The sequence below is a fragment of the Streptomyces sp. TSRI0107 genome (assembly GCF_001905845.1).
GTDB lineage: Bacteria > Actinomycetota > Actinomycetes > Streptomycetales > Streptomycetaceae > Streptomyces.
Map to the genome: position 1 here is coordinate 794026 of NZ_LIVZ01000001.1, position 55749 is coordinate 849774.

Consider the following 55749-nt stretch of genomic DNA (forward strand, 5'->3'; position numbering starts at 1 on the left):
CCGCCGCATCACATACGTGGCCGCCGCCCCCGCCGCGAACAGCGCGAGCACGGACACGCCGGTCGCCAGCCAGGCGGTGCCCAGCCAGTGGGCGCCGAAGTAGCCGAGGGCGACGCTGTAGGTGGCCCACGACAGGCCCGCCAGGGCGGACCAGGGGAGGAAGTCGCGGGCGCGGCGGCGGGCGGCGCCGGCGCCGAGGGAGACCACGGAGCGGCCGGCGGGTGCGAAACGGGCGAGGACGACGAGGGCGCCGCCGCCTCGGGCCAGTGCGGTGCCGAGACGTTCCTGCGCGAGGCGGAGGCGGGGCGAGCGGGCGATGGCGCGGTCCAGCCGCGCGCCGCCGCGCCAGGCGAGGCGGTAGGCGGCGAGGTCGCCGAGCACGGACGCGGTGGTGGCGCAGAGGGTGAGGGCGAGGATGTCGGGCACGTCGGGCGGGGCCTCGCCGGTCGCCGCGCCGGTGCCCGCGGCGGCGGTCGCCGCCATGATGACCAGCACTCCGCTGGGCAGTACCGGTACGAAGACGTCGAAGAGGATCGACACGGCGACCACCGCGTAGATCCATGGACTGCCGGTCAGCGACCCCACACTCTCCAGCACCGTTACTCCCCGTTGTCCCCCGTAAGCTCCACGAGCCTACGCCTGGGGTGTGACAAGGGGTTCACGGGGGGCTCGTGCGTTCGGCACGGAGCGTTCACAAGGGCGGGGGCGCGGTGCGGCCCGGGTGTCGCCCCGGGCCGCACCGCGGCCGCTCACGGTCAGGCGGCCACCGGCGTCTTCCGCGCGGCCGGCTCCGCCGTCCCGGACCGCCTGGCGAACAGCCGGTCCAGGCCGAAGGCGCCGGAGCCGGTGAAGACCAGCAGGAGGAAGGCCCAGCAGAACATCGCGGAGGCCTCGCCGCCGTTCTCCAGCGGCCACAGGGCCATGGACTGGTGGACGTCGAAGTACGCGTAGGCCATCGAGCCGGAGGCGATGAACGCCGCGGCGCGGGTGCCGAGGCCCAGCATCACCAGGCCGCCGCCGACGAGCTGGATGACGGCCGCGTACCAGCCGGGCCAGGTGCCGGCGCCGATGGTGCCGCCGTCGCCGCCGGAGGCGCCGCCGAGGACGCCGAACAGGGAGGCGGCGCCGTGGCAGGCGAAGAGGAGGCCGACGACGATGCGGAACAGGCCGATCGCGTACGGCTGTGCGCTGTCGAGACGTGCGGACATGTGGGGGGCTCCTTCGGTCGGCTGGGCCGGGTGGACCCGTGGGGGACAGAACCGAGTGGAGCTCCCACGTTAGGTGTGCCTAATCGGTGCTTGCAAGTTCAACATTTAGCCAGAGCTTAGATCGTCACGGGCCGGTCAGCACCGACTCCTCCACCGTCGTCAGCCGCGTCCGGCCGCGCCCGTCCGTCCGCGCGTGCTCCAGCCGCAGCGTCGCCGAACGCCCGTGCAGCGTCAGCGTCATGAGCTGGTTGCCGAACCACGGACCGCCCGTGCGGCGCCAGTCGACCGGCGGGAGGGGGATCCGCCCGTGCCCGGCGAGCCGGCGCCCCAGGAACCGCGCCGGACCGCTCCAGGCGATCTTGAAGGCGAGGTGCAGCGGCCGCGGGATGGAGTTGTGGACGGGGGAGCAGGTCAGCTGCAGCACCCGGGCGTCGGGCCCGCGCCCGGCCGGCCAGGTGGGCTCGGCAAGGTACGCGTGGTGCACGTCCCCGGAGAGCACGCACACCGTCGCGGGCGCCCCGGGCCCCGAGCCCGCCTCCGCGATCAGCTCGGCCAGCGCGGCGAAGGACTCCGGGAAGGCCGCCCAGTGCTCCAGGTCGGCGGCCCGGCGCAGCCGCTCCCCGAGCCGGGCCCAGCGCGGGCCCTTCTCGCCCCGGCACAGCGCCGCGTCCCAGCCCTCGGCGTCGTGCATCAGATGCGGCAGCAGCCAGGGCAGGGAGCTGCCGATGAGCAGGTGGTCGTAGCCGCCGGGGTCGTCCAGCGCCTGTTCGCGCAGCCAGGCGGCCTCGCCGGGGCCGAGCATGGAGCGGGCGCCCTCGTCGAGGACGCGGGCCGCGCGGGTGTCGGCCATCAGCAGCCGGACCCGGCCGAAATCGCGGCGGTAGCTCCAGCGCGCGGTGGTGTTGTCGGCGTCGGCGCGGGCGGCGAAGGCGCGCAGCACGTCGGTGGCGTCGGGCGTGTCGTGCACGGCCGCGAAGAGCGGGTCCTCGGCCAGCTCCGCCGGGGACAGGTTTCCGATGTGCTGGTGGACCCAGTACGACATCAGCCCGCTCAGCAGCCGCTCCCGCCACCAGGAGGTGGCCCGCATGTCGGCGAGCCAGGCGGCGGAGGTGTTCCAGTCGTCGATGACGTCGTGGTCGTCGAAGATCATGCAGCTGGGGACGGTGGACAGCAGCCAGCGCACATCGGGGTCGAGCCACGACTCGTAGTAGAGCCGGGTGTACTCCTCGTAGTCCGCCACCCCGCTGCCCGGCGGTTCGCGCAGGTCGCGGCGGGCGCCCAGCCAGCGGCGGGTGGCCGGGGAGGTCTCGTCGGCGTACACCTGGTCGCCGAGCAGCAGCAGCACGTCGGGCCGTTCGCCCTCGGGGTCGGCGGTGATACGGGCGGCGAGGGTGTCGAGGGCGTCGGGGCCGGCGGGGTCGCTGCCGTGGTCGGGCGGGGCGGCCCAGCGGCAGGAGCCGAAGGCGACGCGCACCGGGTCGTCGGCGAGGCCGGTGCGGATGACGGAGGGCGGGGAGCCGGAGCCGGGGAGCGGCCAGACCCGGGTGCCGTCGAGGGTCACCTCGTACGCCGTCGCCGTACCCGGTGTCAGGCCGGTCACCGGCACCAGCGCGTAGTGGTGGCCCGCCACCTGGAAGGTGCGGGCGGTGCCGTGGGCGCCGTCGGCGCAGCGCACCTCGGCGGTGCACGGCCGGCTCGCCTCGACCCAGACGGTCGCGGACGAACCGTCGGTGTATCTCAGCAGTGGCCCAAGGCGCAGTTCCGCCACGTGATCGCCCGCCCTTTCCATGGTCGGCTCACCACCGGGGCGCGGCTCGCCTCCTCCGTCGCCCCGTACGGTACGGAACGACGGAGGCGGGCGCGGCGGTTCCGGCCGGGAAGGTCAGCAGGAGGCGAGGTGGTTCTGCAGCGCGCTCTTCTCGGCGGAGTCGACGGAGAGGCCGTAGTAGTACTTCACCTGCACCCAGGCGCGGACGTAGGTGCAGCGGTAGGCGGTGCGGGACGGCATCCAGGTGGCCGGGTCCTGGTCGCCCTTGGCCTGGTTGACGTTGTCGGTGACGGCGATCAGCTGCGGGCGGGTCAGGTCGTTGGCGAAGGCCTGGCGGCGGGAGGTGGTCCAGCTGTCGGCGCCGGAGTCCCAGGCCTCGGCGAGCGGCACGAGGTGGTCGATGTCGAGGTCGGAGGCGGCGGTCCAGGTGGCGCCGTCGTAGGGGGAGTACCAGCTGCCGCTGACGGCGGCGCACGCGGAGTCCTGGACGACGTTGGTGCCGTCGCGCTTGAGGACGACCTCGCGGGTGTTGCAGGCGCCGGACTGGGTGATCCAGTGCGGGAAGAGGTCGCGGTCGTAGCCGGTGCGGTCCTCGGCGGCGACGGTGAGGGAGGCGAGGTAGGTGCGGGCGGTGGCCGCGCTGACGGGGGTGGGGAGGGCGGCGGAGGCGGAGGGGGCGTTGAACAGCGCCACGGAGGCGATGAGGGCGCTGAACGCCGCGACTATGCTCAGCCGTCGACGCGCGTAGAACCGGGTCATGCTAACTCCCTTGGAGTGTGGGGGTGTTGGCGTGCGAGCGAGGGAATGCTCGCGGTGGGTTGTTGCCGGCGGATGTGCGTTCGGTGAGAAGTTAGCGACGTGCACATGACAGAACAAGGTTCAGGTTCGAACTTCCTGTCCCGTACGATGGGTGGCGCAGAAGGGGAGTAGCTCTTCGCCGGATCGTCGACATACTGCTCAGCTCGGCTGGGCCGGCGCCCGGAGGCGGGTCCTTCAGGACCGCGCCAGCGAGACCTTCGGCAAGCAGTGCACGCCCGTGCCGTACGGCACGGGTGCCGTGTGCTGTCCTTGCCGAGGTGTCGCCGCGAAGGGCTCGGCACTCTCGGTGGGGGCAGTCCCGACCGATTGAGGAACCTTGATCAGCCTTACCGTGACAGCGCTCGTCTTCGGCGTCGTCTTCCTCGCCGAGCTGCCCGACAAGACCGCCCTGGCCGGCCTCGTCCTGGGCACCCGCTATCGCGCCTCCTACGTCTTCGCGGGCGTCGCCGCCGCCTTCGCCCTGCACGTGGCGCTCGCCGTCGCGGCCGGCAGCGTGCTGACCCTGCTGCCGCAGCAGATCGTGCACGCGCTCACCGGTGTGCTCTTCCTGGGCGGCGCGGCGGTGCTGCTGATGAAGAAGGACGAGGACGAGGACGAGGTCCGCAAGCCGGAGAACCAGTCCTTCTGGAAGGTCGCCGGGTCCGGCTTCATGCTGATCCTCGTCGCCGAGTTCGGTGACCTCACGCAGATCATGACGGCGAACCTCGCGGCCCGCTACGACGACCCGCTGTCCGTCGGTCTGGGCGCGGTGCTGGCGCTGTGGGCGGTGGCCGGGCTCGGCATCGTCGGCGGAAAGGCCCTGATGAAGCGGGTGCCGCTGAAGCTGATCACCAAGGTCGCGGCGATGCTCATGCTGGCGCTCGGCGTGTGGAGCCTGTGGGAGGCGGTGACCGGCTGAGCCCGCGCCGGGCGGCTCGCGAGCTGAACGGCAGGTGAAGGTTTCGCCGGGGCGCTGGCGGGATGCCGGATTTGTTTTGTACCGTGGAGGAACAAAGTGGCTCCCGCCCGTTTTCCCTGACCGGCGGGCGGGGCTGCTCTGTTTCCCCGGGGGACGCCACCCCTGTACCCCGCCCCGCTTCCTGGAGCTGCCGATGACGGCCACCACCGTGCTCACCGCCCGCGCCCTCCTGCTCGACATGGACGGCACCCTCGTCAACTCCGACGCCGTGGTCGAACGGATCTGGCGCCGCTGGGCCGACCGGCACGGCCTCGACGGCGACGAGGTGATGAAGGTGGTGCACGGCCGCCAGGGCCACGCCTCCATGGCCGTCCTGCTGCCCGACCGGCCTGTGGAGCAGAACCACGCGGACAACGCGCGCATGCTCGCCGAGGAGACCGCCGACATGGACGGCGTCGTCCCCGTCCCCGGCGCCCCCGCCTTCCTGGCCGCCCTGCGCGGCCTCCCGCACGCCCTGGTGACCTCCGCGGACGTCGGCCTGTCCACCGCCCGGATGGCCGCCGCGGGGCTCGCGCTGCCCGACGTCCGGATCACCGCCGAGTCCGTCGGCGCCAGCAAGCCCGACCCCGAGGGCTTCCTCAAGGGCGCCGCCGAACTCGGCATCGCCCCCGCCGACTGCGTCGTCTTCGAGGACTCCGGCGCGGGCATCGCCGCGGGCCGCGCGGCCGGCATGCGCGTGGTGGGCGTCGGCCCCCGCGCCGCCGTCCACGCCCCGGACGTCCACGTCCGGGACCTGACCGAGGTGCGGGTCGAGGACGCGGGGGACGGGACGATCCGCCTGCACGTCGGCTGAACGCGGCCACCGGGGCCGGGCTCAGCTCAGAGCGCGCGGCCCCGCGCGTACCGGCCGGGGGTGGCGCCCACCACGCGCTTGAAGTGCCGGGTGAGGTGCGCCTGGTCGTAGAAGCCGGCCTCGCCGGCCACCTCGGCCGGACGCAGGCCGTCGAGCAGCAGCCGGCGGGCGCGGTCGACCCGGCGGGCCATCAGGTACTGGTGCGGGGCGATACCGAACGCGCCGGTGAAGGACCGCACCAGATGGGCGGGGTGCGCGTGCAGCAGCCGGGCGGCCTCCTCCAGGGCCAGCCCCGGCACCAGCCGCGCGTCGAGCAGGTCCCGCAGCTCGTGCGCCACTCCCCGGCACACCGCCGGGCGGGCCACGGGAGACCGCGGGCGCAGATGGCCGCGCAGGCGCTCGCAGATCAGCGCGAGCCTGCTCTCCGCCTCCAGTTCGTCGCCCCGGTGCCGCAGCGCGGTGTGCAGCCGTCCCACCCGGTGCCGGAGCACCGGATCGGCCAGGTCGGGCGTGTCCACGGCGGGACCGATCAGGCTCTCGTCCAGCCGGGACAGATCCAGGTAGAGCACCCGCTTGCGGAAGCCGTCCGCGGTGGCCGGTGACCCGTTGTGCGGCACCTGCGGCGGAAGCAGCGTGACCGTGCCGTCCGGCGTGCCGTGCTCCCGGCGGTCCAGGTCGTAGCGGACGACGCCGTCGTCGACGACCAGCAGCGTCCAGGCGTCGTGGACGTGCATCGGGTAGGCGTGCTCGGTGAAGCGGGCGTGGAACACCTCCACCACGCCCGCGACGGGCGGGCGCCACGCCGAGATCTCCTGCCGGGCCACCACGCAAACAACGTACAAGACGCCCCACGGGCGCGGTCGGCAGCCTGGGACCATGACGACCGAGAACACCACCGCCCCCGCCCCCGTCCGCTTCGACACCAAGATCGCCGTACTGCTCCGCGCGGACCTGGAGACCTGGCAGCGGCTGAACGTGACGGCGTTCCTGGTCAGCGGCCTCGGCTCGGAGCTGCCGGAGTTGATCGGGGAGCCGTACGCCGACGCCGACGGCACTCCCTACCTGCCGATGTTCCGCCAGCCCGTGCTGGTCTTCGAGGGAACCAAGGAGACGCTGACCGCGGCCCACGAGCGGGCTCTCGCGCGGGCCCTGCCCAGGGCCGTGTTCACCTCGGACCTGTTCGCCACGGGCAACGACCGCGACAACCGCGCGGCGGTCCGCGCGGTGCCGGGCGGGCAGCTGGACCTCGTCGGCATCGCCGTGCACGGGCCGCGCAACGCCGTGGACAAGGTCCTCAAGGGCGCCCGCATGCACCCGTAGCGCGGACGGCTCGGCCCGCCGCGGGACCTACGGCTCCCGCGTCTCCGTCTCCAGCAGCTGCCGCGTCTTCGTCCCGTACACGTTCAGCTCGTCCTGGAGACCCCGGGACCACTGGTAGTTGCGCAGGGCGTCCTCGACGCGGCTGGTGAAGACGCCGTGCGCCTCGTCGTTGTACAGGTACAGCTGGCGCAGCCGCAGCTGGAGTTCCGTGACCTCCGGGCCCCGGTCGCCGCGCCGCAGCACGGGACCCTGCTCCGGGGCGGGCGACGCGGTCGCGCGGTCCGTCGTCGCGGACTGGCTGGGCGTCGGCGTCTCGGTCGGCGTGGGCGTGGGGGAGGCGCTGCTCGCGGACGGGGACGGCGACGGGGAAGGGCTCGCGCTCGCCGAGGGGGACGGCGAGGCGGACGACGCGGGCGACGCCGAGGCGCCGGTGCTCGCCGTGGCCGGACGGGACGCCTCGCTGGTGCGGGCCTCCGGCACCGCCTCGCGCACGTCCTCCGGCAGCGCGGTGTCCCGGGACGGCTTGTCGTACGAGAACAGGCCGCTCGCCAGCCCGGCCGCCGCGACCACGGCGACCACCGCGCCGGCCACGCCGAGCAGGACGGTACGGCGACGGCGCCGGGCGTGCGGCCCCTCCGGGCCGGGGCCGCCGGTCTCCGGCCGCGGCGCGTCCTCGAACAGGTCGAGGTCGTCCGTGCTGGGCGCGGAGGGCGGCGGGGCCAGCGGGGTGGGCAGCACCGTGGTGACCGGCTCGGGCTCGACGGGGCGCAGCGGCATCGTCAGCTCCGCGTCCGCGGGCTCCGCGTCCGCGGGCTCCGCGTCCGCCGGGCGCTCGCCGGTGCCGTCCAGATCGACGTACGGGCGTATGCGCAGCGGGTCGAAGTCCTCCGCCGCCGCCTGTTCCGCCGTGCGGGCATCGCGCAGCGCGTCGGACGCCCGCCGGCCGCAGGCGCACGACGGCGTGTTGTCCGCCCCCCGCGCCGCCCCGCACTCCGGGCACGCATGCCCCTTCGGCTCCGCCACGCGTCCGTCCCCTCCCTAAGAACTCCAGAGATTATGCAGATTCCGTGGAGGTTGAGGTCGCCTGCCTGGGTATTCGACAGGGGTCAAAACCGACTCGACAGGCCATAACGGGTCACACCGATCACGATGGAAAGGTGTCAGCCGAGCCCTCGGGAGGTCTTCATGGCCGAGGATGCGCGCAGCCCCGCCGCCCAGACACGCGGCCCGCAGCGCGGGGTGAACACCGGGGAACACGTCTCCGGCGACGTACTGGTCTCGATCGGCGCGCTGCTGCTGGGAATGCTGCTCGCCGCGCTCGACCAGACGATCGTCTCCACCGCGCTGCCCACCATCGTCAGCGAGCTGGGCGGCCTGGACCACCTGTCGTGGGTGGTCACCGCCTATCTGCTGGCGTCCACCGCGGCGACTCCGCTGTGGGGCAAGCTGGGCGACCAGTACGGGCGCAAACGGCTGTTCCAGACCGCCATCGTGATCTTCCTCATCGGCTCGGCGCTGTGCGGCCTCGCACAGAACATGCCACAGCTGATCGCGTTCCGCGCGTTGCAGGGCCTCGGCGGCGGCGGACTGCTCGTGCTGTCCATGGCCATCGTCGGCGACCTGGTGCCGCCCCGCGACCGGGGCCGCTACCAGGGCCTGTTCGGCGCGGTGTTCGGCGCGACCAGTGTCCTCGGCCCGCTGCTCGGCGGCCTCTTCACCGAGCATCTGAGCTGGCGCTGGGTCTTCTACATCAACCTGCCGGTCGGCGTCGTCGCGCTCGCCGTGATCGCCGCCGTGCTGCACATCCCGCACCGCGCCACCAAGCACGTCATCGACTACCTCGGCACCTTCCTCATTGCCGCGGTCGCCACCTGCCTGGTCCTGGTGGCCTCCCTCGGCGGCACCACCTGGAGCTGGGCATCGCCGCAGATCGTCGGCCTGGCGGTGCTCGGCGTGGTGCTCGCGGTGGTGTTCGTCGCGGTGGAGCGGCGCGCGGCCGAACCGGTGCTGCCGCTGAAGCTGTTCCGGATCCGCACCTTCACCCTGTCCGCGGTCATCAGCCTCGTCGTCGGCTTCGCCATGTTCGGCGCGATGACCTACCTGCCGACGTACCTCCAGGTCGTGCAGGGCGTCTCACCGACCATGTCCGGCGTCCACATGCTGCCGATGGTGCTGGGCCTGCTGCTGGCGTCGACGGCGTCCGGACAGATCGTCAGCCGCACCGGCCGCTGGAAGGTGTTCCCGATCGCGGGCACCGGCATCACCACGCTCGGCCTGCTGCTGCTCAGGCAACTCGACGAGCACAGCTCGGACGCGCAGATCAGCGGCTTCTTCTTCGTCTTCGGCCTGGGACTCGGCCTGGTCATGCAGGTGCTGGTGCTGATCGTGCAGAACGCCGTGTCGTACGAGGACCTGGGCGTCGCCACCTCGGGCGCGACCTTCTTCCGGTCGATCGGGGCCGCGTTCGGCGTGGCCGTGTTCGGCACCATCTTCGCGGGCCGCCTCGGCGACAAGCTCACCGCCGCCCTGCGCGGCGCCGAACTGCCGCCCGGCGTCTCCGTGAACGGCCTGGAGGCCGACCCGCGCGGCCTGGCCGAACTGCCGGCACAGCTGCGGCCGGCGGCCCTGCACGCCTACGCGACGGCCATCACCGACGTCTTCCTGTACGCCGCGCCGGTCGCCCTCGTCGGGTTCGTGCTGGCCTGGTTCCTCAAGGAGGACCGGCTGCGCGCCTCCGTCACCGCGCCCGACGGGACGGAGACGCTGGCCAGCAACCCGGTCGAGCGGTCCTCGTACGACGAGGTGTGCCGGGCGCTGTCGGTGCTGGGCACCCGCGAGGGACGGCACGAGGTGTACCGGAAGATCACCGCGCGGGCGGGCTACGACCTGCTGCCCGCGGCGAGCTGGCTGCTGCTGCGGATGAAACGGTACGGCTGGGTGGAGCCCGGCGTGCTCGCCGAGCGCACCAGCGTGCCGCTGGGCATCGTCCTGGACGGCGCCCGCCAGGTCGAGGAGCGGCGGCTCGCCGTCCGCGACGGCATCGACCTCGTCCTCACCGACCAGGGCCGCGAGGTCGCCGAACGGCTGGCACAGGCGCGCGAGGAGTCGCTGGCCGAACTGCTCGGCGACTGGTGGGGGCCCGACCGGCCGACCGATCTCGTCCAGCTGGTGCGGGAACTGAACGGCGAACTGTGCGGCTCGACCCGCGAACAGCCGCATGACGAGCGCCCGGTGCCGAAGTTCAGCTGAGCGCCTTGGCGAACCAGTGCTCGGCGTACGGCTCCGCGTTGTGCGGGGCGGTCTCCGCGTAGCCGAGGCGGGCGTACAGCGCGCGGGCCTCCACCAGGTCGCCGCGCGTGTCGAGGATCAGCCGACGGGCGCCGAGCGCGCGTGCCGCGTCCTCGGCGGCGGCCACCAGCAGGGCGGCACCGCCCTTGCCGCGCAGCTCCGACAGCACGAACACCCGCGTCAGCTCGGCCACCGACGCCTCCGCGGTGCGCCGTACGCCCGCGGTGCCGGCGGGCGTGCCGCCGTACCGGGCGACCAGCAGCCGCCCGTCCGGCGGGGTGAGCCCGCCCGACGCCCCGGCCGCGATCTCCCGCTCCAGCTCGTCCGGGTCGGTGCGGCGGTCCTCGTGCAGCAGGTACCAGCGGTCGCTGACCTCCGTGTAGTACGCCCGCCAGAGCGCGGTCGCGACAGGGGAGTCGACGGGTTCGGGAGTGACGGTCCAGGCCGTCGTCGGCTGCGGCATGACGGTCATTCTCGTGCGCGGCCCCGCCGTTTGGGCGGGGGCCCCCGGGCAACCCGGTCAGCGTTCCGAGAACCCGGAGGGCAACCGAATGTCCACAGGCTTGATCGTTGCTTTGATCGTGATCGGGGCGGTCGTCGTCATCGGCGCGGCCGTCCTGCTGATGCAGCGCCGGGGCGCGACCGGCGGGCGGGACCTGAAGCGGCGCTTCGGTCCCGAGTACGAGCGGACCGTCGCCCGGCACGACGGAGACACCAAGGCCGCCGAGCGGGAACTCGCCGGACGCGTCGAACGCCACGGCGGCCTGCGTGAGCGCCCGCTGGAGGCGGGCGAGCGCGGCGAGTTCGAGGCGCGCTGGCAGGCGGCGCAGGAGCGGTTCGTCGACTCGCCGCGGCAGGCGGTGACCGAGGCGGACCTGCTGCTCGCCGAGCTGGCCGGGGCGCGTGGCTTCCCGGACGGCGGGCAGTACGAGGAGCAGCTCGCCGCGCTGTCCGTGCACCACGCCGCCCACGTCCACGGCTACCGGCGGGTCCACCGCCTGGCCCGCGCCGACGGCGGAGCGGGGCAGGCGGAGCAGGGCACGACCGAGGAGATGCGCGAGGCGATGGTCGAGGCCCGCGCGCTGTTCGAGGACCTGGTGTCCCCGAACCGCCGGGACCACGACGAGCCCGGCGACCGCCGCCCGCCGCACCACGCCCGCCGCGGCCGGTCCCACCTGCCGTGGGGCTTCACCCGGCATCACGCCAAGGGGAGTTGAGCCATATGACCGAGGTGCCGCACACGCACAGGGGCGGCGAGGACGAGCGCAGGATGCCGGGCGGCGGCGGGATGCCGCAGGTCCCGGGTGAGCAGGCGTCCGGCGGGATGCCGCAGGGGTCGGGCGGGGTGCCGCAGGGCCCCGGCGGGCAGGTGCCCCCGGAGATGCAGCCGCCCGCCGGACCGGGGTCGCAGGCCCCCGCCGGTCAGCCCGCGCAGCCCCCCGGCGGGCAGCCGTCACAGACCCCCGCCGGTGGTCCGGCACAAGCCCCCGCCGGTGGTCCGGCACAAGCCCCCGCCGGGGCGCCGGCGTCCACCGCGGTCGGTGCGCGCCGGCAGTCCGGTGTGGAGGCAGGGGCCCCGCGCGCGGAGAAGGCGTCGCATCTGGCGCCGCTGCTGGCGCGCGGTGAGGCGGACAAGCTCGCGGAGCGGCTGCAGCACGCGGTGACCGGATTCGTGGACGGCCCGCGGGCCGCCGTGGAGGAGGCCGACCACGTGCTGGAGGAGATCGCGGACCGCTTCACGCAGGCGGTCACCCAGCGGCGGCGCACCCTGCGCCGTTCCTGGGAGGAGACCGACGAGGCCACCCCGCCGTCGTCCGACACCGAGCGCCTGCGGCTGGCGCTGAAGGACTACCGCGAGCTGGCCGACCGGCTCCTGCACCACTGACCCGGCCGCAGGGCGACCCGCCGGCCCGCCGGTCAGTCCGCCGCCCGGCCCTCCCGCCACCGGCGTACGACGTCCTCGACGTCGTACGGCTTGAGTCCCAGCGGAGGGCCGGGCGGCGGCTTGTACATCATGTCGCGGATCTTCACGTTGACCGCCTCGACGATCTTCCGGGCGGCCCGTTCGGAGGGCGCGGTGACGGCCGCCAGCAGCGCCTCCTCCGCCTCCTTGCGCAGCGCCAGCGTCGGCGGCAGCACGGAGACGCCCTCGCGGGCCAGCTTCCGCTTGATCCACCACTGTTCGTCGTACGCGGCCTCGACATCGCCCGGCAGCGGCTTCCCCGCGCCCGGCAGCCGCTCGAACTCGCCGCGTGCGGCGGCGTCACGGATCTGCTTGTCGGTCCAGGACTCGAAGCTCACGCCGGGTGGCTTTCGCTCGGTCATGCGGCCATTGTGCCGGACGCCGTACCCCCGGGCGATTTATCATGCGGCGGCGACCGGCCGATCCGGCCGTCGCGCAAGGGCGTTACAGGACGAAGGAGCCGCACGTGCTCGAACTGACCATGGCCTCCGTCTCCGGGGCGGACGCGGGAGCCACGGCCGGCATGCTGATGGCCGACGCGCCGAGCGAGCCGGGAGCCGTGCTGCGGGTGGGCCGCGACAAGTCGGTGTGCCGGCTGGTGACGCCCGACGACTGGCTGTTCGTCTCCCGGGTGCACCTGGAGTTCCTGTACGGCCCGGACGGCGTCTGGCACCTGACGTGGCTGCGCGGTTCCCAGGCTGAGCCGTCCTCCGAGGTCCGGCTCAGGGTCGGCGAGCACGCGCAGCCGCTGCCCTACGGCGGCACCGTGCCGCTGCCGCACGGCGGCGACGGCGAGGTGGTCATCCAGGACCGCACCGCCCCGCGCAGCGTCAACGTGGGCTTCTACCACGAGGTCTGACGGCCGGCGCGGCGCAGGATCACCCCACCACCCGTGCCACGGCGAACCCGTCGTACCCCTTCGGCCCGACCGTCTGGATCGCCGTTCCGGTCAGCCTCGGGTGGGAGGCGATCAGCTCCAGGGCCGCGCGGGTGCCGCGGACGTCGGGCTCGTCGTCGTCCGGGTCGGCGATCCGCCCGCCGCGCACCACGTTGTCGACGACGATCAGGCTGCCCGCGCGGGTGAGCCGCAACGCCCACTCCACGTAGTGGGCGTTGTTGGCCTTGTCCGCGTCGATGAAGACCAGGTCGAACGGGGGCGGGTTCTCGTCGGCGAGCTGCGGCAGCGTCTCCAGCGCGGCCCCCACCCGCACCTCGACGATCTTCTCCAGACCGGCGCGGGCGATGTTGCGGGCGGCCACCTCGGCGTGCTTGGCGCTGTACTCCAGGGAGATCAGCATGCCGTCGGCGGGCAGCGCGCGGCCGAGCCAGATGGTGCTGTACCCGCCGAGGGTGCCGATCTCGAGGATGGCGCGGGCTCCGGCGACCTGGGCGAGCAACTGGAGCAGTTTGCCCTGGGGCGCGGTGACGCCGATCGCGGGGAGTCCGGCGGCCTCGCTGTCGCGCAGGGCCGCCTTGAGGGGCTCGTCGTCGGGGGAGAGACGGCTGGAGAAGTACTCGTCGACGGCGTGCCAGGTCTGCGACTCGCTCATGCGCTCCCTGCCTCGAAGGTCAATTAGAAGCCCTAACTAGATGCCCTAACGAAGGTAGTCGGGCGAGGTGTTCCCCGCGAGGGCGGCACGCCGGGACCGGCGCCGGACGGACCGGCGTCCTGCGACGGCGAGCGCGGCCACCGCCGCGACGGCCCCGCCCACGGTCAGCAGCCACGCCGGGATACCGGCGACCGTGCGCAGCCTGTCCGTCCAGACGACCTCCTGGAACGTGGCGTCCGACGCCGCCCGCCCCAGCCGGTGGTCGCCGGAGATCCGCGACGGCACCGGGAACTCCTGGGTGACTGCGGTCGGGTACGGGGTGCCCTCGGCCAGTTGGGCCAGCGCCCCGGACTTTTCGGCGACCCGCCCGGCGTAGGTCACCCGCGGCGCGGCCCCTCCGATGGTGCCGCGCGGCTCCATGCGGTGGTCGGCGAGCACGTACAGCCCCAGCGACTGCGGCTCCGCGGCCAGCCGGGACAGCCGCATCGGGTAGACCGGGGCGTCGGCGGCGAAGCTCAGGTGGATCGGGTCGAGGGTGCCGGTCAGGACCGTGCCGTCGGCGTCCGGGGCGAGCCGGACCGCCACGTACTCCCAGCGCTGCTCCACATACGGCTCCAGCGCCTGGCGCAGCCGCGCCGGGAAGGTGAAGCCGTTGTCGCGCAGCCAGCGGTCCAGCGCGGCCGGGTCGGTCGCGGTCAGCCGGGCCACGTCGAACGAACCGAGCCGCTGCCGCCCGACCACGCCGACCCCGGCGCCGGCCGCGTCGCCGGGCATCGGCGCGCCCGCCGTGTCGTCGTCCTCGACCAGCGGCCAGTCCCCGTTGCGCGGCCAGAAGTAGTACCGGTCCCGGTGCACGGGCGCGGTGGCCTCGCGCACCTCCTCGAACAGCTCCGGGTCGCCGAGCCGCACGGTGGCCCGGTTCGGCACGGGCATGATCCAGGCGGCCCGCTCGGCGTCCCCGCCGACCGTCAGGCTCATGACGATCTGCTCGCGCCGCCCGTCCCACCGCACGACGGACTCCTCGCGGCCCACCGACACCCGCCGCTCAGCGTCCGGCAGCATCGCCCCGCACCCGCACGCGTATGCCGGCGCGATCAGCAGCGAGCCGAGCTGGATGCCGAGCAGTGCGACGACCACGGCGAGAAACCGCGCCCGCGACCGGACTGTGCCCATGCCCCGTAACCCCCCCATAGAGCCGTTCCCGTTGTCCAGGACTACCGACGGTGACGTGGCTCGATCCGGTTCCGGCGCGGTGATCGACACCGTCTCGCGGAAGCGGCCGAATACCGCCCCCTATATCTCCTTTCGGATAAATAGGGACAGACAGGGATAGAACGTCGGGTGAAGCGGGGATGGCCTGCGTCTTCCTCCGGAGGCGCCGCTCGCCCCTCACAGGGTCACGAACGGGGCGGGAGGCCGACGAGGCGTGTTGAACGCGGAGCACACCGAGCGACCGGCGGGACCCATCGGAGCGACGGCGGCCGGGGAGGCCGGAGCGCGCCTGCGCGCGGCCCGGCTGGGCCTCTGGCTGATCGCCGCGATCCTCGCCGTCCGCCGGCTGGTGCCGCACGTCGAAGGCTCCCTCTACGACTCCACGCGCTTCACCGGCACCCCCTTCGGCGGCCTCGTCCTCAAACCCCTCACCCGTCCGGCCGAACAGGCCCTCGGCTGGGGCTGGACCTTCGGCACCCTGCTCCTCGTCGTCGCCCTCGGCCTGGTCGCCACCCGCGCCCTGCCCCAGCCGGTCAGCCGCCGCACCGCGCTGCTCGCCGCCCCCGCCGCCATAAGCCTGCTCATGCTGTCCCTGCCGGTCCGCAACGCCTTCCGGCTCGGCCAGACCGGCATCATCCCGGTGCTCCTCGTCCTCGTCGGCTGCTTCGTCGTCCGCGGGCAACGCGCGAGCGGCGCCCTCGTCGGCCTCGCCGCCGCCCTCCAGCCGACCGTGCTGCTCTTCGCGCCGCTGCTGTGGTTCACCGGCCGCCGCACCGCCGCCGCCTCCCTCGGCACGGCCTTCGCCGGCGTCACGGCGCTGGCCTGGGCGGCGATGCCGCACGACTCGTACACCTACTGGGTGCACCACCTGGCCGGTGCCGGCCTCGGCGGACGCGCGGACGACCTCGCCAACCAGTCCCTGCACGGCACCCTGCTCCGCCTCGGCCTGACCGGCCCCCTGGAGATCGCCCTCTTCCTCACCCTCAGCGCCGCCGTCGCCGCCCTCGGCGTGCGCCGCGCGGTGCGCTACGCGCACGACGGCCAGCTGCTGCTCGCCGTCGCCGTCACCGGCTGCGCCGCGATGGTGATCTCGCCGACCGCCTGGCAGCACCAGCTGCTGTGGGTGCTCCTCGCGGTCGTCGGCCGGGTCGGCAAGCGGGCCGCGGACCGCCCCGTCTGGCCGGTCGCCGTCATCCTCGTGATGACCCTCCCGGCGGAGATGATGCTGCCGGACATGGGGTTCCTGCACCCCCTGCGCGACAACACGGTCCTGGTCGCGGCCCTCCTCGCCGCGACGGCCGTCCCCTTCCTCTCCCGGACGTCCCCGTACTACGACTCACCCGTCCCCACCGAGTACGCCGCCCCGGCCACGTCCCGCTTCAGGCACCTACCGCTGCTGCCGCGCGTGCTGCGCCGGGTGCCGGCCCGCCCCAACCTGCTCCTGGAACTCCTGCTCATCCGCGTCGCCTACGCCGCCTACTCCCAGGTCCGGCTCGCCGCGACCGGCGGCACCGTCTCCGGCGGCCGGGAGCGGGCGGAGCAGCACGGCGAGCAGATCCTGTCGATCGAACGCGCCCTGCACATCGACATCGAGCACGCCGTCAACCACGCCGTCGTCGAGGCCGACTGGCTGTGCGGCTTCTTCGACTCCTACTACACGTCCTTCCACTTCGCCGTCCCGCTGACGGTCCTCGGCGTCCTGTACCGGCGCCGCCCGGTCGACTACCGCTGGGCCCGCTCCACGATCGGCCTGACGACCGTCCTCGCCCTCGTCGGCTTCTGGGCGTACCCGCTCGCCCCGCCCCGCCTGATGCCGGACCTCGGCATCATCGACACCGTCAACGGCGTCCAGGACTTCACCCAGCCCGACTACGGCACGCTGACCTCCCTGGCCAACCAGTACGCCGCGATGCCGTCGCTGCACTTCGGCTGGTCCCTGTGGTGCGGCCTGGTCATCGCGATCGTCGCCCCCAGGCCGTGGATGAAGGCGCTGGGCCTCCTCCACCCCCTGTTCACCGTCATGGCCATCGTCGCCACCGGCAACCACTGGGTGCTGGACGCGGTGGGCGGCGCGGCGGCCGTCCTCGGCGGCTTCGGCCTCGTGTACGTCCTCCAGGGCCCGAGGACATCGGCTGCCGCCGATCCCGACTCCGGGGAGAGATCCCTGGAGAAGGACAGCAGCTGATCCCAGCCGCCGCCCTCTGCCTCTGCCGGGAGCCGTCTCCCGGTGTCTACAACCGCTGAATGATCGTCCCGGTGGCCAGTCCGCCCCCGGCGCACATGGTCACCAGCGCGAACTCCTGGTCCTCGCGCTCCAGTTCGTGCAGTGCCGTCGTGATGAGCCGGGCCCCGGTGGCGCCCACCGGGTGCCCGAGCGCGATCGCGCCGCCGTTGACGTTGACCTTCTCCAGGTCCTGGTCGAAGACCTGCGCCCAGCTCAGCACCACGGACGCGAACGCCTCGTTGATCTCGACGAGGTCGATGTCCCGCAGCGACATCCCCGCCTTGCCCAGCACGGCCTTGGTCGCGTCGATCGGACCGTCCAGGTGGAAGTGCGGGTCGGCGCCGACCAGCGCCTGGGCCACGATCCGCGCCCTCGGCTTCAGCTTCAGGGCGCGAGCCATCCAGGACACCGAGCTGGGCGGCAGGCGGATACGCGAGGGCGACCGCGTCGGCCTCTTCTACTCCTCCGCCAATCACGACACCGAGGTCTTCACCGCCCCGGACGTGTCCGGCATCACCCGGGACCCGAACCCCCACCTGGGCTTCGGGGGCGGCGGTCCGCACCACTGCCTCGGCAAGTCCCTGGCCGTCCTGGAGATCGACCTCATCTTCGACGCGATCGCGGACGCGATGCCGGGGCTGCGGCTCGCCGGGGATCCCCGGCGGCTGCGGTCGGCGTGGGTCAACGGGGTGAACGAGTTGCGGGTGGAGGCGTGAAACGCCCGAAGGCGGCGGCCCGGGGATCGGGGGCCGCCGCCTTCGGGCGTGCTGCGGGTGGCAGGTTCGGCTCAGTACCAGCCGTTCGCCTGCCAGAAGCTCCAGGCGCCGGCGGGGCTGCCGTAGCGGGACTTCATGTAGTCCAGACCCCACTTGATCTGGGTCTTGGCGTTGGTCTGCCAGTCGGAGCCGGCGGCGGCCATCTTGTTGCCGGGCAGGGCCTGGACCAGGCCGTAGGCGCCGGAGGACGGGTTGGTCGCGTCGACGTCCCAGCCGCTCTCGTGCTCGACGATCTTGCTGAAGGCGTTGAACTGGGCGGCGTTCGGGATCAGCTGCTTCGCGATCGCCTTCGCCTCGGAGGGCGAAGCAGTCGTCGCGGCGTGCGCCGGAGCGGCGGTCAGCGCCATGCCGGCGGTGGCGGCGGCCACGGCGGCGGTGGTGAGGGCCTTCTTCGGGGACGCGATGCGGCGGGCGATGCGGGCGACAGTCACGGAGAACCTTTTTCTTCGGGGACGGTGTGGTCGCTGCGTGCCGTGACCCCGCTGTGCGGGGCGCCTGGCATGCGTCGGCGCCGAGGCCCGTGGGCTTGTCGGCGCCGTGCGACGTCATCCAGAGAAGCAGCCCGGAAAGCCGTCCGCAATGACCCCCTTTACTAGTTGTGGTCGCATTCGGGGTGAAGGTCGTTTGTGTGACGTGGCTCTCAACGCGCAGGTCAGACGCCTGAATGGCGTGGACATGGCGTCCGTTTTGTCTCCTATTTCACTTAGTAAGTGATGTGCGTCCTGTGGGATGGTTCACGCCCTCAGCGGGTTCTGGGGGCCTCGAATGTGACCCCGGTCTCGAAAGCGGCGCGCCGCGTGGCCCTCCGCAGCGCCTTCAGCACCGCCGGACCGAGGGCGAACGTGAGGGCGACCGTCACCAGCGCACGCCCCAGGTCCCAGCCGAGGGACGTCGCCAGGCAGTACGCGGCGAACCGGGCCAGGTTGGCGGAGACGGCGGCGTCCGGGTCGAAGGCGATGTTCGAGGCGAGCGCACCCATGAACGGCCACCCGGCCATGTTCATGATCGTCCCGTAGGCGAACGCCGCCAGAAAGCCGTAGACCGCCAGCAGCACCAGCTCCCCCCAGCCGCGCAGCCGGTCCGCGCCCGGCAGCAGCCCCGCGCCCATCGTGAACCAGCCCATCGCCAGCATCTGGAACGGCATCCACGGGCCGACCCCGCCCGTGAGCAGCGCCGACGCGAACATCGTCAGCGAGCCCAGGACGAACCCGAAGCCCGGTCCGAGCACCCGGCCGCTGAGCACCATCAGGAAGAACATCGGCTCGATGCCCGCCGTGCCCGCGCCGATCGGCCGCAGCGCCGCGCCCGTCGCCGCCAGCACGCCCAGCATCGCCACCGCCTTCGGGCCGAGACCCGACTCGGAGATCGTCGCCGCCACCACCGCGACCAGCAGCACCAGCAGTCCCGCGAACAGCCACGGGGCGTCCTGCGCGTGCGCCGCGACCGCCGAGGCCGGCGGGGCGAGGAACGGCCAGAACACCGCCGCCACCCCCACCGCGCTCACCAGGCCCAGCGCGGCCAGGGAGCGAGGGCCCAGCCGCACCGCGCGGGCCTGCCGCTGCACGCCGCTCACGCCAGCGCCTCCCTCACCTGGCTCACCGTGAGCCAGCTCTGCGGCGCCAGGATCTTCGTCACCTGCGGCGCGAACGACGGCGAGGAGACCACCACCTCCGCGGTCGGGCCGTCGGCTATCACCTCGCCCTCCGCGATCAGCACCACCCGGTGGGCGATCTCGGCGGCGAGCTCCACGTCATGCGTGGCCAGCACGATCGCGTGCCCCTCGGCGGCCAGCTCCCGCAACAGCGTGACCAGGCGCGACTTCGCCGCGTAGTCCAGGCCCCGGGTCGGCTCGTCGAGGAGGAGGAGCGGCGGGCGGGCGGTCAGCACGACGGCCAGCGCGAGGGTGAGCCGCTGGCCCTCGGAGAGGTCGCGCGGGTGGGTGTCGTCGGTGATGCCGGGCAGCAGGCCGGAGACCAGGGCCCGGCAGGTGCCCGGCTCGGCGCCCGCGTCCGCGTCGGCGGCCGCGCACTCGGCGGCGACCGTGTCGGCGTAGAGGAGGTCCCGGGGTTCCTGCGGCACCAGGCCGACCCGGCGCACCAGCTCGCGTGGCTGGGTGCGGTGCGGCACCGCGCCCCCGACCCGCACGGACCCGGCGGCGGGCTCCACCAGCCCCACCAGCGAGGAGAGGAGGGTGGACTTGCCGGCGCCGTTCCGTCCCATGAGGGCGACGGTCTCACCCGGGGACACGGTGAGGTCGACGTGCCGCAGGGCGGGCACCCGGCCCCGGCGCACGGCGAGGCCCCGGACCTCGGCGACGTGGGGGGACGCGGGTGCGGGCTCGGCCCTGCGGAACCAGCGGCGGGGGCTCTCCGGCGGGGCGGGAGTGGACGGTTTGGGCCGGCGGGTTTCCGGGGCGGCGGCTTCCGGTTGGTGCTCCCGGAGACATTCCCGCAGGCCGGTCGCGCGGCGGCGGGCGTCGCGGACGGTGAGCGGCAGCGGGGACCAGCCCGCGAGGCGGCCCAGGTCCACCACTGGCGGACACACCGGGGACACGGCCATCGTCTCGGCCGGGGTGCCCAGCACGGGGGCCGCGCCGGGGGAGGGGAGAAGGACGACCTGGTCGGCGTACTGGACGACCCGTTCCAGGCGGTGCTCCGCCATCAGCACCGTCGTCCCCAGGTCGTGGACCAGGCGCTGCAGGACGGCCAGGACCTCCTCGGCGGCGGCCGGGTCCAGCGCCGAGGTCGGCTCGTCCAGGACCAGGACGCTCGGGTGCGGGGTCAGGACCGAGCCGATCGCCACCCGCTGCTGCTGGCCGCCGGACAGCGTGGATATCGGGCGGTCCCGGAGACCGGTCAGACCCAGCAGGTCCAGGGTCTCCTCGACCCGGCGGCGCATCACGTCCGGGGCGAGACCCAGCGACTCCATGCCGTACGCGAGCTCGTCCTCGACCGTGTCGGTCACGAAGTGGGACAGCGGATCCTGGCCCACCGTGCCGACCACGTCCGCCAGTTCACGCGGCTTGTGGGTACGGGTGTCCCGCCCGGCGACCGTGACCCGGCCGCGCAGGGTGCCGCCGGTGAAGTGCGGGACCAGCCCGCCGACCGCGTTCAGGACGGTGGACTTGCCGACCCCGGACGGCCCGACGAGCAGGACGAGTTCGCCCTCCGGCACCTCGAAGTCGACGTCGCGGACGGTGGGTTCGGCGGCCCCGTTGTACGTCACGGAGACGTTCTCGAAGCGGATCACGACGGCTCCTTCGGGTCAGGGGCGACGAACGCCGGGAGCAGGCCGAGGAGTACGGCCGCCGCGGGCCAGAGGGGGAGGGCGGGGGCGGTCAGCGGGACCACCCCCGGGTGCAGGGCCGCCGGATCGGCGGAGGCGGCCAGCGCGAGGGACACGGCCACCGCCGCGCCGGAGCCCGACACCAGCCACGCGCGCGGCCCCCACGGGTCGGGCCGGTACCGGGTGCGCGGCGAGCGGCGCCCCCCGAGCCACAGCCCGGCGAGCGCGGCACCGACCCCGGCCAGCAGCACCGGAACCCCGTACGTGCCGCCCTCGGCGGTGAGCAGCCCGTACGTCCCGGCGCACACCCCCAGCAGCCCGGCGAGGGTCAGCACGGCCGTCGTGCGGCGCACCGCCGCCGGGACCTCGGCGGTACGGCCGTAGCCGCGCGAGTCCATCGCGGCGGCCAGCGCGACCGACCGCTCCAGCGCGCCCTCCAGCACCGGCAGCCCCACCTGGAGCAGGCCGCGTATCCCCGAGTCCGGCCGCCCCCGCAGCCGGCGGGCGGCACGCAGCGGCTGGGCGTCCGCGATCAGGTTCGGCGCGAACGTGAGCGCGACGACCACCGCGACACCGGCCTCGTACAGCGCCCCCGGCAGCGACTTCAGCAGCCGCGACGGGCTCGCGAGCGCGTTCGCCGCGCCGACGCAGATCAGCAGCGCCGCCAGCTTCAGACCGTCGTACAGGGCGAAGAGGAGCACCTCGGCGGTCACCTCGCCGCCCAGCCGGATGCCCTGCGCCCAGTCCGGGAGCGGCACCTCGGGCAGCTCCAGCAGCACGTGCGTGCCGGGAATCGGCGAGCCGAGCGCGACCGCGAACACCAGGCGGATCAGCAGGACCGCGAGGGCGAGCTTCAGGAAGGCGCCGTAGGAACGGGCCCACGGGGTGCTCGGGCGGCGGGCCGCCACGACGTACGCGGAGACCGCGATCAGCAGGGTGAGGAGGAGGGGGTTGGTGGTGCGGGTGGCGGCCATGCCGAGGGAGAGGGACCACAGCCACCAGGCGCCGGGGTGGAGCGATTCGGCGCGCCGGTGGCGGGGCGTGGCGGGGGCGCCCGCCGGGGTGGGCCGCGCGGACCGCTCAGTCATGCCTGCGTCGCCGGGACTGCCAGACCGCCGCCGCGGCCAGTACCGCCACCGCCGCCGCGCCCGCGACGAGGCCGACGGACGGGCCGCCACCGTCCTCCTCGGCGGAGGTCTCCTCCGGGGCGGTGGATCCCTCGGGGGCGGCGGACTCCCGCTTGTCGCCGCTGACCTGCTCCCCGCAGCCCTTCCGCGGATAGCCGGAGATGGCGCAGAGAAGGGCGTTGGTGTCGTAGCGCAGCGGCTTGGCCACGGCGGCCAGGGCCTCGGCCGTCGTCGCGTCGGGGTCGACCCGCGCGCAGGCGGTACGGCGCTCCGGCGGCGTCTCGCCGGCCGGCGCGTCCGCCGCCGTGCCGAAGTCGATGACGAGGGCGACGCGCTTCTCGCCGTCCCGGGCGGGCGTACGGGCGCAGATGACGTCGAAGTCCGCCGTGCCGCGCGGCTGGGCGGAGTCCTGGGAGTCCTCGCTGACGGAGAAGCGGAAGCCCTGCACGTCACCGTCGGAGGGGCGCGCGGTGGCGGGCCCCTGGGTGGCGTACGTCCAGCGGTCGCCGTCGCGGTCCCAGAAGGACCAGTAGCGGTAACCGGTGGCCTGCGCCTGGCCGGTGTTCAGCAGCGGGAACAGGACGGCCAGGAGCAGCGCGGCGGCACGGCGGAACCTCACCCCTGCTGCCCCTTCTTGCGGCCGCTGATCAGGAAGCCGATGCCGATGCCGGCGACGAACAGCGCGCCGACGGTCCACCAGACGGTGTTGCCGCCGTCGTCCTCGTCGGCGACCCGCTTGCCGGGTTCGGCACCGCGCTCGGCGGCCTGCGGGGCCGGGCCGGTCGCGCCCAGCTGCTCGACGAGGTCGGCGCCGCCGAAGTTGTGCGGGTCGGTCTGCCCGGCCAGGGCGGCGAAGATCAGCTGGGCGTAGGCGGCCGGGCCGCTCTGCTTCGCCCAGTCGGCGGAGTTCTTCTCCAGCCACTCCAGCGGCTTCGCGGCCCGCTCGGCGCCGCCCTGCGCGGCCAGCGCGACGACCGCGTCGGCGGTGTTGCCGTAGTCGGGCTGGTCCTCGGCGCCGGGCAGCGCGGAGACGAGGTGGCCGTCCTTCGCGACGGCCCCGGCGAGGTAGGCGGCACCGTTGGCGGCGGCCTGCTCGGGCGTCTTCGCCCGCTCGCACTCCGGGGTGTCGGCCTGCTTGGCCGCCGGGGTGGTCAGGCCCTTGCCGAGCGCGCCCAGCACGCCCGCGGCGGTCGCGTCCGCGTTCGCGGCGAGTTCGCCCTTCTTGCCCGGCTGGTAGGCGAAGGCGCCGCCGCCGTCCTCGTCGCAGGGGACGGAGAAGCCGAGCAGGGCGTCGTACGGCGACTCGCCCTTGCCGTCCTCGCCGCGGACCTCGGCGGGCTTCTCGCCGGCGACGGCGAGCGCGCCGATCACGATCGAGGTGGAGTTGGCGTCGCTGGGCGAACCCGCGTTGTAGCCCCAGCCGCCGTCCTCGTTCTGCACGGACTTCAGCCAGTCGACGGCCTTGCCGGTCTCCGTGTCGTGGCCGCCGAGCGCGACCAGCGCCTGCACGGCGGCGGAGGTGGCGTTGGTGTCCAGCATGGTCTTGGCGTCGCAGGCCTTGGCGGTGTCCGCGCGGAACGAGGCGAACGCGCCGTTCGCGCACTGCTGTCCGGTCAGCCAGGCCACCGCCTCGTCGGCGGGCCGCACACCCACGGTGTCCTGGGCGAGCAGGGCGAGGGACTGCCGCCACACGCCGTCGTAGGTCGGGTCCCCGCTGCCGTAGAGGCCGGACGGTATCGCCACGGACGGCGAGGCGGACGGGGACGGGTCGGCGGCCTGGGCGACCGGGGTCGCGGCGACGCCGATCACTGCGGCGGCGGCCAGGGCCGCGGCGCTGCGGCGGACGTTCATGATCGGCGGATGCCCTCTCCCTGTGGGGAGCCGGGCAGCACGGGAGGACCCGGGCGGCCCGGCTCCGTGAACCTCGACGGTGCTGAGCCGTTTCACGTGCGCACAGGGCGATCCGGCTCGCCGGGCCCCTGCGGGCCGGACTCACGGTTGCGGGTCAGCGCCGGAATTGCACCGGCTTCCCCCTGTACGGGTGTGATGACGACGCGGCCACTTTACCGGCCCGTACACAGGGCCCTCCCAGGCGTCCCGGTCCGTCGGCTCACACCGCCACGTACGTCACCGGTTCGCTGCCCGCCACCGGCTCCGCCCGTCCCGGCTTCACCAGCCGCCGCAGGTGGGCCTCCGCCTCCGAGACGGCGATGTTGCGGGAGGCGGGCGGGATCTCGGGCCAGGGGCGGTTCCAGTCCATGCGCTCGGCGAGCTGCCAGGGGGTGAGGGGGGTGCCGAGGAGGGCCAGGAGGCCGGTGAGACGGGCCTCGTGGTGGGCCGGCAGCTCCCGGACCCGGGCGGGCGCGTCCGTGAACGCGTGCTGGTGGGCGGGCAGGACCTCGGCGGGGTCGAGGCGGGCGACGCGTTCGAGGGAGTCGAGGTAGTCGCCGAGGGGGTCGGTGACGGTGGTGTCCTCCGGGTCCTTGTACAGGCCGATGTGCGGGGTGATCCCGGGGAGCAGGTGATCCCCGGAGAACAGCCGCCCGCGGCCCGGGAGCCGCGCGGGGTGCTCCTCCTCCAGATGCAGGCAGACATGACCGGGGGTGTGCCCCGGCGTCCAGACGGCGCGCAGGCGGCGGCCGGGGAGGGGCAGCAGCTCGCCGGGGACGATCTCGCGGTCGGGCAGGGCGGGGGACAGGCCGGGCAGGGCGAGCGCAGGGGCGCGATGTGCTCCTCGGGTGCGCCGGCCGCCTGGAGCTTGGCCGCCATGTACGCGAACCAGCGCTCGGGACGGGCCTCGCGGGTACGGCGTACGACGTCGGCGTCGGCGGCGTGCATGGCGATCCAGGCGCCCGGAGGGATACGGCGAATACCTGGAGCACAAGATGATCCACCTCCCGGCGGGGGCCTGAGCGATGGGCGACCGCTGGTACGTCGAGGTCGACCGCTCCCTGTGCATCGGCTCGGCGCAGTGCCTCCACCACGCGCCCGAGGCCTTCCGCCTCGACACCGGCCGCCGGTCCCGCCCCCTCACCCCCGACACGGACGCCGGCGAACACATCCTGACGGCCGCCGAGAACTGCCCGGTCGAGGCGATCACGCTCACGCTGGCGGGGAGCGGGGAGGTGGTGTTCCCGCCGGAGGAGTGAGGGCCCTCACCTCGGTACGGTGGACGGGTGTGCCTCAACGCCGTGGAGGCGTGACGTCCGTGGCTCGTGGCGGCGGTCCTGGGCGTACGCGTCCCGCCCCTGGCTTCACGGCGGCTCGGAGCGGCCTCGCACGCCGGTCCCCGTCAGGGAGCCTCCGGTTCCGTCAGGTCGATCAGCCTGCACGCCGTCTCGATGTCGATCTTGACCTGGGCGATGGAGGCGCGGCCGGAGAGCCAGGTGATGAGGGCCGAGTGCCAGGTGTGTTCGATGACGCGGACGGCGGAGAGCTGGGCGGGGGTGGGGTGTTCCTGGCCCATCGCGTCGAGGATGATCGCCGTGGTCTGGCGGGAGACCTGGTCGACCTCGGGGCTCACGCTGCGGTCCGCGAACGTCAGGGCGCGGACCATCGCGTCGGCCAGGTGCGGCTCGCGCTGCAGGGCGCGGAACGCGCGCATCAGGGTCTCCGCGACCCGTTCCGCCGGCGTCCGGCCGGCCGGGGGCTTCTTGCGGAGCGTGCCGTGCATGTGCTCCAGCTGGTCCTGCATCGTCGCGACCAGCAGATGGACCTTGGAGGGGAAGTAGCGGTACAGCGTGCCGAGCGCCACCTGCGAGGACTCGGCGACCTCCCGCATCTGCACCGCGTCGTAGCCGCCCCGGCCGGCCAGCTGCGCGCTGGCGCGCAGTATGCGGCGCCGCCGGGCTTCCTGCCGCTCGGTGAGGGGCGAGGCGGGGCGTGCGGTGGCGGCTTCCACCTTCTCCATGGGTCCCGTTCCGTGACAGTCCGTGAGGGCGTGCGATCACACAGCATGACAGGGTTCCCGCGGGCCGTCAGTCGTGGCGTGAATCACCTGATCCACTTCTCACAGCGCGGCTACCTGCCGGTAGATTCAGAGCCTCTTGAACGATCAAGTCTGAAACTTGTTCTAGGTTAGCGTCCCGGCATAATCTCGCGGGACAGTGCAGGGAGAAGGGGGCCCGGAGTGACCGCTGAGGCCAGTCGGGACCTTGCGGGAGAGCGACCGCTGCGCATCGCGCTCCTGACGTACAAAGGGAACCCGTTCTGCGGCGGCCAGGGCGTCTACGTCCGCCACCTCTCCCGCGAACTGGCCCGCCTCGGCCACCAGGTCGAGGTCATCGGCGCCCAGCCGTACCCCGTCCTGGACGAGGGCTACGACAACCTCGCTCTGACCGAGCTGCCCAGCCTCGACCTCTACCGGCAGCCCGACCCGTTCCGCACCCCCAAGCGTGACGAGTACCGGGACTGGGTCGACGCGCTGGAGGTCGCCACGATGTGGACCGGCGGGTTCCCCGAGCCGCTGACCTTCTCGCTGCGCGCCGGCCGCCATCTGCGCGCCCGGCGCGGCGACTTCGACGTCGTCCACGACAACCAGACGCTCGGCTACGGCCTGCTCGGCGACCTCGGCGCGCCCCTCGTCACCACCATCCACCACCCGATCACCGTCGACCGGCAGTTGGAGCTGGACGCGGCGGAGAGCTGGCAGCGCAGATACTCCGTGCGGCGCTGGTACGGGTTCACCCGGATGCAGAAGCGGGTCGCGCGCCGGCTGCCGTCCGTGCTCACCGTCTCCGGAACCTCCCGCCAGGAGATCGTCGACCACCTCGGCGTCCGCCCGGACCGGCTCCACGTCGTCCACATCGGCGCCGACACCGACCTCTTCTCGCCCGATCCGTCGGTGCCGCGGGTGCCCGGCCGGATCGTCACCACCTCCAGCGCGGACGTGCCGCTCAAGGGCCTCGTCTTCCTCGTCGAGGCGCTGGCCAAGGTCCGCGGCGAGCACCCCGACGCCCATCTCGTCGTCGTCGGCAAGCGGCCCGCCGAGGGTCCGGTCGCGCAGGCGATCGAGCGGTACGGGCTCGACCGCGCCGTCGAGTTCGTCAAGGGCATCTCCGACGCCGAACTCGTCGACCTGGTCCGCTCGGCGCAGGTCGCCTGCGTGCCGTCGCTCTACGAGGGCTTCTCCCTGCCGGCCGCCGAGGCCATGGCCACCGGCACGCCGCTCGTCGCCACGACCGGCGGGGCCATCCCCGAGGTCGCCGGACCCGACGGGGAGACCTGCCTCGCCGTACCGACCGGCGACGCGGAGGCGCTGGCCGCCGGGCTGAAGCGGCTGCTCGCGGACGCCGACCTGCGGGACCGGCTGGGTGCCGCCGGCCGTGAGCGGGTGCTGCGGCACTTCACCTGGGCGCGGGCGGCGGAGGGCACGGTCGCCCACTACCGCGAGGCCATCGCCGGGTCCGCGGGCCGTGGCGAGCGCCGTTCCGCGGCGGGCCGGCCCGGCTCCGCGCAGCGGCTCACCGGCCGCTCCACGGTCTCCGCGACCGAGACGTCCGCGGCGTCCGAAGTTGTAACCGCTGGATCCAACCCCGAAAGCAGGGCCACGTGCTGACCGTCGACTTCACCCGGTTCCCGCTCGCCCCGGGCGACCGCGTCCTGGACCTCGGCTGTGGCGCCGGCCGGCACGCGTTCGAGTGTTACCGGCGCGGCGCGCAGGTCGTGGCACTGGACCAGAACGGCGAGGAGATCCGCGAGGTCGCCAAGTGGTTCGCGGCGATGAAGGAGGCCGGGGAGGCCCCGGAGGGCGCCACCGCGACGGCGATGGAGGGCGACGCCCTCGCGCTGCCCTTCCCCGACGAGTCCTTCGACGTCGTGATCATCTCCGAGGTGATGGAGCACATCCCGGACGACAAGGGCGTCCTCGCGGAGATGGTGCGGGTGCTGAAGCCGGGCGGGCGGATCGCGATCACCGTCCCGCGCTACGGACCCGAGAAGATCTGCTGGGCCCTGTCCGACGCCTACCACGAGGTCGAGGGCGGCCACATCCGCATCTACAAGGCGGACGAGCTGCTGGCGAAGATCCGCGAGGCCGGACTGAGGCCGTACGGCACCCACCACGCGCACGCGCTGCACTCCCCGTACTGGTGGCTGAAGTGCGCGTTCGGCGTCGACAACGACAAGGCGCTGCCGGTGCGGGCGTACCACAAGCTGCTGGTCTGGGACATCATGAAGAAGCCGCTGGCCACCCGGGTCGCCGAGCAGGCGCTGAACCCGCTGATCGGCAAGAGCTTCGTGGCGTACGCGACCAAGCCGCACCTGCCCCGGGTGGACGCCAAGTGACGACACCCCGGACGGAACACCTGGTCCTGCCGGGCGTGCTCACCGCCGAGCAGGCCGCCGCGACCGTCCGCGGCATCCTCGCGGTGCAGCGGGAGGACGGGGCCATCCCCTGGTTCCGCGGCCACCACCTCGACCCGTGGGACCACGTCGAGGCCGCGATGGCCCTGGACGCGGCCGGCGAGCACGAGGCCGCCGAACGGGCCTACCTGTGGCTGGCCCGGCACCAGAACCAGGACGGCTCCTGGTACGCGGCGTACGCCGACGGCGACCCCGACGACATCACCGACCAGAGCCGCGAGACCAACTTCGTCGCCTACGTCGCCGTAGGCGTCTGGCACCACTACCTGTCCACCGGCGACGACACCTTCCTCGACCGGATGTGGCCGGTGGTGCACGCTGCCGTCGAGTTCGTGCTGCGGCTCCAGCAGCCCGGCGGGCAGATCGGCTGGAAGCGCGAGGACGACGGCACCGCCACCGCCGACGCGCTGCTCACCGGCAGCTCCTCCGTCCACCACGCGCTGCGCTGCGCGCTCGCCGTCGCCGAGCAGCGCGAGGAGCCCCAGCCGGACTGGGAGCTCGCGGTCGGCATGCTGCGGCACGCGATCCGCCGGCACCCGGAGCGGTTCCTCGACAAGGACCGCTACTCCATGGACTGGTACTACCCGGTGCTGGGCGGCGCCCTCACCGGCGCCGAGGCCAAGTCCCGTGTCGAGGAGAGCTGGGACCGTTTCGTGGTGCCCGGCCTCGGCGTGCGCTGCGTGGTGCCCAACCCGTGGGTCACGGGCGGCGAGTCCGCCGAACTCGCCCTCACCCTGTGGGCGATGGGCGAGTCCGACCGGGCGCTGGAGGTCCTCCAGTCCATCCAGCACCTGCGCGACCCGGAGACCGGCCTGTACTGGACGGGCTACGTCTTCGACGACGGTGCCATCTGGCCCCGCGAGCTGACCACCTGGACGGCCGGCTCGCTGCTCCTCGCGGTCGCCGCTCTCGGCGGCCACGAGGCGACCTGCGCGGTCTTCGGCGGCGAACTGCTGCCGAGAGGCCTGGAGGACCCGGAGTGCTGCGCGGACTGAGCGAAGGTCAGTGGCGGTAGATGCGGTTCGCTATGGCGTGGCCCACGACCAGGTACACGACCGCGGCGAGACCGTAACCCGCCACGACCCGCGCCCACGCCTCGTCGAACGTGAACAGGTCGTGCGACCAGCCCGCCAGCCAGCGGGCCGTGTCGTGGATGAACTGCACGAAGTCGTTGCCACGGTTGGCGTCGAACAGGTACATCAGGATCCACAGTCCCAGGATCAGGGCCATGATGTCGGCGATGATCGCGATGACCCGGCCGGCCTGGGTGGCGCTGCGATATCGAGGGGACATGCCCGCCGGGTAGCCTTCTCGCGCGGGTCGAAACCGTGTGCCGTCATGTGCCCTGTTTTTACCTGGAGTTGGCGCTTCCGCCGGCTCTCGTTCCCCGCCGTCCTCGATAATCCTGCCCCCTTGAGCGGCAGGAGGGCCGTTGTCCGACGACAGAGCACCCGCCATAGAGGAACCGCGACTCACCACCCGGCGCACCGACCGCCGCCGCACACCCCGGCACGTACTGGCCGTTCTCCCGTTCGCGGTCGCCGGACTGTTCTCCCTGCTGCTGTCGGGCAACACGCTGCGGCCCCTGGAGCACATCACCACCATCGAGGCCCGGATGGCCTCCAAGTCCGACTACTTCAGAGACCCGGAAGTGCAACGGCTGTTACTCCGGCACGGCATCCGCGTCGACATCCACCGCCTCGGCTCCCGGGGCATCGCGACCCAGTCCCTGGACGGCATGGACGTCGTCTTCCCGTCCGGGCAGCCGGCCGCCAAACTCGTCCTCGACCGCCAGGACCGCTCCGTCCGCTCGGTCCGCCCCTTCGTCAGCCCCCTGGTCCTCGGCACGTTCCGCGACTACGCCGAGACCCTGGTGAAAGCCGGTGTCGCCACCCGGCAGCAGCCCCCGGACGGGACCGGCGACACCCTCTACTACGACCTCGACATGGCCCGCTTCACCGGCCTCCTCGACGGCGCCGACGACCCGAGGGACCCCAAGGACGGCACCGGCCGCACCGCCGACACCTGGAACGGCATCGGCTACGACGACATCAGCCGCGACGGCCGCAGCAACAGCGGCCGCGTCCTGGTCCGCACCTCCAACGTCTGCGAGTCCAACGCCGCCGGCACCTACCTCAGCATCCTCGCCTTCGTCACCAACGGGAACCGCACCCCCGGCACGCGTGACGGCGAGGACACCAGGATCGCCGCCGAGATCAAACCCCTCATCGACCTCCAGGGCATGTGGGCCGACGAACAGGCCGAGAGCTACTTCTCCGACCTGGGCGAGTCCATCGCGCCGATCTCCCTCATCTACGAGCACCAGTACCTGGCCCACCAGATCGCCCACCACGACCGCGACGGCCGCCAGGACACCAGCCGCGTCCTGCTCTACCCCACGCCCTACGCCCTCACCGAACCCCAGCTGATCTCCCTCACCGACAAGGGCGACCGGCTCGTGCGGATCATCCAGGAGGACGAGGAGCTGCGCCGCCGCGCCCTCGAACTCGGCTTCCGCGTCCGCTTCTCCGGCGCCGACGGCACCAGCGAACAGCTCAACTCCCACCTCGCCGAGCACGGCATACAGGTGCCGAAGGAGAACGCCGACCAGACCAAGGTCTACGAACCCGACCTGGAGGTCCTGGAGGAGATCATCGACTACGTCGGCGACTGCCCGCCGCCCGTCCAGGAGACGCCGTGAGGGCCGCCGCACGCGCCCTGCTCGGGCTCGCCCTGCTCGGCGCCACGCTCACCTCCTGCACCTCCGACGACGACCCCACCACCCTCCGCGTCCTCGCCAGCCCCGAACTCGCCGACGTCGCCCCCCTGCTGGCCGACCTCACCGAGGACACCGGCATCGAGCTGGACATCGATTACCGGGCCGACGCCGACCTCGACGGCCAGTACCCGGCCGGCCGCTCCGGCTACGACCTCGCCTGGCTCGCCTCGGACCGCTCCTTCCTGCTGCGCGTCCGGGACTCCGACGGCGAACTGACCCGCCCCGAGTCCACGGCCGTCATGCGCTCGCCGGTCGTCGTCGGCCTGGCCCCCGACACCGCGAGGAAGCTGCGCGCCGACGCCCCCGGCGGGCGGATCTCCTGGGCGGACGTCGCCGACGCCGCAGCCGACGGCACCGTACGGTTCGGGATGGCCGACCCGCGGCGCAGCGACACCGGCCGCGCCGCGCTCGTCGGCGTCGCCACCGCCGCCGCCGGCACCGGCAGCGCCCTGCGCGAACAGGACGTCTCCTGCGACCGGCTGCGCGGCTTCCGCTCCGGCCAGACCCTCACCGCCGCCAGCTCCCGCGACCTCATGGCCCGCTACCCCGGCCGGCAGGACGACGCCAACGCGCTGATCGCGCACGAGGCGGAACTCCTCGCCCTCAACGCCTCCGGCGACCTGCGCGCCCCGCTGGAGATCGTCCACCCCGACGACGGCATGGTCCTCTCCGACTTCCCGCTGCTCCTGCTCGACCCCGGCGCCCGGCCGGCGTACCGCGAGGTCGTCGACTGGCTGCTCGCCGAGGACACCCAGCGCGCCCTGATGGAACGGACGTACCGGCGCCCCGTCAACCAGGACGTCGAACCGTCCGAGGCGCTGCGCACCCCCGTCGGCAACGCCCTGTCCTTCCCCGACCGCCTCTCCGTCGTCGAGCGGCTGATCACCGACTACGGCGACCCGGCCGACGGCACCGCCGACCAGGTCGTCTTCGTCCTCGACTTCTCCACCTCCATGCGCGGCACCCGCATGGCCGGCCTGCGCGCCGCCTTCGCCGGCCTGAGCGGCGCCGACGACAGCCCGACAGGCAAGTTCGCCCGCTTCCACCGGGGGGAACGGCTGTCGGTGGTGCGGTTCGGGGGCCGGGTGCTGGAGGAGCGGACGGTGACGGTCCGCGACGACGAGGATCTGCGTGACCTGAACGACCTGGTGGCGAACGGGGGTTACGACGACGCCACCGCCCTGTGGACGGCCCTCGACCACGGCTACCGCGTCGCCGCCACCGCCGTACGCGACGACCCGCACCGCCCCGTCTCCATCGTGCTGATGACCGACGGCGAGAACAACGCGGGCATCACCTACGAGGAGTTCCTGCGCCGCCACCGCGCCCTCGGCGCCGAGGCCGAGGCGGTGCCCACCTTCCCCGTCCATCTCGGAGAGGCCGACACCGACGCCCTGCGGCGGGCCGCCGACGCGACCGGCGGCCGGATGGTCGACGCCGGACTCTCCTCCCTTTCCGACGCGTTCAAGGAGATCCGTGGGTGTCATCGACAGTGAGTGGTGGGCCCTTTGGTGGTGGCCCTGGCTGGTCGTCTGGGCGGGAACGGCGGCCTGCTGGGCCGTCCTGCTGCGCTACGGCCTGATCCGCCTCGGCTGGCTGCGCAGACGCCGCCGGCGCGGCGGCCGCACCGTCCACGGCATGTGCTTCTTCCTGCACGAGCAGCGGGTGATGGACCTCTACCAGCAGGGCGGCTTCACCGCCGCCCTCGAACAGGAGGTCGCCGACCGGATCAACGTCACCAGCGGCGTCGGCCTGCGCGCCAAGTTCGGCTGGGGCGGCGGCAAGGCCAACCGGGACGTCACCAAGGAACGCGTCACCGCCTACATCCAGCAGAGCACGCCCATCACCGTGATACGGCTCCTCATGGACACCATGCGCAAGGAGGACGTGGTCGTCCACGCCGACCTCACCACCGGCCTGATCGTCCCCAACCGGGGCCTCGCCGACACCCTCCGCGACCGGGGCGACCGCGTCCCGCTGACCGCCGTCGCCGTCGTCTCCGCGTTCGTCTCCGTCACCGGCCGCTTCACCGCCGAACGCTCCGAGAGCGGCGACATCGTGCTGCGCGCCCCCTACGGCGACGGCCCGGACCCCGCCCATGTCCGCGTCACCTGCGAGGCGGCGGGCGTCCGCGAGGGCTTCCAGAACGCGGAGTACTTCACCGGCGAGTTCCAGGCCCGCTGCCTCGGCAAGGTGCAGACGTGGAACAGCCGGACGGGGGAGCTGTCCCTGAACCCCGTGGCGATCTTCCTGTAGGCGGTCAGGAGTTCGGCTCCGTCGGCGTGCGCAGACCCTCCTGACGGGCTGCCGGTTGTTCGGCTGGTGGCTGTACGACAACGGCCCCCCGCCCGGAAGGGCGAGGGGCCGTACGCGCGTTGTGTGAGCCCGGCCGTCAGCCGCGCTGGATACCGCTGGTGTCCTGGAGCACACCACGGCGGCCGTCCTGCGTCTGCGCGATCAGCGTCGCACCGCGCTGCTCGACCGCCAGGTACCAGGTACCCGGGGCGAGTTCGGCGATCGGCGTCGGAGAACCGTCCTCCGCGAACAGCGGACGCGGCACCGGGACGGCGAACCAGAACGGGGAGAAGTCGCCCGCCGGCTGCTGCGGGGCCTGCGGCTGCTGGGGCTGCTGCGGCTGAGGCTGCGCGCCACCGCCGTACGGCTGCTGCGGCTGGCCACCGAACGGCGGCTGCTGGGCGCCCTGCGCGCCCGGGTAGCCGTAACCGCCCTGCGGCTGCCCGCCGTAGGGCTGCGGGGCGGCCGGACGCGGGGCACCGACGAGGGCGGCCTTGAGGGCCGGGACCAGGGGGGTGGCGATGGCGGCGGCGGCCAGGATCAGGGCGACGATCAGGCCGAGGATGAGACCGGTGCCGGCCCCGTCGGCGTCGATGGTCCACCACAGCAGCGACCATGCGGCAGCGACGGTGAGGGCGACGCCGAGCGCGCCGAGATCCAGGCCGGCGACCTTGCGCGGCTGGGGGAGCAGGCGAGCAACGACAATGAGCGCGCCACCGACCACGCCGGTCATGTACGTGCCAAGCCCCAGTCCGAGGCTGAGGTCCCAGGCGTTGGGGAGGTCGGCTGCGTCGCAGAAGGCGCCGTCGCAGTCGGCAACATCGAGGAACGACGCGATGAACAGCAACACCGCTGCTCCGATCACCACGCCATCGCCCCGAGTGAGGGAGCGGATATTCACTTCTTGTCCTTCGTCAGTCGTCTCGTCTTCGGCATTGCTGGAGGCGTCGCTGTCACCATGTCGCCGTCAGGCCCTGGTGTGAAGCGCGGGGGTGGCCCCTCATCGTACGGACGACCCTATCGTCCGCCCTCCGAGGCTGTCCGCCCGGATCAGTGCGCTGATCATCACCCGCGCAGGAAACTCACGATTCCCTCAGAGATTCCTTGCGCCGCCTTCTGCCGCCAGGCACCGCTGGTCAGCAATGCCGCGTCCTTGCTATCGCGCATGTTGCCGCACTCGATGAACACCTTGGGAACCGTTGACAGATTGAGACCGCCCAGGTCCTCGCGTGTGACGAGTCCGGTGCCGTCGCCGACGTAGTTGGAGGGCGCGCTGCCGGTCACGCGCACGAAGTTCCCCGCGATGCGCTCGCCCAGTTCGCGCGAGGGCGCGACGATGGGCCGGGTGTCGGCGGCACCGGCGTGCACCTCGCCCGGCAGGATCACATGGAACCCGCGGTTCCCGGCGCCCGATCCGTCGGCGTGCAGGGACACCACGGCATCCGCGTCCGCCTCGTTCCCGATGCGGGCCCGTTCGTCGATGCAGGGGCCGTACGGCTGGTCGGCGTCATGGGTGAGCTTCACCGTGGCGCCCTGCCGCTGGAGCAGGGTGCGCATGCGGTGGGCGACGTCGAGGGTGAACTTCGCCTCGGCGTACCCGTCGTTGGTCGACGTGCCGGTGGTGTCGCATTCCTTGCGGCTCGTCCCGATGTCGACCTTCTGGTTGATTTCGGTGGCGTGCCGGAAGTTGCCGGGATTGTGGCCGGGGTCGATGACGACGACCTTGCCCTTGAGCGGGCCCGAGGCAGCGCTGCTCGTGTCCTTCGGCGCGGGGCTCGTCGGGCTCGGCTTCTCGTCGTCGGAGGGCGTGGACGCCTCGGCGGAGGGCGTGCCCGCCGTCGAGGAGGCCGCCGCACGGCCGCCCCCGGTGTCCGATCCTCCCGTGGTCTCGACGACCAGCCATCCGGCCAGCGCACCGGCGACCAGCGCGGCTCCCACCACGGCGATCAGCCTGCGGCGCGGGCGACGGGCGGGGGGAGGATCGAATTCCGGACCTGCGTACGACACGGGGCCACCCTAGCGGGCGGGGCGGTCGGCGGCGGGGTCGGGCGGACCGGCCACACCGACACACGCCTCGTTCCCCTCGGGGTCGGCCGGCACCCGGTTCGACGGCGCGTCGGCGTCGTCCACCAGCCGTCCGCCGTCCGCCGTCCGCCGTCCGCCGTCCGCCGTCAGCCGTCAGCCGTCAGCCGTCCGCCGTCCGCCGCCCGCGAGCGCCGCGGCGATCCGCGCCTCCGCCTGGGGCTGTGGGCACTTCGGGCAGGACAGGGCCGTCAGACCCCCGCCCCCACCCGCCGCAGCACCCGCATCGATCCCGCCACCGAAACCTCCGTGAACGCCCCCGACTCCAGCGCCCGCAGGTAGACGCGGTACGGGGCCTGACCGGTGAACTCGTCCTCGGGGTCGGGGAAGACGTCGTGGATGACGAGGAGACCGCCGTCCGCCACGTGGGGCGCCCAGCCCTCGTAGTCGGCGGTGGCGTGTTCGTCGGTGTGGCCGCCGTCGATGAAGACGAGGGCGACGGGGGTGTTCCACAGCGCGGCGATCTGCGGGGAGCGGCCGACGAGGGCCACCACGTGGTCCTCCAGTCCGGCCTTGTGCAGGGTGCGGCGGAAGGCCGGCAGGGTGTCCATCAGGCCCAGCTCGGGGTCGACGGTCTCCGGGTCGTGGTAGTCCCAGCCCGGCTGCTGCTCCTCGCTGCCCCGGTGATGGTCGACGGTGATCGCCGTGACACCGGCGGCGCGGGCCGCGTCGGCGAGGAGGATCGTGGAGCGGCCGCAGTAGGTGCCGACCTCCAGCAGGGGCAGCCCGAGCCGCCCCGCCTCCGCGGCGGCCGCGTACAGCGCCAGCCCCTCGTCGACCGGCATGAACCCCTTCGCGGCCTCGAAGGCGGCCAGGATCTCCGGCTCGGGTGCCGTGGTCATGGGGGTCCTTCCGGTCGTACGACTGTTCCAGCCGCACATGCTGCCGCACCCCCGGTCACTGGTACGACAGGGGGTGCGGAACACGCCCTGCAGGGGCGCGGGGAACCGCGCGACCAGCCACGACACCGCCGCAGACGCCATGTCGCGGTACGTCGCGGAGTGCTACGCGCTGACCGTCTCGCCCGGCAGGGACAGATCCATCTCAACCGGACGATCGTCCCCGGAGTGAGTCGCCGACGAAGCCAGCGGCCCATGCCCGGCGGCCTGCACGGCGAGGACGTACGGGCCGGCGGCCGGCACGGCCAGGGTGTAGCCGCCGTCCTCCCCGGAGAACGTCGCCCCCGCCCGGCGCCCGCGCCGGTCGATCAGGGTGACCTGGGCCCGGGCCACCGGCGTGCCCGCGGCGTCCAGCACCCGCCCCCGGAAGCCGCGCAGCACCTCCTCGCTGCTCGCCCGCAGCTGCGGCTTGCCGGAGGGGCGCTGTCCGGGCAGGAACAGGGCCAGGACCAGGCCGACGGCGACGGCTGCGGTCGCGATGAGGAAGGACACGCGGAAGCCGTGCATGGTCGGGATCTCGACGCCGCCGACCTCGTTCGCCGTGCTCGCCAGCACCATGCCGATGACGGCGCTCGACACGGACGTGCCGATGGACCGCATCAGGGTGTTGAGGCCGTTCGCCGCGCCCGTCTCGGAGGCCGGGACCGCGCCGACGATCAGCGCCGGCAGGGAGGAGTACGCGAGGCCGATACCGGCGCCGAGGAGGACCGAGGTGACGACGGTCTGCCAGGCGGCCTCCATCAGGCCGAGGCCGGCGCCGTAGCCGACGGCTATGACGAGCAGGCCGACGATCAGGGTGACCTTGGGGCCGTACTTGGCCGATAGGCGGGCGTAGACCGGCGCGGTGAACATCATCGTCAGGCCGAGCGGGGCCACGCACAGGCCCGCGACGACCATCGACTGGCCGAGGCCGTAACCGGTCGCGGAGGGGAGCTGGAGGAGCTGGGGCAGGACGAGGGAGACGACGTAGAAGGAGACGCCGACCATGATCGACGCGAGGTTGGTGAGCAGCACCTCGCGGCGGGCGGTGGTCCGCAGGTCGACCAGGGGCGCGGCGAGGCGCAGCTCCATCAGCCCCCACAGGAGGAGGACGACGACCGCCGCGCCGAACAGGCCCAGCGTGGTGGGCGACGACCAGCCCCAGTCGCTGCCCTTGGTGACGGGCAGGAGGAGCAGGACGAGCCCGGCGGACAGCCCGACGGCACCCGGCAGGTCGAAGGAGCCGGGGGCGCGCGCCGGGGACTCGGGTACGGCGAGCAGGGTGAGCGCGATGGCGAGGACGCCGAGGCCGGCGGCGCCGTAGAAGAGGGCGTGCCAGTCGGTGTGCTGGGCGACGAGCGCGGCGGCGGGCAGCGCGAGGCCGCCGCCGACGCCGATCGAGGAGCTCATCAGCGCCATCGCGGAGCCGAGCCGTTCACGCGGCAGCATGTCGCGCATCAGGCCGATGCCGAGCGGAATGGCTCCCATGGCGAAGCCCTGGAGGGTACGGCCCGCGATCATCGGGAGCAGGGTGCTGGTGAGCGCGCTGATCAGCGCGCCGACGACCATCACCGCGAGGCTGGTGACCAGCATGCGGCGCTTGCCGTACAGGTCGCCGAGCCGGCCCATGATGGGCGTCGCCACGGCTCCGGACAGGAGTGTGGAGGTCAGTACCCAGGTCGCGTTTCCGGCGTCGGTGTCCAGCAGCTGCGGCAGGTCCTTGATCACAGGGACGAGCAGGGTCTGCATCACCGCGACAACGATGCCCGCGAAGGCGAGGACGGGGACGACGGCCCCGCCGGCGCTCCGGGCGGGCTGGTCGGTCGGCGTGAGCGTCATGGAGAAGGGCCTCCAGGGCAGAGGAGAGGGCGAGCCGGGCGGATGTGTGCAGGAGGAACCCCGTGCGCCTGGGCAACTATTCCGATCCTTCGGGCAACTAATGAATTCTTGACCCGCTCATGGTGATCTGATCCCCCATCAGGCAAGACGACTGTGTCGGGCTGCACCTCGAAACTTTCGCACGGCTGAGGGGCTGATGTGATGGCCGACAACTCTCAAGTTTCGCTCGTGCGCACCCTGTTGACGCGTCCTCAGTGCGCCCGTACGGTCTGCGCAGCCAATCGGAAACCCCCACGAAACATTCGGGAGCACTCATGCACGCAAGCACGTCCTCCCGTGCCCGAAGGGCACTGGTCCTGGGTCTCGCGGGCCTGCTCGCCGCGGCCGGCGTCACCGTGGCGTCCGGAACCGCCGAGGCGGCGAGCACCCTGGGAGCCGCGGCAGCCGAGAAGGGCCGATACTTCGGCACCGCCGTCGCGGCCAACCACCTGGGCGAGGCGCAGTACGTCTCGACGCTCAACGCCGAGTTCAACTCGGTGACGCCGGAGAACGAGATGAAGTGGGACGCCGTCGAACCCAGCCGCGGCTCGTTCAGCTTCGGCAACGCCGACCGGATCGTCAGCCACGCCCAGAGCCGGGGCATGAAGGTCCGCGGCCACACCCTGGTCTGGCACTCCCAGCTGCCGGGCTGGGTCGGCGGTCTCGGCGCCGCCGACCTCAGGACGGCGATGAACAACCACATCAACCAGGTCATGGGCCACTACAAGGGCAAGATCCACTCCTGGGACGTGGTGAACGAGGCGTTCCAGGACGGCGGCAGCGGAGCCCGCCGCAGCTCGCCCTTCCAGGACAAGCTCGGCAACGGCTTCATCGAGGAGGCGTTCCGCACCGCCCGCGCCGCCGACCCCGCCGCCAAGCTCTGCTACAACGACTACAACACCGACGGCATCAACGCGAAGAGCAATGCCGTCTACAACATGGTCCGCGACTTCAAGGCCCGCGGCGTGCCCATCGACTGCGTGGGCTTCCAGTCCCACTTCAACAGCGCCTCCCCGGTCCCCTCCGACTACCAGGCCAACCTCCAGCGCTTCGCCGACCTCGGCGTCGACGTCCAGATCACCGAGCTGGACATCGAGGGCTCCGGCACCGCCCAGGCCAACAGCTACGGCAACGTCGTCAAGGCCTGTCTCGCCGTCAGCCGCTGTACCGGCATCACGGTCTGGGGCATCACGGACAAGTACTCGTGGCGGGCCAGTGGCACCCCGCTGCTCTTCGACGGCAACTACAACAAGAAGCCCGCGTACAGCGCCGTGCTCACCGCGCTGGGCGGCTCCTCCGGCGGCAACCCGGGCAACCCGGGCGGCGCCACCTGCACCGCGACGTACAGCAAGCAGGAGGAGTGGAGCGACCGCTTCAACGGCAAGGTGACCATCACCGCGGGCAGCGCGGCGATCACCGGCTGGACCACCACGGTCACCGTCACCTCGCCCCAGCGGATCTCCGCCACCTGGAACGGCTCACCCACCTGGGACAGCAGCGGAAACGTCATGACGATGCGGCCCAACGGCAACGGCAGCCTCGCCGCAGGAGCCTCGACCAGCTTCGGCTTCACCGTCATGAAGAACGGCAACTCGGCCGCCCCGGTCATCGGCGGCTGCACGGCGTCCTGACCCGGCAGCCGCCTCCCCGCTCGGTCGTACGGCCCATCCGGGTCGTACGACCGGGTCGTCCTCGGACGAAATAACGATGCCCGAAGCCTCAGGCGATTGAGACCATGGCACTCATGCTCGAAGCCGCTGACACCACCGTGAACCGCGCCACCCGGCGCACCACGCCCCCCACCTGGCTGGTGGTGGCGCTCGCCTGCGCCGGACAGTTCCTGGTCGTCCTCGACGTGTCCGTCGTCAACGTGGCGCTGCCGTCGATGCGCACCGACCTCGGGCTGAGCGGGCCGGGGCTGCAGTGGGTGGTGAACGCGTACGCCATCGCCTTCGCCGGGTTCATGCTGCTCGGCGGGCGGGCCGGGGACCTGTACGGCCGCAAGCGGATGTTCCTGGTCGGGCTCGCGCTGTTCACCCTGGCCTCGCTGGGCGGCGGGCTCGCCCAGGAGGGCTGGCAACTGCTCGCCGCGCGGGCCGCGCAGGGACTCGGCGCGGCCGTCCTCGCCCCCTCCACGCTCACCATCCTCACGTCCGCCGTACCCGAGGGCGCCGCGCGGGCGCGGGCCATCTCCACCTGGACGGCGGTCGGCGCGGGCGGCGGCGCCGCGGGCGGACTCGTCGGCGGCGCGCTGGTCGACGGGCTGTCCTGGCGCTGGGTGCTGCTCATCAACGTCCCGATCGGCGCCGTCGTCCTCGTGGCGGCCCTGCGCGGCCTCACCGAGAGCCGCGCCGGGGAGGGCCGCCGCCTCGACCTGCCGGGCGCGGTGCTGGTGACGGCCGGGCTGGGCACGCTCGCCTACGGCATCTCGCAGACCGAGGCGGACGGCTGGACGGCCGCGGCCACCCTGGTCCCGCTGTTCGCCGGACTGCTGCTCATCGGCCTGTTCCTGCTGGTGGAGGCCCGTACGGCGGCACCGCTGATGCCGCTGCGGCTGCTCCGGGCGCGGGCCGTGTCGTCGGCGAACGCGGCGATGTTCATCAACGGCTCCGCCATGTTCTCCATGTGGTTCTTCATGACGCTGTACGCGCAGAACGTGCTCGGCTACAGCCCCCTGGAGGCCGGCTTCGCCCTCGTGCCCAGCTCGCTCGCGGTGGTCGTCGGCTCCAAGGTGGCCCCGCGCTGGATGCGCCGCCTGGGCGCGCGCCCGGTAGCCGTGCTCGGCAGCCTCGTCGCCGCCACCGGCTTCGGCTGGCAGTCCACCATGAGCGCCGACGAGGCGTACGTCACCGGGATCATGCTCCCCGGCATCCTGATGATGCTGGGCGCGGGCCTCGCCGCGACCCCGCTCGCCTCCCTCGCCACCTCCGGCGCGGACCCCGGCGACGCCGGACTCGTCTCCGGCATGGTCAACACGTCCCGCACGATGGGCGGATCCCTCGGACTCGCCGTGATGTCGACGATCGCGGCGGCCCGCACCGGCCACAGCACAGGCGCCGCGGAACTGACGGAGGGTTATGCGCTGGCCTTCCGGGTGTCGGCGGCGGTGCTGGTGGCGGGGGCCGTGGTGATGAGGGCGTGGCTGCCGGGGAAGGGGGCGGCGGCGGTCCGGCAGCCGGGGTGACGCGGGAGAAGTGGTGACGCGGGAGAAGCGGTGACGCGGGAGAAGTTCTGACGGGGAGGCAACGGTTCGCGACCCCCATGGACTCCTTTGTGTGTCTAGGAGGTGCCCATGGGGGATCGGAAGCAGGCCCGGGACGAGGAGTTCCAGGCCTTTGTCATCGGCCGCTGGCCGCGGCTGATGCGCACGGCATTTCTCCTCACGGGGGAACAGCACGCCGCGGAGGACCTGGTCCAGTCGACGCTCGAACAGGTCTACGTGGCCTGGCGCAAGGTCGGCTCGGCCGACGACCCGGAGGCGTACGTACGGCGCGTGATGATCAACGCCCACGCGCGCAAACACCGCAGACGCCTACGGGAGTTCCTGGCACCGAAGGACGACTCGGGCCTCGCGCACGAGCAGCCCGACACCGGTGACCGCATCTCCCAGGCGGACGACCGCAACGCACTGCTGAAGGCGCTCGCCCAACTGCCCGCCCGGCAGCGGGAGGCGGTGGTGCTGCGGTACTGGGAGGACCTCACCGAGACCCAGGCGGCGGAGGCGATGGGCTGTTCGGTGGGCGCGGTCAAGAGCAACGCGGCCAAGGGGATCGCGAAACTCCGCGCCATACCGGGGCTGGCCGAGACGGTGACGAACGGAGGGCGGAAGTGATGGGCGCGAACCAGGGGAGCAACCACGAGATGTCGCACACGGACATCGCCTTCCTGCTGGCCGAGGCCGCGGACGAGGTCGAGATCGGCATAGCCCCCTACGAGACGGTGATGCGGGGCGGACGCCGCCGCAAGGCCCGCCGCTGGGCGGTGGCGGCGGCCGCGGCGCTGGTGATCAGCGGCTCCTCCGCGGCGCTGGCGGTCGCGGGACTGCCGGGCGGTGGCGGCGACCGGGTGGCACCGCCGGCCGGCCAGTCGCGGTCCGCGGCCCCGAGCGCGCTCGCCCCGCACCGGACCACGCTCGCCACCGGCAGCGACGGGCCCACCGAGTGGCGGGTCGTCCTCGATGTGTGGCCGGCCGCGCGCGACGAGGTGGAGGCGCAGGCGCAGCTGGACGTGATGGCCGAGTACGGGGACCTGCCGGAGGAGGTCCGGCACGCCTACCAGATGGTCGGCAGCAGCTACTACTTCGTGCACAAGATCGTCGGCGAGGAGGAGTCGCTGGCCCTGTGGTCGGCCTTCTCCGAGGGCGGCGGCACCCCGCAGAACCTCACGACGGCCGCGCTTCCCCTGGAGTCCGGGACCGACGGCCCGCAGCGGCTGGTCGTCGGCCAGGTCACCCGGGCCGCCGGCCAGGTCACCTGCACCTGGAAGGACGGCACCAGCACCGTGATCGACCGGGCCCCGGAGCACGCGGAAGCGCCCACCCGCCAGACCTTCATCCGCCCCGCCGAGAACTCCCCGGTCGACTGGTTCGTCTGCCTGGCACCGAAGGGCACGGAGTACGCGTCGGCGGAGGTGACGAAGCTGGCGGACTAGGGCTCCTTAGGCCCTGTCGTTCGGATCAGGCCGGGGTTCCGGTCGGGCGTCACGCGACGGCCGGGCGGTGCGGCTCCCGTCGCATCGCCCACAGCGTGGGCCCGCCGCCGGGCAGCTGCAGTTCGGCGCGGACGGCGAAGCCGAAGTGCTCGTACAGCGGGACGTTGGACGGCTTGGAGGACTCCAGGTAGACGGGCAGACCCGCGGCGTCGGCCCGGGCCAGGCCCGCGCGCAGCAGGGCGGCCCCGTGTCCCTGGCCGCGGGCGGCGGGGTCGGCGCCGATCACCGCCAGGTACCAGTGCGGCTCTTGCGGGGTGTGCCCGGCCGCGGCCTCGACGGCGTCCCGGAACAGCGGGGCCCGGTCGCCGAGGATCTCCTGGAGCTGCTGGATCGTCACCGCGTCGGGGACGGCCTTCTCCTGCCCCTCCGGCGGGACCCAGAAGGCGGCCGCCGCGCCGGTGTGCTCACAGAGGCCGTGCTGTGCGTACTGCCGGGTGAGGAGCGTGGTGAAGTACCGGGTCAGGCCTGCCTCGCGGGTGCCCGGGTCGGGGAAGAACCAGCGCATCATCGGGTCGTCGTCGAAGGCGCGGGCGAGGGTGCGGCTGATGAACGGGGCGTCGTCGACGGTGGTCGGCTGCGGTGTGTTCATTATCGGCATACGGGTCATTCTGCGCGTGGTGATCTTGGGTGGGTGAGGCGGCCCCCGGAAGGGTGTATTCCGGGATGACGAGGAGGGGGCGCTGTCGACTTGACGCGCCGTCAGTCAGCTGTTGCGGGACGTATTCACAACTGTCGGGAGGTGGGCTATACAGAGGGTCGCCGTACTGGAACGCGTTCTAGAAGGGCGGGTTCCGCGGCTCGGGACGACCTCGGTGCGGTCGACGGTGCGGACGGTCGCACCGGGGTTTCCATCGTGTCAGCCTCTCCGCCACGCCATCGCCCTCGCGCCCGCCGTGATCAGGAGCCCCATGCCCATCGACGCAGCCAAGGCCCTCGCCGCCGAACCCCGGACCGGCGAGATCTCCTGGACCCCCAAGGACGTCCTGCTGTACCACCTCGGCATCGGCGCCGGCATCCCCGCCACCGACCCGGACGAGCTGCGCTACACCCTGGAGTCCCGGCTGCACGTGCTGCCGAGTTTCGCCACCGTCGCCGGCGCGGGCAGCCCCGGAGTGATCAGCGGCCTGTCCATGCCCGGCGTCGAGGTCGACCTCGCCCGGGTGCTGCACGGCGGCCAGTCCCTCACCGTCCACCGCGCGATCCCCCCGGAGGGCAGGGCGACGGCCACCTCCCGGATCGCCGCGGTCCACGACAAGGGCACCGCGGCCGTCCTGGTCCTGCGCACCGACGTCGGCGACCCCGAGGGCCCGCTGTGGACCAACGACGCGCGGATCTTCGTACGGGGCGAAGGCGGGTGGGGTGGTGAGCGGGGGCCGTCCGCCCGGCTCGACACACCGGCCGGGGAACCGGACCTGACGGTCATGCGGCCCGTGCGCGAGGATCAGGCGCTGCTCTACCGCCTCTCCGGCGACTGGAACCCGCTGCACGCGGACCCGGAGTTCGCCAAGGTCGCCGGGTTCGACCGGCCCATCCTGCACGGGCTGTGCACCTACGGCATCACGCTGAAGGCCGTCGTCGACACCCTGCTCGACGGGGAGGTGGGCCGGGTGCGGTCCTACGACACCCGGTTCGCCGGGGTCGTCCACCCGGGCGAGACCCTGCGCGTCCGGATGTGGCGGCAGGAGGGTGCCGTCCGGGTGGCCGTGAGCGCCGTCGACAGAGGCGACGCGCCGGTCCTCGCCGACACCGTCGTCCAGCACGCGTGAGCCATCGAGCCTTCCGAGGGGAGCCGCACCATGCGCGCAGCCGTACTGCACGAGACCGGCCAGGAGAAGCTGGAAGTCGTCGACGACGCCGAGGCGACGGGGTTCGGGCCCGGCAAGGTCCGGATCCGGGTACGGGCCACGGGGCTGTGCCACTCCGACCTGTCGGCGATGAGCGGCGTCCTGCCGCAGCCGGCGCCGTTCGTGCCCGGGCACGAGGGTGCGGGGGAGATCGTCGACGTGGGGGAGGGGGTCGTCGGGCTCGCGCCCGGTGACCGGGTCGTCGTCTGCTGGCTGCCCGCCTGCGGCGCCTGCCCCGCCTGCGGACGCGGGCAGACCGAACTGTGCCTGGCCGGGTTCATGAACGCGGGCACCCCCAACTTCCGGCGCCCCGGCGGCGACGTCTTCGGCTTCGCCGGCACCGGCACCTTCGCCGAGGAGGTCGTCGTGGACGCCGGCTGCGCGGTGCCGATCCCCGACGACGTGCCCTACGACATCGCCGCCCTCATCGGCTGCGGCGTCACCACCGGACTCGGCGCGGCCCTCAACACCGCCGACCTGGAGGCCGGTTCGTCGGTCGCCGTCATCGGCTGCGGAGGCGTCGGCATCTCCGCGATCCAGGGCGCGCGGCTGCGGGGCGCCGCGGAGATAGTCGCCGTCGACCCGGTCGCCGGGCGGCGCGAGGCCGCACTGCGGTTCGGCGCCACACGCGCGGTGCCGCCGGAGGAACTGGCCGACGCCAAGCAGTCCTTGACCGGCGGGGAGGGCTTCGACTACGTCTTCGAGGTCGTCGGCAGGTCGGCCACCGCGCGGACGGCGTACGAGACCACGCGGCGCGGCGGAACCCTCGTGGTGGTCGGCGCCGGTGCCATGGACGACTTCCTCCAGCTCAACATGTTCGAGCTGTTCTTCGACGAGAAGCGCATACTGCCGTCCCTGTACGGCGGCGGTGACGTGCTGCGCTCCTACGAGCGGACCATCGCCCTCTGGCGTGCCGGGCGGATCGACCTGGCCGGTCTGATCACCCACCGGATACCGCTCGCGGAGATCAACGAGGCGCTGGACCAGATGCGCACCGGTACGGCACTGCGTACGTGTGTCGAGATCTGAGGCGCGCCGAGGAGTTCGAGGGGGCTCTCATGTCGCTGCCACTGGAGGGGCGTTCGGCGGTCGTCACCGGTGCCGGGCGCGGGCTGGGGCGGGCGGAGGCGCTGGAGCTGGCCCGGCTGGGCGCCGCCGTCGTCGTCAACGACTTCGGGCAGCCGGGCCGGGACGGCACGGGCGGTCCGCGGGCCCCGCCGAGGAGACGGCCGCGGTGATCCGGGCCCGGGGTGGTACCGCTCTCGCCCACACCGGGGCCGTCTCCGACTTCGGAGAGGCCGAACAGCTCGTGCGGACGGCGATCGACACGTTCGGCGAGCTGGACATCCTCGTCGACAACGCCGGCATCCTGCGCGACCGTATGGTCTTCTCCATGGCGGAGGACGAGTGGGACCCGGTGATCCGCGTTCATCTCAAGGGCCACTTCAACACCACCCGGTTCGCCGCCGCGCACTGGCGGGAGCGGGCGAAGGCGCGGGGCGGGCCGGTGTTCGGCAGGATCGTGAACACCTCCTCGGAGGCGTTCCTGGCGGGCTCCGCCGGGCAGCCCAACCACGCCGCCGCCAAGGGGGGCATCGTCGGGCTGACCACCTCCACGGCCCTCGCCCTCGCCAGGTTAGGGGTGACCGCCAACGCCATCTGTCCGCGCGCCCGCACCCGGATGACGGAGGACGTGTTCGCGGGGCTTGCCCCGCCCTCGGGCGGCCTGGACCCGCTGGCCCCCGAGCATGTCGCCCCGCTCGTCGGCTACCTCGCGTCCCCGGCCGCCGCCCGCATCAACGGCCAGGTGCTCGTCGTGCACGGCGGGATGGTGGCGGTCGTCGAACGGCCCCGGGTGCGGGAGAAGTTCGACAGCAAGCGGGACACCTTCACCTACGAGGAGCTGGACGCGCTGCCGACCCCGCACTTCGCGGCGCGGCCGGCGGGGGAGAGGTTCGCGGCGGCGGAGGTGCTGGGGCTGAGGAGCGGGTAGCCGGCGCCCGTCCGGACGGGCCTCGCGCGGAACACGACAAGGCCCCGCCCACCGTGCGGTGGACGGGGCCAGGTGCCGTGCCGAATGACGTACCGTCAGGCCGCCGTCTCGGTCTGCTGCTCCACCGGCCTGCGGTGCCGGCCCCGGGGGGCCGTCTCGGTTTCCTGCGCCGAGACCTGGCCGCGGTGCTTGCCGTGGCCGGGCTCCGTGGTGCCGTCGGGCAGCGGCTGGGACGTGCTGGCGTCGCTCATCGGAAGAATTCACCCCGTCAACATGATCTTTTACAGCCGGGGGAGTCTAACCGGCACACCTCGGGCCGAATCCAGGCGGCCACGCCGACCGCCGCTACTTCGTTACAAGACGCCCCAACGGCGCCTGCTGCAACGGCACCGGCCGCAGCGGGACCGGTTCCGAAGGCTCCGGTTCCGAGGGGCGCGGATCCGAGGAGTCCGGTTGTGATGGGTCCGGTTGCGACGGATCTGGTTGCCAAGCGCCCGGTTGCCAAGTGCCCGGTTGCCGAGGGTCCGGTTCCGGCGGCTTCCCCAGGACGAAAGCCGCACCGTCCCGCCCCGGACCCTCGGCGCCGCCCGCGTCCACCGCTCCGCCGGCATCCCCGACCCGTGCGATGCCCGCCGCCCTCGCGTCCCCCGCCTGGCCGGCGCCTCGTGCGGCCGCCGTTGCCCCCGGGCGCCATGCCGCGCCCGCCACCCCCCGCACGCCCTCCGTCTCCGCCAAACCTTCGTCCCTCGCCTGTTCGTCCCTCGCCGGCACCGCCAGCTCCGCCACCCCGCACGGCGTCGCCGGTGTGGTGTACGGCAGGCGCAGGACGCCCTCCCGTGTCCACAGCCCGGCCCCGGCGAGCCAGCCCTCCGGTGCCGGGAGATGCCTGATGCATCGTTCCGCCGGGCGCCAGATGCCGATCCAGGTGCCTCCCGGGCCGTCGACCCGCAGCGCCACCCCGCAGCTCTCCGGTGTCAGGACCAGCCCCGGCTGGATCGCGAACGGCGTCACCGCGCAGTCCGCCGACACCCGCAGGCACTCCGGGAACCGCACCGGCAGCGTGCTGCCCAGCACCCCCCAGCCCAGCCGCGCGTGACCGGGCGACGGCGCGTCGGAACGGATCAGCAGCAGTCCGCTGTCCGGGTCGGCGAGCAGCAGCCGGTCGTCGCTGTCGGCGGCGATCTGCAGCAGCGGGGACACCTCCCCGCCCCGCTCCAGGTCGACGACGACGGTCTTGGTGCGGCCGTCCAGCTCCCGGTCCAGCGCCAGCATCCGCCCTTCCCGGTCCAGCCACCCCCCGCCCGAGCAGCGTCCCGGGATCACGGCCACGTGCTCCGGTCCGAACGCGCCCCCGGCCACCAGCCACACCGCGCTGGAGCGCGGGCCGACGACGAGGGCGTACGCGCGGTCGCCGCCCGGCGCGGGCGCCAGCAGCCGTACCTCGGCGTCCCCGCACTCGACCGCGCCCAGCGGCAGCTCGCCGGTCCCCGGACCGGTCGGGTAGAGCAGCGCGAAGAGCTGCCGCCCGTCGACGTGGCGGCGGATGAGGACCCGCCCGTCGCCCATGGGCTGCACCTCGGTGCCGGGCTCCTCCGGCTGGTTGCCGGGCAGCGGCACCGCGTAGGGCTCGGGGCCGTCCAGGGTCCAGCGCTCCGGGAACCAGGAGTCGCCGCTGCGGGCGAGACGCGCGGCGTAGCCGCCGTCCACCGTGATCACGCAGCCCGGCCGCGGGGAGAAGCCGTCCTGGTCTCCCGCCGCGGTCTCGATCGCACAGGCCGTCATCGTTCGGTCACCTCCAGTGAGGAAGCTAGTTTTCGTACGCACAGACGGGGGACCGCCCGCTGGCCGCTTCACACATACGGGTGGCCGCGCGGCGATTCGCCTGAGGGAACGGGGACGCGTGTGCTCCAGGTGGTGATGAGCGGATGCGGTGGCCGCGCCGGTTCAGCCCCGCGGACCAGGCAGGTAGCCTGTGTCCCGTGCCCCGTCTGTCAGAAGTCATCGCCGCGCTGGAGAATCTGTGGCCTGCCGAGCGGGCCGAGTCCTGGGACGCGGTCGGTACGGTCGTGGGCGACCCCGGCCAGGAGGTCACCCGGGTCCTGTTCGCCGTCGACCCCGTCCAGGAGATCGTCGACGAGGCGGTGAAGCTTGGCGCCCACCTGCTGGTCACCCACCACCCGCTCTACCTGCGCGGGACGACGACGGTCGCGGCGTCCACCTTCAAGGGCCGCGTCGTGCACACCCTGATCAAGAACGACATCGCGCTGCACGTCGCCCACACCAACGCCGACACCGCCGACCCCGGAGTCTCCGACGCCCTCGCGGGCGCGCTGGACCTGCGCGTCGTACGGCCCCTGGTGCCGGACGCCACCGACCCCGAGGGCCGCCGCGGGCTCGGCCGGGTCTGCGAACTCGACCACCCGCTGACGGTCCGCGAGCTCGCCGCCCGCGCCGCCGCCCGGCTGCCCGCCACCGCGCAGGGCATCCGCGTGGCCGGCGACCCCGAGGCGACCGTCCGTACGGTCGCCGTCAGCGGCGGCTCCGGCGACAGCCTGTTCGACCACGTCCGGGCGGCGGGCGTGGACGCCTTCCTCACCGCGGACCTGCGCCACCACCCCGCCTCCGAGGCGGTGGCCCAAAGCCCCCTCGCGCTGCTCGACGCGGCGCACTGGGCCACCGAGTGGCCCTGGTGCGAGCTGGCGGCCAGCCAGCTCGACGAGATCTCCGACCGCCACGGATGGGGCCTCCGGGTCCACGTCTCCAAGACGGTCACCGACCCCTGGACCGCCCACGAGGCGTCCACCGCCCACCCGTCGCCCACCACCACCCTTCCAGCGAGCGCTTCGCGCGCCCCTTCCGATTCCGCAGGAGCCCCCAACTGAACGCCGAGCCCGCCGACCAGATCCGACTCCTCGACGTCCAGGCCCTCGACGTCCGTCTCCAGCAGCTCGCGCACAAGCGGAAGTCGCTGCCCGAGCACGCCGAGATCGAGTCGCTGACCAAGGACCTCACGCAGCTGCGCGACCTGCTGGTGGCCGCGCAGACCGAGGAGAGCGACTGCGCCCGCGAGCAGACCAAGGCCGAGCAGGACGTCGACCAGGTGCGCCAGCGTGCCGCCCGGGACCAGCAGCGGCTGGACTCCGGCGCGATCACCTCGCCGAAGGACCTGGAGAACCTCCAGCGCGAGATCGCCTCGCTCGCCAAGCGGCAGGGCGACCTGGAGGACGTCGTCCTGGAGGTCATGGAGCGCCGGGAGTCCGCGCAGACGCGGGTCGCCGAGCTGACCGAGCGGGTCGGCTCCGTGCAGGGGAAGATCGACGACGCCACCGGGCGCCGTGACGCCGCGTTCGAGGAGATCGACGGCGAGGCGGCCTCGGTCACCAAGGAGCGCGAGGTCGTCGCCGGGTCCGTGCCCGCCGACCTGATGAAGCTCTACGACAAGCTGCGTGAGCAGCAGGGCGGTATCGGCGCGGCCAAGCTGTACGCGCGTACCTGCCAGGGCTGCCGCCAGGAACTGGCCATCACCGAGCTGAACGAGATCCGCAAGGCCGCCCCGGACACCGTGGTGCGCTGCGAGAACTGCCGCCGCATCCTGGTGCGCACGGCCGAGTCGGGTCTCTAGGGGGCCGCGGGGTGCGGGAGTTCATCGTCGAGGCCGACGGCGGGTCGCGGGGCAACCCGGGGCCCGCGGGCTACGGCGCCGTGGTGATCGACGCGGCGACGGGGGAGACGCTGGCGGAGGCCGCGGAGTTCCTGGGCGTGGTGACGAACAACGTCGCCGAGTACCGGGGACTCCTGGCCGGTCTGCGCGCCGCCCACCGGCTCGACCCGGCGGCCCGCGTGCACGTGCGGATGGACTCCAAGCTGGTCGTCGAGCAGATGTCCGGCCGCTGGAAGATCAAGCACCCCGACATGAAGCCGCTGGCCATGGAGGCGTCCCGCATCTTCCCGCCGGACCGGGTGACGTACGAGTGGATCCCGCGCGAGCAGAACAAGCACGCCGACCGCCTGGCGAACGAGGCGATGGACGCGGGGGCCGCTTCCGCCGGCCCGGGCACCCCGAGTGCCGCCGCCAAGACCGACGCCGATCTGCGCGCCGCCCGCACCGTCGCCACCCCCTCCGTCGGCTGGGGCTCCGCGCCCGACCTCGGCGCGCCGGCCACCTTCGTGCTGCTGCGGCACGGCGAGACGCCGCTGACCCCGCAGAAGCGCTTCTCCGGCAGCGGCGGCAGCGACCCGTCCCTGTCCGACGTCGGCCGGGACCAGGCCGAGCGGGTCGCGGCGGCGCTGGCCCGGCGGGGCACGATCCAGGCGATCGTGTCGTCACCGCTGGCCCGCACCCGCGAGACCGCCGGGATCGTCGCCGCCCGCCTCGGCCTGGAGGTCGGCGTCGACGACGGGCTGCGCGAGACGGACTTCGGCGCGTGGGAGGGCCTGACCTTCGCCGAGGTGCACGAGCGCCACCCGGACGACCTGGCCGCCTGGCTGGCCTCCCCGGACGCCGAGCCGACCGGCGGCGGCGAGAGCTTCGCGGCGACCGCCACCCGGATCGCCGCCACCCGGGACAAGCTGGTCGCGGCGTACGCGGGCCGCACGGTCCTGCTGGTCAGCCACGTCACGCCGATCAAGACGCTGATCCGGCTCGCCCTGAACGCCCCGGCGGAATCCCTGTTCCGGATGGAGCTGTCGGCGGCCTCCCTGTCGGTCGTGGCCTACTACGCCGACGGCAACCCCAGCGTCCGCCTCTTCAACGACACCTCGCACCTGCGCTGAGCCCGGCCGCCTCCCGGGCCAGCCGTTCGATCCGCGCCCAGTCACGGGCCGCCACCGCGTCCGCGGGCAGCATCCAGCTGCCGCCGACACAGCCGACGTTGGGCAGCGCGAGGTAGTCGGGCGCGGAGGCCGGGCCGATCCCGCCGGTCGGGCAGAACCGCGCCTGCGGCAGCGGCCCGGACAGCGACCGCAGATAGGCCGTACCGCCCGCGGCCTCGGCGGGGAAGAACTTCATCTCCCGCACCCCGCGCTCCAGCAGCGCCACGACCTCCGAGGTGGTGGAAACCCCCGGCAGGAACGGCACCCCGGACCCGCGCATCGCCGCCAGCAGTACGTCCGTCCAGCCAGGGCTCACCAGGAAGCGGGCCCCCGCCGCGACGGCCTCGTCCGCCTGCCCCGGCGTGATCACGGTGCCCGCCCCCACCACGGCCTCCGGCACCGCGTCCGCGATCGCCCGGATCGCCGGCAGCGCGCCCGGCGTCCGCAGCGTCACCTCGATGGCGGGCAGCCCGCCGGCGACCAGGGCGCGGGCGAGCGGCACCGCGTCGGCGGCGTCGGAGACGACCACGACGGGAACGACGGGCGCGAGATCCAGGACAGAGGGCACAGCAGACGGCGAGGGCAGGGTCATGGCCCTCATCCTGCCCTCGCCGAAGCGTTCTGTGCAAAGCGCGTTGCGCATGCTGCAACGCGCTGTGGTGGGACGCCGATCTCCCCGGCCAGCGGATCTCCCCGGCCCTAGTGGATCTCCTCCACCAGCACATCCAGCGCCCACGCCTGCCCTGCCTTTGCCGGAGCCTGCGCCTCCACCTCGTACCCGAGGTCCCGCAGCGCCTCCACGAGCTCCGCCGGACCGGCCGGAGCCACCCCGGCCGACAGCAGACTCCGTACGATGCGCCCCTTCGTCGCCTTGTTGAAGTGGCTGACGACCTTCCGGGTCGGCGCGTGCAGCACCCGCACCGTCGCCGTCCGCCCGGCCACCTCGCCCTTCGGCTTCCACGCCGCCGCGTACGCCGCCGACCGCAGATCCAGCACCAGCCCGTCCCCGGCCGCCTCGGGCATCGCCGCGGCCATCGGCGCGCGCCAGTACGCGCCCAGCGCCCCCAGCCCCGGCAGCTTGACGCCCATGGAGCAGCGGTACGACGGGATCCGGTCCGTCACCCGCACCGCGCCCCACAGTCCCGAGAACACCAGCAGCGAACGCGCTGCGCGCCGCTTCGCGGCCGGCTCCAGCGAGGCCAGGTCCAGGGCGTCGTACAGCACACCCGTGTAGACCTCCCCGGCGGGCCGCGCCCCGGCCGTGCGCAGCTCCGCGTTCTTCGCGACCTCGCCGCGCAGTCCCTCGCTCAGCCCCAGCACCTCACGCGCCTTCTCCTCGTCGGCCGCGCACAGCTCGACCAACTCGTCGAGGACGGCCTCCCGGGCGTCCGTCAGCGCGGGCAGCGACAGCGACTCCGGCTTCAGCGGGGCGCCCCGGCCGGAGGAGGCCTTTCCCTCCGAGGGCGGCAGCAGGACCAGCACACGTACTCCTTCTGGTAGAGCTCCCGGCCAGCGTACGGCGTGCCGCCCGGCACCCTGCGACCTACGCTCGCTGTATGCCCCGCCGCCCCCTCCGCGTGACCGGCGCCCCGGAAGCACCGCTGCGGGCCGCCCTCGCCGCGCTGCGCACCGAACTCGGAGTCCCCGAAGGCTTCCCGCCCGAGGTACTGGCCGAAGCCGAACGAGCGGCCACGGCACCCGCCCTCCCGCCGTACGACGCGACCGACATCCCCCTCTTCACCATCGACCCTCCCGCCTCCACAGACCTCGACCAGGCGATGCACCTGGCCCGGCAGGGCACCGGCTACCGCGTGCGGTACGCCATCGCCGACGTCGCCGCCTTCGTCGCCCCCGGCGGAGCGCTCGACGCCGAGGCCCACCGGCGGGTGATGACCCTCTACTTCCCGGACGGACGCGTTCCCCTGCACCCGGAGGCCCTCGGCGAGGCCGCCGCCAGCCTGCTCCCCGACGGGCCCCGCCCCGCCGCCCTGTGGACCATCGACCTCGACGCGGACGGCCGCACCCTCGCCGTCGACCTCCGCCGCGCCCTGGTCCGCAGCCGGGCCCGGCTCGACTACGCGTGGGTGCAGCGGCAGATCGACGACGGGCGAGCGGAGGAACCGGTCGCCCTGCTCAAGACGGTCGGGCTGCTCCGCGAACGCCTGGAGAGCGAACGCGGCGGCATCTCCCTCAGCGTGCCCGAGCAGGAGATCGTCGAGCGGGACGGCACCTACGAACCGGTCTACCGCGCCCCGCTCCCCGCCGACGGCTGGAACGCCCAGATCTCCCTGCTCACCGGCATGGCCGCGGCCGACCTGATGCTCGCCCACGGCACCGGCGTCCTGCGCACCCTGCCCGCCGCCCCCGACGGCGCCGTCGGCCGGCTGCGCCGCACCGCGCACGCCCTGCACATCGACTGGCCGCACCACGTCTCCTACGCCGACCTGGTCCGCTCCCTCGACCCGCACCGGCCGCGGCACGCCGCCTTCCTCCAGGAATGCACCACGCTGCTGCGCGGCGCGGGCTACACGGTCTTCCGCGACGGCGCCCTCCCGCCCATCACCACGCACTCCGCCGTCGCCGCCCCGTACACCCACTGCACGGCCCCCCTGCGCCGCCTCGCCGACCGCTACACCACGGAACTCTGCCTGGCCGCGGCCTCCGGCGACGACCCGCCCGACTGGGTCCTCGCCGCCCTCGCCACCCTCCCCGCCGAGATGACCGCGGGCGCCCGCCGGGCGGGCACGGTGGAACGCGAGTGCGTGAACGTTGTCGAGGCGGCGGTGCTGTCCGGCCGGGTCGGCGAGACCTTCGACGCCTGCGTCGTCGACATCGACGACGACCGCCCCACCGTCGGCACGGTCCAGCTCACCGACCCCGCCGTCATCGGCCGCGTCGACGGCGAACGGCTGCCGCTGGGCGAACGGCTCCGGGTGCGGCTGACGGAGGCGGACCCGGCGAGGGCGACCGTACGGTTCGTGCCCGCGTAGCGGCGCGGGCTGTGCCACGATCGAGGGAACGGTTCCCGATCTCAGGCACAGGTGGTCAGCCGATGTCCCAGTCTGGCGAGCGACCGAAGGAGGGGCGTGACATGACTGCCATGGCCCATGAGCCGCTCACGCAGGAAGAGGTCCTGCTGGAGGGCTTTCTCGCCCTGGACACCCCGGAGGGTTTCCGGGCGGAGCTGATCGAGGGGGAGATCGTTGTGACACCGCCGCCGGACGGGGATCACGAGGACTGCATCGGGTTGGTCGTGGCCCAGGTGATCAGGAAGTCCCGCGCCGACATGCAGTTCTCCGGGAACAAGGGCCTCAAGCTGGAAGGCTGCCCCAAGGATCACGTGATCCCGGACGGCACGTTCGCCCTCAAGGAGCGGCGGCTTTACCGAGGCGCCAAGCCGTGGATGCCTTGCGACGGCGTGGCCATGGTGCTCGAAGTCACCTCCTCCAAGCCCGCCGCCGACCGCGAGGTCAAGCGCCGCTGCTACGCCCGAGGTGGCATTCCCCTCTACCTGCTGGTCGACCGCGACGCCACGGCGGTCACGCTGTTCAGCGACCCGGAGGGGCACGACTACCGCGAGCACTGCACCCGGCCCTTCGGCAAAGCCCTCACCCTCCCCGAGCCCTTCGGATTCGACCTGGACACCGGCGACTTCCTCTGATCCCCTGTCACCGGGGGGTGCGAGGTGAGCGTACGGATACGGGAGGACGCCCGATGGGCGCGGGCACGGCTCGGGCGGTGCGGGCCGGTGCTGGATCTGCTGACGGCCTGCTTCGACCGGCACGTCTACGCCCCGCACGCCCATGACGAGTTCACCATCGGGG

55 protein-coding genes, 3 pseudogenes and 1 riboswitch (2 of these 59 cut by a window edge) are annotated in these 55749 nt (G+C 73.3%); of the genes and pseudogenes, 29 read left to right on the top strand and 29 right to left on the bottom strand.

Annotated features, from left to right (window positions below; all coding sequences use genetic code 11):
• The 4 genes from AMK31_RS03530 to AMK31_RS03545 all read right to left on the bottom strand — a co-directional run.
• Window positions 1-597 carry the 5' portion of a DedA family protein gene (locus AMK31_RS03530; protein WP_073938805.1) on the bottom strand. It extends 6 nt beyond the left edge of the window, so only the first 597 of its 603 coding nucleotides appear in the window; the start codon lies at window positions 595-597; its stop codon lies beyond the left edge, outside the window.
• A gap of 158 nt (window positions 598-755) precedes the next feature.
• A complete protein-coding gene (locus tag AMK31_RS03535) occupies window positions 756-1208 on the bottom strand; it encodes a DoxX family protein (RefSeq protein WP_073938806.1) in 453 nt (150 codons plus the stop codon).
• A 124-nt stretch (window positions 1209-1332) separates the two neighbouring features.
• Window positions 1333-2976 carry an alkaline phosphatase D family protein gene (locus tag AMK31_RS03540; protein ID WP_073938807.1) on the bottom strand — a complete coding sequence of 548 codons (1644 nt, stop codon included), beginning with the start codon at window positions 2974-2976 and terminating at the stop codon, window positions 1333-1335.
• A 114-nt stretch (window positions 2977-3090) separates the two neighbouring features.
• Window positions 3091-3735, bottom strand: a complete 645-nt coding sequence (locus AMK31_RS03545; RefSeq protein WP_073938808.1) for an HNH endonuclease family protein — start codon at window positions 3733-3735, stop codon at window positions 3091-3093.
• A 376-nt stretch (window positions 3736-4111) separates the two neighbouring features.
• Here AMK31_RS03545 and AMK31_RS03550 point away from each other — a divergent pair, with 376 nt between their 5' ends.
• Together AMK31_RS03550 and AMK31_RS03555 are read left to right on the top strand one after the other, a co-directional pair.
• Window positions 4112-4693 (top strand): TMEM165/GDT1 family protein, encoded by a 582-nt coding sequence (locus AMK31_RS03550; protein WP_073938809.1) that lies wholly within the window; start codon window positions 4112-4114, stop codon window positions 4691-4693.
• A 193-nt stretch (window positions 4694-4886) separates the two neighbouring features.
• Entirely contained in the window at window positions 4887-5546 is a 660-nt protein-coding gene (locus tag AMK31_RS03555) for an HAD-IA family hydrolase (RefSeq protein ID WP_073938810.1), read from the top strand.
• Between the two features lie 26 nt (window positions 5547-5572).
• Here the strand turns inward: AMK31_RS03555 and AMK31_RS03560 are convergent, their stop codons facing one another.
• Entirely contained in the window at window positions 5573-6373 is an 801-nt protein-coding gene (locus AMK31_RS03560; RefSeq protein WP_107468498.1) for an AraC family transcriptional regulator, read from the bottom strand.
• Window positions 6374-6422: 49 nt separating this feature from the next.
• Here AMK31_RS03560 and AMK31_RS03565 point away from each other — a divergent pair, with 49 nt between their 5' ends.
• Complete coding sequence (locus tag AMK31_RS03565) at window positions 6423-6866, top strand: DUF2000 domain-containing protein (RefSeq protein WP_073938811.1); 444 nt, start codon at window positions 6423-6425, stop codon at window positions 6864-6866.
• A 27-nt stretch (window positions 6867-6893) separates the two neighbouring features.
• Here the strand turns inward: AMK31_RS03565 and AMK31_RS03570 are convergent, their stop codons facing one another.
• The gene (locus AMK31_RS03570; RefSeq protein ID WP_073938812.1) at window positions 6894-7889 is read right to left on the bottom strand and encodes a peptidoglycan-binding domain-containing protein; all 996 of its coding nucleotides are present in this window, start codon (window positions 7887-7889) and stop codon (window positions 6894-6896) included.
• Window positions 7890-8051: 162 nt separating this feature from the next.
• On the opposite strand from AMK31_RS03570, the gene AMK31_RS03575 reads away from it, so the two are divergent.
• Window positions 8052-10115 (top strand): MDR family MFS transporter, encoded by a 2064-nt coding sequence (locus AMK31_RS03575; protein WP_073938813.1) that lies wholly within the window; start codon window positions 8052-8054, stop codon window positions 10113-10115.
• Here the strand turns inward: AMK31_RS03575 and AMK31_RS03580 are convergent.
• Window positions 10108-10617 (bottom strand): GNAT family N-acetyltransferase, encoded by a 510-nt coding sequence (locus AMK31_RS03580; protein WP_073938981.1) that lies wholly within the window; start codon window positions 10615-10617, stop codon window positions 10108-10110. The genes AMK31_RS03575 and AMK31_RS03580 overlap by 8 nt on opposite strands.
• 88 nt (window positions 10618-10705) lie before the next feature.
• Here AMK31_RS03580 and AMK31_RS03585 point away from each other — a divergent pair, with 88 nt between their 5' ends.
• Window positions 10706-11371: a hypothetical protein gene (locus tag AMK31_RS03585; RefSeq protein ID WP_073938814.1), complete on the top strand. Its 666-nt coding sequence runs from the start codon at window positions 10706-10708 to the stop codon at window positions 11369-11371.
• Between the two features lie 5 nt (window positions 11372-11376).
• Entirely contained in the window at window positions 11377-12039 is a 663-nt protein-coding gene (locus AMK31_RS03590) for a hypothetical protein (protein WP_385311948.1), read from the top strand.
• Between the two features lie 32 nt (window positions 12040-12071).
• Here AMK31_RS03590 and AMK31_RS03595 read toward each other — a convergent pair whose 3' ends face one another.
• Entirely contained in the window at window positions 12072-12479 is a 408-nt protein-coding gene (locus AMK31_RS03595; RefSeq protein WP_073938815.1) for a J-domain-containing protein, read from the bottom strand.
• 104 nt (window positions 12480-12583) lie between these two features.
• Between AMK31_RS03595 and AMK31_RS03600 the strand changes: the two genes are divergently transcribed.
• Window positions 12584-12976, top strand: a complete 393-nt coding sequence (locus AMK31_RS03600; protein WP_073938816.1) for an FHA domain-containing protein — start codon at window positions 12584-12586, stop codon at window positions 12974-12976.
• Between the two features lie 19 nt (window positions 12977-12995).
• On the opposite strand, the gene AMK31_RS03605 is transcribed toward AMK31_RS03600, so the two are convergent.
• Both AMK31_RS03605 and AMK31_RS03610 read right to left on the bottom strand, forming a co-directional pair.
• Window positions 12996-13667 carry an O-methyltransferase gene (locus AMK31_RS03605; RefSeq protein WP_073938817.1) on the bottom strand — a complete coding sequence of 224 codons (672 nt, stop codon included), beginning with the start codon at window positions 13665-13667 and terminating at the stop codon, window positions 12996-12998.
• 45 nt (window positions 13668-13712) lie between these two features.
• Complete coding sequence (locus tag AMK31_RS03610) at window positions 13713-14840, bottom strand: DUF2330 domain-containing protein (RefSeq protein ID WP_079186652.1); 1128 nt, start codon at window positions 14838-14840, stop codon at window positions 13713-13715.
• 253 nt (window positions 14841-15093) lie between these two features.
• Between AMK31_RS03610 and AMK31_RS03615 the strand changes: the two genes are divergently transcribed.
• Complete coding sequence (locus tag AMK31_RS03615; protein WP_073938819.1) at window positions 15094-17064, top strand: bifunctional glycosyltransferase 87/phosphatase PAP2 family protein; 1971 nt, start codon at window positions 15094-15096, stop codon at window positions 17062-17064.
• Between the two features lie 46 nt (window positions 17065-17110).
• On the opposite strand, the pseudogene AMK31_RS03620 reads toward AMK31_RS03615, so the two are convergent.
• Window positions 17111-17503, bottom strand: a pseudogene (locus AMK31_RS03620) (steroid 3-ketoacyl-CoA thiolase); the annotation flags it as partial.
• Between AMK31_RS03620 and AMK31_RS39540 the strand changes: the two are divergent.
• Window positions 17484-17819: pseudogene (locus AMK31_RS39540) on the top strand (cytochrome P450); the annotation flags it as partial. The pseudogenes AMK31_RS03620 and AMK31_RS39540 overlap by 20 nt on opposite strands.
• 71 nt (window positions 17820-17890) lie before the next feature.
• Here the strand turns inward: AMK31_RS39540 and AMK31_RS03630 are convergent.
• The 7 genes from AMK31_RS03630 to AMK31_RS03660 form a co-directional block, all read right to left on the bottom strand.
• On the bottom strand, window positions 17891-18310 hold the full coding sequence (locus AMK31_RS03630; protein WP_073938820.1) for a transglycosylase SLT domain-containing protein: 420 nt from the start codon (window positions 18308-18310) through the stop codon (window positions 17891-17893).
• 311 nt (window positions 18311-18621) lie between these two features.
• Window positions 18622-19452 carry an ECF transporter S component gene (locus AMK31_RS03635; RefSeq protein ID WP_073938821.1) on the bottom strand — a complete coding sequence of 277 codons (831 nt, stop codon included), beginning with the start codon at window positions 19450-19452 and terminating at the stop codon, window positions 18622-18624.
• Window positions 19449-21128 (bottom strand): ABC transporter ATP-binding protein, encoded by a 1680-nt coding sequence (locus AMK31_RS03640; RefSeq protein ID WP_073938822.1) that lies wholly within the window; start codon window positions 21126-21128, stop codon window positions 19449-19451. Before AMK31_RS03640 ends, AMK31_RS03635 begins: the two co-directional genes overlap by 4 nt.
• Window positions 21125-22252, bottom strand: a complete 1128-nt coding sequence (locus AMK31_RS03645) for a CbiQ family ECF transporter T component (protein ID WP_073938823.1) — start codon at window positions 22250-22252, stop codon at window positions 21125-21127. Before AMK31_RS03645 ends, AMK31_RS03640 begins: the two co-directional genes overlap by 4 nt.
• Window positions 22245-22910 carry an SCO2322 family protein gene (locus AMK31_RS03650; RefSeq protein ID WP_073938824.1) on the bottom strand — a complete coding sequence of 222 codons (666 nt, stop codon included), beginning with the start codon at window positions 22908-22910 and terminating at the stop codon, window positions 22245-22247. The genes AMK31_RS03645 and AMK31_RS03650 overlap by 8 nt, the downstream gene beginning before the upstream one ends.
• Window positions 22907-24142, bottom strand: coding sequence for a prenyltransferase/squalene oxidase repeat-containing protein (locus AMK31_RS03655; RefSeq protein ID WP_073938825.1), 1236 nt, complete (start codon window positions 24140-24142; stop codon window positions 22907-22909). The genes AMK31_RS03650 and AMK31_RS03655 overlap by 4 nt, the downstream gene beginning before the upstream one ends.
• A 126-nt stretch (window positions 24143-24268) precedes the next feature.
• Window positions 24269-24374: riboswitch (cobalamin riboswitch) on the bottom strand.
• A 27-nt stretch (window positions 24375-24401) separates the two neighbouring features.
• The gene (locus AMK31_RS03660) at window positions 24402-25175 is read right to left on the bottom strand and encodes an MBL fold metallo-hydrolase (RefSeq protein ID WP_073938826.1); all 774 of its coding nucleotides are present in this window, start codon (window positions 25173-25175) and stop codon (window positions 24402-24404) included.
• A gap of 31 nt (window positions 25176-25206) precedes the next feature.
• On the opposite strand from AMK31_RS03660, the gene AMK31_RS03665 reads away from it, so the two are divergent.
• Window positions 25207-25440: a ferredoxin gene (locus AMK31_RS03665; RefSeq protein ID WP_073938827.1), complete on the top strand. Its 234-nt coding sequence runs from the start codon at window positions 25207-25209 to the stop codon at window positions 25438-25440.
• Between the two features lie 143 nt (window positions 25441-25583).
• On the opposite strand, the gene AMK31_RS03670 is transcribed toward AMK31_RS03665, so the two are convergent.
• Window positions 25584-26201, bottom strand: coding sequence for a TetR family transcriptional regulator (locus AMK31_RS03670; protein ID WP_073938828.1), 618 nt, complete (start codon window positions 26199-26201; stop codon window positions 25584-25586).
• Window positions 26202-26420: 219 nt separating this feature from the next.
• Here AMK31_RS03670 and AMK31_RS03675 point away from each other — a divergent pair, with 219 nt between their 5' ends.
• The 3 genes from AMK31_RS03675 to AMK31_RS03685 are packed head-to-tail and all read left to right on the top strand — an operon-like array spanning window position 26421 to window position 29649.
• Window positions 26421-27848, top strand: coding sequence for a glycosyltransferase family 4 protein (locus AMK31_RS03675; RefSeq protein WP_073938829.1), 1428 nt, complete (start codon window positions 26421-26423; stop codon window positions 27846-27848).
• Window positions 27842-28576: a class I SAM-dependent methyltransferase gene (locus AMK31_RS03680; RefSeq protein ID WP_073938830.1), complete on the top strand. Its 735-nt coding sequence runs from the start codon at window positions 27842-27844 to the stop codon at window positions 28574-28576. The genes AMK31_RS03675 and AMK31_RS03680 overlap by 7 nt, the downstream gene beginning before the upstream one ends.
• Window positions 28573-29649 (top strand): prenyltransferase/squalene oxidase repeat-containing protein, encoded by a 1077-nt coding sequence (locus AMK31_RS03685; protein WP_073938831.1) that lies wholly within the window; start codon window positions 28573-28575, stop codon window positions 29647-29649. The genes AMK31_RS03680 and AMK31_RS03685 overlap by 4 nt, the downstream gene beginning before the upstream one ends.
• A gap of 7 nt (window positions 29650-29656) precedes the next feature.
• Here AMK31_RS03685 and AMK31_RS03690 read toward each other — a convergent pair whose 3' ends face one another.
• Window positions 29657-29947, bottom strand: coding sequence for a hypothetical protein (locus AMK31_RS03690; RefSeq protein ID WP_073938832.1), 291 nt, complete (start codon window positions 29945-29947; stop codon window positions 29657-29659).
• Between the two features lie 139 nt (window positions 29948-30086).
• Between AMK31_RS03690 and AMK31_RS03695 the strand changes: the two genes are divergently transcribed.
• From AMK31_RS03695 to AMK31_RS03705, 3 genes are read left to right on the top strand one after another with little or no spacing between them, the layout of a single operon-like run.
• On the top strand, window positions 30087-31355 hold the full coding sequence (locus AMK31_RS03695; RefSeq protein ID WP_073938833.1) for a hypothetical protein: 1269 nt from the start codon (window positions 30087-30089) through the stop codon (window positions 31353-31355).
• On the top strand, window positions 31352-32929 hold the full coding sequence (locus tag AMK31_RS03700) for a vWA domain-containing protein (RefSeq protein ID WP_241842515.1): 1578 nt from the start codon (window positions 31352-31354) through the stop codon (window positions 32927-32929). Before AMK31_RS03695 ends, AMK31_RS03700 begins: the two co-directional genes overlap by 4 nt.
• On the top strand, window positions 32910-33689 hold the full coding sequence (locus AMK31_RS03705; RefSeq protein WP_073938834.1) for a hypothetical protein: 780 nt from the start codon (window positions 32910-32912) through the stop codon (window positions 33687-33689). The genes AMK31_RS03700 and AMK31_RS03705 overlap by 20 nt, the downstream gene beginning before the upstream one ends.
• Window positions 33690-33825: 136 nt before the next feature.
• Here AMK31_RS03705 and AMK31_RS03710 read toward each other — a convergent pair whose 3' ends face one another.
• From AMK31_RS03710 to AMK31_RS03730, 4 genes are all read right to left on the bottom strand, one after another.
• Window positions 33826-34629: a DUF5336 domain-containing protein gene (locus AMK31_RS03710; protein ID WP_073938835.1), complete on the bottom strand. Its 804-nt coding sequence runs from the start codon at window positions 34627-34629 to the stop codon at window positions 33826-33828.
• 164 nt (window positions 34630-34793) lie between these two features.
• Entirely contained in the window at window positions 34794-35735 is a 942-nt protein-coding gene (locus AMK31_RS03715; protein WP_073938836.1) for an N-acetylmuramoyl-L-alanine amidase, read from the bottom strand.
• A 266-nt stretch (window positions 35736-36001) separates the two neighbouring features.
• Entirely contained in the window at window positions 36002-36652 is a 651-nt protein-coding gene (locus AMK31_RS03725; RefSeq protein ID WP_073938837.1) for a class I SAM-dependent methyltransferase, read from the bottom strand.
• A gap of 162 nt (window positions 36653-36814) precedes the next feature.
• Window positions 36815-38527, bottom strand: a complete 1713-nt coding sequence (locus AMK31_RS03730; protein WP_073938838.1) for an MFS transporter — start codon at window positions 38525-38527, stop codon at window positions 36815-36817.
• Window positions 38528-38841: 314 nt separating this feature from the next.
• Here AMK31_RS03730 and AMK31_RS03735 point away from each other — a divergent pair, with 314 nt between their 5' ends.
• The 4 genes from AMK31_RS03735 (at window position 38842) to AMK31_RS03750 (ending at window position 43216) form a co-directional block, all read left to right on the top strand.
• Window positions 38842-40197: an endo-1,4-beta-xylanase gene (locus AMK31_RS03735; RefSeq protein WP_073938839.1), complete on the top strand. Its 1356-nt coding sequence runs from the start codon at window positions 38842-38844 to the stop codon at window positions 40195-40197.
• A gap of 113 nt (window positions 40198-40310) precedes the next feature.
• The gene (locus tag AMK31_RS03740; protein WP_073938840.1) at window positions 40311-41750 is read left to right on the top strand and encodes an MFS transporter; all 1440 of its coding nucleotides are present in this window, start codon (window positions 40311-40313) and stop codon (window positions 41748-41750) included.
• Window positions 41751-41858: 108 nt separating this feature from the next.
• On the top strand, window positions 41859-42398 hold the full coding sequence (locus AMK31_RS03745) for a SigE family RNA polymerase sigma factor (protein ID WP_073938841.1): 540 nt from the start codon (window positions 41859-41861) through the stop codon (window positions 42396-42398).
• Complete coding sequence (locus AMK31_RS03750; RefSeq protein WP_079186655.1) at window positions 42398-43216, top strand: hypothetical protein; 819 nt, start codon at window positions 42398-42400, stop codon at window positions 43214-43216. Before AMK31_RS03745 ends, AMK31_RS03750 begins: the two co-directional genes overlap by 1 nt.
• Before the next feature lie 49 nt (window positions 43217-43265).
• Here AMK31_RS03750 and AMK31_RS03755 read toward each other — a convergent pair whose 3' ends face one another.
• Window positions 43266-43883 (bottom strand): GNAT family N-acetyltransferase, encoded by a 618-nt coding sequence (locus AMK31_RS03755; protein ID WP_073938843.1) that lies wholly within the window; start codon window positions 43881-43883, stop codon window positions 43266-43268.
• Between the two features lie 301 nt (window positions 43884-44184).
• Here AMK31_RS03755 and AMK31_RS03760 point away from each other — a divergent pair, with 301 nt between their 5' ends.
• From AMK31_RS03760 to AMK31_RS03770, 3 genes and pseudogenes are all read left to right on the top strand, one after another.
• Entirely contained in the window at window positions 44185-45042 is an 858-nt protein-coding gene (locus AMK31_RS03760) for a MaoC/PaaZ C-terminal domain-containing protein (protein ID WP_073938844.1), read from the top strand.
• Between the two features lie 30 nt (window positions 45043-45072).
• Window positions 45073-46149, top strand: a complete 1077-nt coding sequence (locus AMK31_RS03765) for a Zn-dependent alcohol dehydrogenase (RefSeq protein ID WP_073938845.1) — start codon at window positions 45073-45075, stop codon at window positions 46147-46149.
• A 29-nt stretch (window positions 46150-46178) separates the two neighbouring features.
• Window positions 46179-47113: pseudogene (locus AMK31_RS03770) on the top strand (3-oxoacyl-ACP reductase).
• A 95-nt stretch (window positions 47114-47208) separates the two neighbouring features.
• Here the strand turns inward: AMK31_RS03770 and AMK31_RS40870 are convergent.
• Window positions 47209-47364: a hypothetical protein gene (locus AMK31_RS40870; protein ID WP_198948408.1), complete on the bottom strand. Its 156-nt coding sequence runs from the start codon at window positions 47362-47364 to the stop codon at window positions 47209-47211.
• Window positions 47365-47458: 94 nt separating this feature from the next.
• The gene (locus tag AMK31_RS03775) at window positions 47459-48895 is read right to left on the bottom strand and encodes a hypothetical protein (protein WP_073938846.1); all 1437 of its coding nucleotides are present in this window, start codon (window positions 48893-48895) and stop codon (window positions 47459-47461) included.
• Between the two features lie 197 nt (window positions 48896-49092).
• Between AMK31_RS03775 and AMK31_RS03780 the strand changes: the two genes are divergently transcribed.
• The 3 genes from AMK31_RS03780 to AMK31_RS03790 are packed head-to-tail and all read left to right on the top strand — an operon-like array spanning window position 49093 to window position 51886.
• The gene (locus tag AMK31_RS03780; RefSeq protein WP_073938847.1) at window positions 49093-49995 is read left to right on the top strand and encodes a Nif3-like dinuclear metal center hexameric protein; all 903 of its coding nucleotides are present in this window, start codon (window positions 49093-49095) and stop codon (window positions 49993-49995) included.
• On the top strand, window positions 49992-50735 hold the full coding sequence (locus tag AMK31_RS03785; RefSeq protein WP_073938984.1) for a zinc ribbon domain-containing protein: 744 nt from the start codon (window positions 49992-49994) through the stop codon (window positions 50733-50735). The genes AMK31_RS03780 and AMK31_RS03785 overlap by 4 nt, the downstream gene beginning before the upstream one ends.
• Before the next feature lie 11 nt (window positions 50736-50746).
• Window positions 50747-51886, top strand: a complete 1140-nt coding sequence (locus tag AMK31_RS03790; protein WP_073938848.1) for a bifunctional RNase H/acid phosphatase — start codon at window positions 50747-50749, stop codon at window positions 51884-51886.
• On the opposite strand, the gene eda is transcribed toward AMK31_RS03790, so the two are convergent.
• Both eda and yaaA read right to left on the bottom strand, forming a co-directional pair.
• On the bottom strand, window positions 51861-52517 hold the full coding sequence (gene eda, locus AMK31_RS03795; RefSeq protein ID WP_073938849.1) for a bifunctional 4-hydroxy-2-oxoglutarate aldolase/2-dehydro-3-deoxy-phosphogluconate aldolase: 657 nt from the start codon (window positions 52515-52517) through the stop codon (window positions 51861-51863). The two genes, AMK31_RS03790 and eda, sit on opposite strands and share 26 nt — an antisense overlap.
• Window positions 52518-52624: 107 nt before the next feature.
• Window positions 52625-53407 (bottom strand): peroxide stress protein YaaA, encoded by a 783-nt coding sequence (gene yaaA / locus AMK31_RS03800; RefSeq protein ID WP_073938850.1) that lies wholly within the window; start codon window positions 53405-53407, stop codon window positions 52625-52627.
• A 74-nt stretch (window positions 53408-53481) separates the two neighbouring features.
• Here yaaA and AMK31_RS03805 point away from each other — a divergent pair, with 74 nt between their 5' ends.
• The 3 genes from AMK31_RS03805 to AMK31_RS03815 all read left to right on the top strand — a co-directional run.
• Complete coding sequence (locus AMK31_RS03805) at window positions 53482-54915, top strand: RNB domain-containing ribonuclease (protein WP_073938851.1); 1434 nt, start codon at window positions 53482-53484, stop codon at window positions 54913-54915.
• Window positions 54916-55016: 101 nt separating this feature from the next.
• Entirely contained in the window at window positions 55017-55586 is a 570-nt protein-coding gene (locus AMK31_RS03810) for a Uma2 family endonuclease (RefSeq protein WP_073938852.1), read from the top strand.
• A 36-nt stretch (window positions 55587-55622) separates the two neighbouring features.
• A protein-coding gene (locus AMK31_RS03815; protein WP_073938985.1) for an AraC family transcriptional regulator crosses the window boundary here: on the top strand, window positions 55623-55749 show its 5' portion. 698 nt of this gene lie beyond the right edge of the window; the window shows 127 of its 825 coding nt (coding positions 1-127); the start codon lies at window positions 55623-55625; its stop codon lies beyond the right edge, outside the window.

Excerpts from the sequence above, each read along its gene's own strand:
- AMK31_RS03535 (WP_073938806.1), bottom strand. The coding sequence starts at position 1,208 with ATGTCCGCACGTCTCGACAGCGCACAGCCGTACGCGATCGGCCTGTTC.
- AMK31_RS03545 (WP_073938808.1), bottom strand. The coding sequence starts at position 3,735 with ATGACCCGGTTCTACGCGCGTCGACGGCTGAGCATAGTCGCGGCGTTC.
- AMK31_RS03555 (WP_073938810.1), top strand. The coding sequence starts at position 4,887 with ATGACGGCCACCACCGTGCTCACCGCCCGCGCCCTCCTGCTCGACATG.
- AMK31_RS03565 (WP_073938811.1), top strand. The coding sequence starts at position 6,423 with ATGACGACCGAGAACACCACCGCCCCCGCCCCCGTCCGCTTCGACACC.
- AMK31_RS03575 (WP_073938813.1), top strand. The coding sequence starts at position 8,052 with ATGGCCGAGGATGCGCGCAGCCCCGCCGCCCAGACACGCGGCCCGCAG.
- AMK31_RS03580 (WP_073938981.1), bottom strand. The coding sequence starts at position 10,617 with ATGCCGCAGCCGACGACGGCCTGGACCGTCACTCCCGAACCCGTCGAC.
- AMK31_RS03585 (WP_073938814.1), top strand. The coding sequence starts at position 10,706 with ATGTCCACAGGCTTGATCGTTGCTTTGATCGTGATCGGGGCGGTCGTC.
- AMK31_RS03590 (WP_385311948.1), top strand. The coding sequence starts at position 11,377 with ATGACCGAGGTGCCGCACACGCACAGGGGCGGCGAGGACGAGCGCAGG.
- AMK31_RS03595 (WP_073938815.1), bottom strand. The coding sequence starts at position 12,479 with ATGACCGAGCGAAAGCCACCCGGCGTGAGCTTCGAGTCCTGGACCGAC.
- AMK31_RS03605 (WP_073938817.1), bottom strand. The coding sequence starts at position 13,667 with ATGAGCGAGTCGCAGACCTGGCACGCCGTCGACGAGTACTTCTCCAGC.
- AMK31_RS03610 (WP_079186652.1), bottom strand. The coding sequence starts at position 14,840 with ATGGGCACAGTCCGGTCGCGGGCGCGGTTTCTCGCCGTGGTCGTCGCA.
- AMK31_RS03645 (WP_073938823.1), bottom strand. The coding sequence starts at position 22,252 with ATGACTGAGCGGTCCGCGCGGCCCACCCCGGCGGGCGCCCCCGCCACG.
- AMK31_RS03655 (WP_073938825.1), bottom strand. The coding sequence starts at position 24,142 with ATGAACGTCCGCCGCAGCGCCGCGGCCCTGGCCGCCGCCGCAGTGATC.
- AMK31_RS03665 (WP_073938827.1), top strand. The coding sequence starts at position 25,207 with ATGGGCGACCGCTGGTACGTCGAGGTCGACCGCTCCCTGTGCATCGGC.
- AMK31_RS03670 (WP_073938828.1), bottom strand. The coding sequence starts at position 26,201 with ATGGAGAAGGTGGAAGCCGCCACCGCACGCCCCGCCTCGCCCCTCACC.
- AMK31_RS03690 (WP_073938832.1), bottom strand. The coding sequence starts at position 29,947 with ATGTCCCCTCGATATCGCAGCGCCACCCAGGCCGGCCGGGTCATCGCG.
- AMK31_RS03725 (WP_073938837.1), bottom strand. The coding sequence starts at position 36,652 with ATGACCACGGCACCCGAGCCGGAGATCCTGGCCGCCTTCGAGGCCGCG.
- AMK31_RS03730 (WP_073938838.1), bottom strand. The coding sequence starts at position 38,527 with ATGACGCTCACGCCGACCGACCAGCCCGCCCGGAGCGCCGGCGGGGCC.
- AMK31_RS03735 (WP_073938839.1), top strand. The coding sequence starts at position 38,842 with ATGCACGCAAGCACGTCCTCCCGTGCCCGAAGGGCACTGGTCCTGGGT.
- AMK31_RS03740 (WP_073938840.1), top strand. The coding sequence starts at position 40,311 with ATGCTCGAAGCCGCTGACACCACCGTGAACCGCGCCACCCGGCGCACC.
- AMK31_RS03745 (WP_073938841.1), top strand. The coding sequence starts at position 41,859 with ATGGGGGATCGGAAGCAGGCCCGGGACGAGGAGTTCCAGGCCTTTGTC.
- AMK31_RS03750 (WP_079186655.1), top strand. The coding sequence starts at position 42,398 with ATGGGCGCGAACCAGGGGAGCAACCACGAGATGTCGCACACGGACATC.
- AMK31_RS03755 (WP_073938843.1), bottom strand. The coding sequence starts at position 43,883 with ATGACCCGTATGCCGATAATGAACACACCGCAGCCGACCACCGTCGAC.
- AMK31_RS03760 (WP_073938844.1), top strand. The coding sequence starts at position 44,185 with ATGCCCATCGACGCAGCCAAGGCCCTCGCCGCCGAACCCCGGACCGGC.
- AMK31_RS03765 (WP_073938845.1), top strand. The coding sequence starts at position 45,073 with ATGCGCGCAGCCGTACTGCACGAGACCGGCCAGGAGAAGCTGGAAGTC.
- AMK31_RS40870 (WP_198948408.1), bottom strand. The coding sequence starts at position 47,364 with ATGAGCGACGCCAGCACGTCCCAGCCGCTGCCCGACGGCACCACGGAG.
- AMK31_RS03775 (WP_073938846.1), bottom strand. The coding sequence starts at position 48,895 with ATGACGGCCTGTGCGATCGAGACCGCGGCGGGAGACCAGGACGGCTTC.
- eda (WP_073938849.1), bottom strand. The coding sequence starts at position 52,517 with ATGACCCTGCCCTCGCCGTCTGCTGTGCCCTCTGTCCTGGATCTCGCG.
- AMK31_RS03805 (WP_073938851.1), top strand. The coding sequence starts at position 53,482 with ATGCCCCGCCGCCCCCTCCGCGTGACCGGCGCCCCGGAAGCACCGCTG.
- AMK31_RS03810 (WP_073938852.1), top strand. The coding sequence starts at position 55,017 with ATGACTGCCATGGCCCATGAGCCGCTCACGCAGGAAGAGGTCCTGCTG.